This window comes from Burkholderiaceae bacterium (genome assembly GCA_024235995.1).
GTDB lineage: Bacteria > Pseudomonadota > Gammaproteobacteria > Burkholderiales > Burkholderiaceae_C > Ottowia.
In genome coordinates this window covers 1,736,276-1,792,533 of the sequence record JACKLI010000001.1, presented here as the reverse complement: position 1 = coordinate 1,792,533, position 56,258 = coordinate 1,736,276, and the positions used below count along the sequence as shown (strand labels likewise).

At 68.9% G+C, this 56,258-nt stretch carries 49 protein-coding genes and 3 tRNA genes (2 of these 52 running past the window's edge); 23 read left to right on the top strand and 29 right to left on the bottom strand.

The features are described 5' to 3' along the window. Window positions 1–1,093, bottom strand: the start of a protein-coding gene (locus H6927_08645; GenBank protein ID MCP5218167.1) for a UvrD-helicase domain-containing protein. Its footprint begins 2,198 nt before the window's first position; only the first 1,093 of its 3,291 coding nucleotides appear in the window; it begins with the start codon at window positions 1,091–1,093; its stop codon lies beyond the left edge, outside the window. Beyond that, window positions 1,090–3,597: a PD-(D/E)XK nuclease family protein gene (locus H6927_08640; protein MCP5218166.1), complete on the bottom strand. Its 2,508-nt coding sequence runs from the start codon at window positions 3,595–3,597 to the stop codon at window positions 1,090–1,092. Before H6927_08640 ends, H6927_08645 begins: the two co-directional genes overlap by 4 nt. Before the next feature lie 86 nt (window positions 3,598–3,683). Here H6927_08640 and trxA point away from each other — a divergent pair, with 86 nt between their 5' ends. The 5 genes from trxA to H6927_08615 all read left to right on the top strand — a co-directional run bounded on the left by trxA (window position 3,684) and on the right by H6927_08615 (window position 9,122). Next, window positions 3,684–4,016, top strand: coding sequence for a thioredoxin TrxA (gene trxA / locus H6927_08635; protein MCP5218165.1), 333 nt, complete (start codon window positions 3,684–3,686; stop codon window positions 4,014–4,016). A 254-nt stretch (window positions 4,017–4,270) separates the two neighbouring features. After that, entirely contained in the window at window positions 4,271–5,536 is a 1,266-nt protein-coding gene (rho, locus tag H6927_08630) for a transcription termination factor Rho (protein ID MCP5218164.1), read from the top strand. A gap of 200 nt (window positions 5,537–5,736) precedes the next feature. Continuing rightward, on the top strand, window positions 5,737–5,991 hold the full coding sequence (locus H6927_08625; protein ID MCP5218163.1) for a type B 50S ribosomal protein L31: 255 nt from the start codon (window positions 5,737–5,739) through the stop codon (window positions 5,989–5,991). 152 nt (window positions 5,992–6,143) lie between these two features. Continuing rightward, window positions 6,144–7,232, top strand: a complete 1,089-nt coding sequence (locus H6927_08620; GenBank protein MCP5218162.1) for an IS5-like element ISCte5 family transposase — start codon at window positions 6,144–6,146, stop codon at window positions 7,230–7,232. A 183-nt stretch (window positions 7,233–7,415) separates the two neighbouring features. After that, window positions 7,416–9,122, top strand: a complete 1,707-nt coding sequence (locus H6927_08615; protein ID MCP5218161.1) for a hypothetical protein — start codon at window positions 7,416–7,418, stop codon at window positions 9,120–9,122. Between the two features lie 99 nt (window positions 9,123–9,221). Here H6927_08615 and H6927_08610 read toward each other — a convergent pair whose 3' ends face one another. The 3 genes from H6927_08610 to H6927_08600 form a co-directional block, all read right to left on the bottom strand. Next, entirely contained in the window at window positions 9,222–9,977 is a 756-nt protein-coding gene (locus H6927_08610; protein ID MCP5218160.1) for a tyrosine-protein phosphatase, read from the bottom strand. A gap of 81 nt (window positions 9,978–10,058) precedes the next feature. Then, window positions 10,059–11,393: a tRNA (N6-isopentenyl adenosine(37)-C2)-methylthiotransferase MiaB gene (miaB, locus tag H6927_08605; GenBank protein ID MCP5218159.1), complete on the bottom strand. Its 1,335-nt coding sequence runs from the start codon at window positions 11,391–11,393 to the stop codon at window positions 10,059–10,061. A 64-nt stretch (window positions 11,394–11,457) separates the two neighbouring features. Then, entirely contained in the window at window positions 11,458–11,853 is a 396-nt protein-coding gene (locus H6927_08600; protein ID MCP5218158.1) for a hypothetical protein, read from the bottom strand. 254 nt (window positions 11,854–12,107) lie between these two features. Between H6927_08600 and sufB the strand changes: the two genes are divergently transcribed. The 6 genes from sufB to sufT all read left to right on the top strand — a co-directional run bounded on the left by sufB (window position 12,108) and on the right by sufT (window position 17,906). After that, window positions 12,108–13,535 (top strand): Fe-S cluster assembly protein SufB, encoded by a 1,428-nt coding sequence (gene sufB / locus H6927_08595; GenBank protein MCP5218157.1) that lies wholly within the window; start codon window positions 12,108–12,110, stop codon window positions 13,533–13,535. Between the two features lie 71 nt (window positions 13,536–13,606). Further along, window positions 13,607–14,377 carry a Fe-S cluster assembly ATPase SufC gene (sufC, locus tag H6927_08590; GenBank protein MCP5218156.1) on the top strand — a complete coding sequence of 257 codons (771 nt, stop codon included), beginning with the start codon at window positions 13,607–13,609 and terminating at the stop codon, window positions 14,375–14,377. A 2-nt stretch (window positions 14,378–14,379) separates the two neighbouring features. Continuing rightward, complete coding sequence (locus H6927_08585) at window positions 14,380–15,633, top strand: SufD family Fe-S cluster assembly protein (protein ID MCP5218155.1); 1,254 nt, start codon at window positions 14,380–14,382, stop codon at window positions 15,631–15,633. Beyond that, entirely contained in the window at window positions 15,626–16,891 is a 1,266-nt protein-coding gene (locus tag H6927_08580; protein MCP5218154.1) for an aminotransferase class V-fold PLP-dependent enzyme, read from the top strand. The genes H6927_08585 and H6927_08580 overlap by 8 nt, the downstream gene beginning before the upstream one ends. Further along, entirely contained in the window at window positions 16,888–17,358 is a 471-nt protein-coding gene (locus H6927_08575) for an SUF system NifU family Fe-S cluster assembly protein (GenBank protein ID MCP5218153.1), read from the top strand. Before H6927_08580 ends, H6927_08575 begins: the two co-directional genes overlap by 4 nt. Further along, window positions 17,355–17,906 (top strand): putative Fe-S cluster assembly protein SufT, encoded by a 552-nt coding sequence (gene sufT / locus H6927_08570; protein ID MCP5218152.1) that lies wholly within the window; start codon window positions 17,355–17,357, stop codon window positions 17,904–17,906. Before H6927_08575 ends, sufT begins: the two co-directional genes overlap by 4 nt. Window positions 17,907–17,972: 66 nt before the next feature. On the opposite strand, the gene H6927_08565 is transcribed toward sufT, so the two are convergent. Further along, window positions 17,973–18,266, bottom strand: coding sequence for a DUF2249 domain-containing protein (locus H6927_08565; GenBank protein ID MCP5218151.1), 294 nt, complete (start codon window positions 18,264–18,266; stop codon window positions 17,973–17,975). A 44-nt stretch (window positions 18,267–18,310) separates the two neighbouring features. Next, window positions 18,311–19,519: an NnrS family protein gene (locus H6927_08560; GenBank protein MCP5218150.1), complete on the bottom strand. Its 1,209-nt coding sequence runs from the start codon at window positions 19,517–19,519 to the stop codon at window positions 18,311–18,313. A gap of 269 nt (window positions 19,520–19,788) precedes the next feature. Here H6927_08560 and H6927_08555 point away from each other — a divergent pair, with 269 nt between their 5' ends. Next, window positions 19,789–22,260 carry an adenosylcobalamin-dependent ribonucleoside-diphosphate reductase gene (locus H6927_08555; protein MCP5218149.1) on the top strand — a complete coding sequence of 824 codons (2,472 nt, stop codon included), beginning with the start codon at window positions 19,789–19,791 and terminating at the stop codon, window positions 22,258–22,260. A gap of 7 nt (window positions 22,261–22,267) precedes the next feature. Next, window positions 22,268–22,804, top strand: coding sequence for a peroxiredoxin (locus H6927_08550; GenBank protein MCP5218148.1), 537 nt, complete (start codon window positions 22,268–22,270; stop codon window positions 22,802–22,804). A gap of 85 nt (window positions 22,805–22,889) precedes the next feature. Here H6927_08550 and H6927_08545 read toward each other — a convergent pair whose 3' ends face one another. The 6 genes from H6927_08545 to ettA are packed head-to-tail and all read right to left on the bottom strand — an operon-like array spanning window position 22,890 to window position 31,228. After that, window positions 22,890–24,008 (bottom strand): glycosyl transferase, encoded by a 1,119-nt coding sequence (locus H6927_08545; protein ID MCP5218147.1) that lies wholly within the window; start codon window positions 24,006–24,008, stop codon window positions 22,890–22,892. Beyond that, on the bottom strand, window positions 24,008–25,105 hold the full coding sequence (gene wecB / locus H6927_08540) for a UDP-N-acetylglucosamine 2-epimerase (non-hydrolyzing) (GenBank protein MCP5218146.1): 1,098 nt from the start codon (window positions 25,103–25,105) through the stop codon (window positions 24,008–24,010). The genes H6927_08545 and wecB overlap by 1 nt, the downstream gene beginning before the upstream one ends. 23 nt (window positions 25,106–25,128) lie before the next feature. After that, complete coding sequence (locus H6927_08535) at window positions 25,129–27,381, bottom strand: methyltransferase domain-containing protein (GenBank protein MCP5218145.1); 2,253 nt, start codon at window positions 27,379–27,381, stop codon at window positions 25,129–25,131. Between the two features lie 13 nt (window positions 27,382–27,394). After that, complete coding sequence (locus tag H6927_08530; protein MCP5218144.1) at window positions 27,395–28,714, bottom strand: ABC transporter ATP-binding protein; 1,320 nt, start codon at window positions 28,712–28,714, stop codon at window positions 27,395–27,397. After that, the gene (locus tag H6927_08525) at window positions 28,704–29,528 is read right to left on the bottom strand and encodes an ABC transporter permease (protein MCP5218143.1); all 825 of its coding nucleotides are present in this window, start codon (window positions 29,526–29,528) and stop codon (window positions 28,704–28,706) included. The genes H6927_08530 and H6927_08525 overlap by 11 nt, the downstream gene beginning before the upstream one ends. A gap of 38 nt (window positions 29,529–29,566) precedes the next feature. After that, window positions 29,567–31,228 carry an energy-dependent translational throttle protein EttA gene (gene ettA / locus H6927_08520; protein MCP5218142.1) on the bottom strand — a complete coding sequence of 554 codons (1,662 nt, stop codon included), beginning with the start codon at window positions 31,226–31,228 and terminating at the stop codon, window positions 29,567–29,569. A 391-nt stretch (window positions 31,229–31,619) separates the two neighbouring features. Between ettA and H6927_08515 the strand changes: the two genes are divergently transcribed. Beyond that, the gene (locus tag H6927_08515) at window positions 31,620–33,386 is read left to right on the top strand and encodes a DEAD/DEAH box helicase (GenBank protein MCP5218141.1); all 1,767 of its coding nucleotides are present in this window, start codon (window positions 31,620–31,622) and stop codon (window positions 33,384–33,386) included. A 136-nt stretch (window positions 33,387–33,522) separates the two neighbouring features. On the opposite strand, the gene H6927_08510 is transcribed toward H6927_08515, so the two are convergent. Further along, complete coding sequence (locus tag H6927_08510; protein ID MCP5218140.1) at window positions 33,523–33,906, bottom strand: hypothetical protein; 384 nt, start codon at window positions 33,904–33,906, stop codon at window positions 33,523–33,525. A gap of 124 nt (window positions 33,907–34,030) precedes the next feature. Here H6927_08510 and H6927_08505 point away from each other — a divergent pair, with 124 nt between their 5' ends. The 4 genes from H6927_08505 (at window position 34,031) to gloA (ending at window position 37,805) form a co-directional block, all read left to right on the top strand. Next, window positions 34,031–34,813 (top strand): SDR family oxidoreductase, encoded by a 783-nt coding sequence (locus tag H6927_08505; protein ID MCP5218139.1) that lies wholly within the window; start codon window positions 34,031–34,033, stop codon window positions 34,811–34,813. Between the two features lie 60 nt (window positions 34,814–34,873). Then, window positions 34,874–35,698 carry a phosphodiesterase gene (locus H6927_08500; GenBank protein MCP5218138.1) on the top strand — a complete coding sequence of 275 codons (825 nt, stop codon included), beginning with the start codon at window positions 34,874–34,876 and terminating at the stop codon, window positions 35,696–35,698. A 116-nt stretch (window positions 35,699–35,814) separates the two neighbouring features. Next, window positions 35,815–37,350, top strand: a complete 1,536-nt coding sequence (locus tag H6927_08495) for an AMP-binding protein (protein MCP5218137.1) — start codon at window positions 35,815–35,817, stop codon at window positions 37,348–37,350. Between the two features lie 41 nt (window positions 37,351–37,391). Further along, window positions 37,392–37,805, top strand: a complete 414-nt coding sequence (gene gloA / locus H6927_08490) for a lactoylglutathione lyase (protein ID MCP5218136.1) — start codon at window positions 37,392–37,394, stop codon at window positions 37,803–37,805. A gap of 53 nt (window positions 37,806–37,858) precedes the next feature. Here gloA and H6927_08485 read toward each other — a convergent pair whose 3' ends face one another. Next, window positions 37,859–38,371, bottom strand: coding sequence for an OmpA family protein (locus tag H6927_08485; protein ID MCP5218135.1), 513 nt, complete (start codon window positions 38,369–38,371; stop codon window positions 37,859–37,861). A gap of 87 nt (window positions 38,372–38,458) precedes the next feature. On the opposite strand from H6927_08485, the gene H6927_08480 reads away from it, so the two are divergent. Further along, window positions 38,459–39,088 (top strand): gamma-glutamylcyclotransferase, encoded by a 630-nt coding sequence (locus H6927_08480; protein MCP5218134.1) that lies wholly within the window; start codon window positions 38,459–38,461, stop codon window positions 39,086–39,088. Window positions 39,089–39,098: 10 nt separating this feature from the next. Here H6927_08480 and H6927_08475 read toward each other — a convergent pair whose 3' ends face one another. From H6927_08475 to H6927_08455, 5 genes are all read right to left on the bottom strand, one after another. Next, entirely contained in the window at window positions 39,099–39,926 is an 828-nt protein-coding gene (locus tag H6927_08475; GenBank protein MCP5218133.1) for an SRPBCC family protein, read from the bottom strand. Then, entirely contained in the window at window positions 39,916–40,395 is a 480-nt protein-coding gene (locus H6927_08470) for a (2Fe-2S)-binding protein (protein ID MCP5218132.1), read from the bottom strand. The genes H6927_08475 and H6927_08470 overlap by 11 nt, the downstream gene beginning before the upstream one ends. Continuing rightward, complete coding sequence (locus H6927_08465) at window positions 40,392–41,273, bottom strand: xanthine dehydrogenase family protein subunit M (GenBank protein ID MCP5218131.1); 882 nt, start codon at window positions 41,271–41,273, stop codon at window positions 40,392–40,394. Before H6927_08465 ends, H6927_08470 begins: the two co-directional genes overlap by 4 nt. Beyond that, window positions 41,266–43,593: a molybdopterin-dependent oxidoreductase gene (locus H6927_08460; GenBank protein MCP5218130.1), complete on the bottom strand. Its 2,328-nt coding sequence runs from the start codon at window positions 43,591–43,593 to the stop codon at window positions 41,266–41,268. Before H6927_08460 ends, H6927_08465 begins: the two co-directional genes overlap by 8 nt. Before the next feature lie 66 nt (window positions 43,594–43,659). Continuing rightward, window positions 43,660–44,646, bottom strand: coding sequence for a tripartite tricarboxylate transporter substrate binding protein (locus tag H6927_08455; GenBank protein ID MCP5218129.1), 987 nt, complete (start codon window positions 44,644–44,646; stop codon window positions 43,660–43,662). A gap of 176 nt (window positions 44,647–44,822) precedes the next feature. On the opposite strand from H6927_08455, the gene H6927_08450 reads away from it, so the two are divergent. Continuing rightward, window positions 44,823–45,353, top strand: coding sequence for a winged helix-turn-helix transcriptional regulator (locus H6927_08450; GenBank protein ID MCP5218128.1), 531 nt, complete (start codon window positions 44,823–44,825; stop codon window positions 45,351–45,353). 31 nt (window positions 45,354–45,384) lie between these two features. Next, window positions 45,385–46,032, top strand: a complete 648-nt coding sequence (pdxH, locus tag H6927_08445; GenBank protein MCP5218127.1) for a pyridoxamine 5'-phosphate oxidase — start codon at window positions 45,385–45,387, stop codon at window positions 46,030–46,032. Window positions 46,033–46,041: 9 nt separating this feature from the next. Here the strand turns inward: pdxH and H6927_08440 are convergent, their stop codons facing one another. Further along, window positions 46,042–46,299, bottom strand: a complete 258-nt coding sequence (locus tag H6927_08440) for a TIGR04438 family Trp-rich protein (GenBank protein ID MCP5218126.1) — start codon at window positions 46,297–46,299, stop codon at window positions 46,042–46,044. 106 nt (window positions 46,300–46,405) lie between these two features. Between H6927_08440 and H6927_08435 the strand changes: the two genes are divergently transcribed. Next, a complete protein-coding gene (locus tag H6927_08435) occupies window positions 46,406–46,717 on the top strand; it encodes a c-type cytochrome (GenBank protein MCP5218125.1) in 312 nt (103 codons plus the stop codon). A 314-nt stretch (window positions 46,718–47,031) separates the two neighbouring features. On the opposite strand, the gene acs is transcribed toward H6927_08435, so the two are convergent. Together acs and fumC are read right to left on the bottom strand one after the other, a co-directional pair. Next, window positions 47,032–49,014, bottom strand: coding sequence for an acetate--CoA ligase (gene acs, locus H6927_08430; GenBank protein ID MCP5218124.1), 1,983 nt, complete (start codon window positions 49,012–49,014; stop codon window positions 47,032–47,034). A 225-nt stretch (window positions 49,015–49,239) separates the two neighbouring features. Further along, a complete protein-coding gene (gene fumC / locus H6927_08425; GenBank protein MCP5218123.1) occupies window positions 49,240–50,634 on the bottom strand; it encodes a class II fumarate hydratase in 1,395 nt (464 codons plus the stop codon). Between the two features lie 114 nt (window positions 50,635–50,748). Between fumC and H6927_08420 the strand changes: the two genes are divergently transcribed. Further along, window positions 50,749–52,329 carry a fumarate hydratase gene (locus H6927_08420; GenBank protein ID MCP5218122.1) on the top strand — a complete coding sequence of 527 codons (1,581 nt, stop codon included), beginning with the start codon at window positions 50,749–50,751 and terminating at the stop codon, window positions 52,327–52,329. Window positions 52,330–52,368: 39 nt separating this feature from the next. Here the strand turns inward: H6927_08420 and H6927_08415 are convergent, their stop codons facing one another. The 6 genes from H6927_08415 to clpX form a co-directional block, all read right to left on the bottom strand. Further along, window positions 52,369–52,995: a hypothetical protein gene (locus H6927_08415; protein MCP5218121.1), complete on the bottom strand. Its 627-nt coding sequence runs from the start codon at window positions 52,993–52,995 to the stop codon at window positions 52,369–52,371. Between the two features lie 23 nt (window positions 52,996–53,018). Beyond that, a tRNA-Leu gene (locus tag H6927_08410) sits at window positions 53,019–53,111 on the bottom strand. A gap of 81 nt (window positions 53,112–53,192) precedes the next feature. After that, window positions 53,193–53,266: transfer RNA gene (locus H6927_08405), tRNA-Cys, on the bottom strand. An 83-nt stretch (window positions 53,267–53,349) separates the two neighbouring features. Then, a tRNA-Gly gene (locus tag H6927_08400) sits at window positions 53,350–53,425 on the bottom strand. An 83-nt stretch (window positions 53,426–53,508) separates the two neighbouring features. After that, window positions 53,509–55,956: an endopeptidase La gene (gene lon, locus H6927_08395; GenBank protein MCP5218120.1), complete on the bottom strand. Its 2,448-nt coding sequence runs from the start codon at window positions 55,954–55,956 to the stop codon at window positions 53,509–53,511. Window positions 55,957–56,144: 188 nt separating this feature from the next. After that, on the bottom strand, window positions 56,145–56,258 hold the 3' end of the coding sequence (gene clpX / locus H6927_08390; GenBank protein ID MCP5218119.1) for an ATP-dependent Clp protease ATP-binding subunit ClpX. The gene runs 1,152 nt beyond the window's last position; the window shows 114 of its 1,266 coding nt (coding positions 1,153–1,266); its start codon lies beyond the right edge, outside the window; it ends in the stop codon at window positions 56,145–56,147.

Genomic DNA, 56,258 nt, shown 5'->3' with positions numbered 1-56,258 from the left:
CGCGCTCGCGCTTGAGGCGCGCCAAGGCGTCGATGAAGGCGCGCGTCAGGCGCGCCATGCGCTGGTGGTGGGCCCGGGCCTCGTGCTGCCGGCAGGCGGCGACGATGGCCTGCACCTCGTCCTGCGCCGCCGTCACCTCGGCCGGGCGCGACTTGCCGAAGGCGCGAGGCTCGCCCTTTTGCGTGAACAGCGCGGCCACCACGCCGTCCCAGTCGCGGGCCGGCACGGCGGCGGCCAGCTCGGCGCCCTTGGCGACAAAGGTGGGTGCCAGCGGCGCCAGGGCGCGCGCGGCGGCGGCCAGCAGCTCGCGCCCGCCCTGGCGCAGCAGCAGCCAGTCGGTCGGGTGATCGACCCCGGCCAGGCGCGGATAAACGGCGTCGAACGGCGCCACCGCCTCGTCGACGTGGCCCGCGCCGTCGGCCAGCGCAAACTCCACGCGCCGCGCCAGCGCGCCCTCCAGCGCCTCGTGCGCGCGGGCGCGGCCCAGCGCGGCCACCAGGGCGGCGTAGTCGGCGCGCAGGCCGGCGTCGGCGTCGATGGCGTCGAGCAGGCCGCGCCAGGCCTCGGCCACGGCGTCGGCGGTGTCCTCCAGCAGCTCGTAGCGGGCGGGCAGGCCCAGCTCGGCCAGCACCTGCAGCGGCGCGCTGCGCAGCAGGGCCGCGAACCAGCTGTGGAAGGTGCGGATCTGCACCGTGCGCGCCTGGAGCAGCAGCGTTTGATACAAGTTTTGTAGCTGCTCGCGCTTGTCCGACCCGGGCTGCAGCTCGATTCCCCTTGCAAGCAGCTCGCCCTGCAGGCGCTCGGCCCACTGCCCGGGCGTCTCGGCCGCGCGCGGGCGGGCAAAGTCGGCCAGCCACTGCTGCAGGCGCTGGCGCATCTCGCCCGCGGCCTTGCGCGTGAAGGTGATGGCCAGGATCTCCTGCGGCGCGCTGCCCTCCAGCAGCGCGCGCAGGATGCGCGAGACCAGCATCCAGGTCTTGCCCGCGCCGGCGCAGGCCTCCACCGCCACGTGGCGGCGCGGGTCGCAGGCGATGGCGTAGAAGCGCTCGCGCGTGCAGGGCGCGCCGTTGTGCTCGTAGGCGGGTTGGGTCATGACCAAAAGTCTTTTCGGCACAGGCCGCGCGCGGCGCACCAGTCGCACACGCTGCCCTCGCCCAGCGGGCGCAGCGGGTGGCCGGCGGCGATGCGGGCCAGGTCGTCCTCGATGCCCTGGTGCAGCGCGGCGGCGTGCTCCAGCAGTTGCCTGGGCGCGTACAACTTGGCGGGTTCGCGCTCGCCCACGTTCAGGTAGGCGGCCTGCGGCGCGTCGTGGCCGGCCAGCAGGGCGTAGAAGGGCAGTTGCGTGTCCTCGCTGCCGGCCTTCAGGCGCGCCTGGGTGCGCGCGGCGCTCTCGGTCTTGTAGTCGATCACCAGCGGCGCGCCGTCCGGCAGGCGGTCGACGCGGTCGAGGGTGCCGTGCAGCGCCACCCCACCCACCTGGCGGCGCACGCGCTGCTCCCCCTGCTCGAACACGGCGCCGGTGGCGGCCTCGTGCCCGGCCAGCCAGTCCAGATAGCCGTCGCGCACCGACGGCCAGGCCACGGCGAAGGGCAAGAACGCCCCGCCCTGCAGGCCCAGCGCGTGGGTGGCCTGCTCGGCCGCGGCGTCCAGCAAGGCCGGGCGCGCGGCGGCCGGATCGGCCTGCAGGGCCTGGTGAAAGCGGTGCAGCACCTGGTGCAGCCAGATGCCGAAGTCGCGCTTGTCGACCTCGGCTTCCAGCTCGCCCTCCTCGGCCAGGCCGAGCTGGCGCAGGGCAAAGAAGCGGTACGGGCAGGCGCGCAGCATCTCGTAGCTGCTGGCCGACAGCGGCTGCGCGGGCAGCGCCGCGCCGCTGGGCGCGGGCACCGGCACGGGCCTGGCGGCCAGCACGCGGCGGGTGCGCGGGTCGGCGGCGGGACGGCCCTGCCCCTGCAGCTGCAGCGCCTGCACCCAGGGCGAGGGCAGCAGCGGCTCGCCGCTGTCGTCGCTGGTGCGCCACAGCACGTCGAGCCGCGGCACGGCCAGCGCCACGCGCCAGGCCGCGGCCTGCGCGGCGGCCAGCTGCTCGCGCAGCGGCAGGTGCAACGCCTGGCGCTGCGCGGCGGTCCAGGGGCCGGGCGGCTCGGGCGCGGCGGGCAGGCGCTGCTCGTCGGCGCCGGGCAGCACCAGGGCGGCCCAGGGGCGGCCGAGCAGCTGGCTGAGGGGCAGCACGACCACCGGCGCACCGGGCGCATGCGGGGGGCGAAAGCTGGCGGCCTCCAGCGTCTCGCCGACCCAGCGCGTGAACTCGCGCAGGCCCAGGCGGCGCCGGGCCGCGGGCCAGGCCAGCCAGTCGGTGTCGGCGCCGGGCGCCAGGCTGAGCGCCTCGGCCACGGCGGCGCCGGCGGCATCGTCCAGCAGCGGCTGCCAGGCGCCGCAGGCGGTGAGCGCTTCGCGCAGGGCCGCCAGCCAGTCGGGCAGCGGGCGAGGCGCCTGCAGCGCGGCGCGCAGCGCCTCGACGCGGGCGGTGAGCGGCTGGCCGGCGGTGCGCGCGGCAGCCTCAAGCCAGTCGCGCACGCCGTCCTGGCGCAGCTGGCGCTCGAGCGCGCGCAGGGCGGCGGCGTCCACGTCGGGCGCCAGCTTGAGCCAGTCCAGCACCGCGTCGGTCGACGCGCCGCGCGCCGCCGCGTGCAGCAGCGCCACCACCTGCGCGGCGGCGTGGGTGGTGGACAGCATCCAGCCCGTCTCGTCGCGCAGCGGCACGCCGCGCGACGCCAGCAGCGCGCTGATGCGGCGCGTGAGCACGCGGTCGCCGGCCACCAGCGCCACCGGCGCGCGGCCCTGCGCCAGGTGCGCCAGCACGCAGGCGGCGGCACGCTCGGCCTCGTCCTCGCCGTCGGCGCACACGTGCAGCGCGGGGGCGCCGCCAGGTGGCTCGGCCAGCAGGGGCAGCCAGCTGACCTTGTCGGCGTAATGCTCGGCCAGGTGGGCGGTCAGCAGGTCGGGCTGCAGGCCGGGCACGATGACGAGCGCGTCCAGCGCCTGGCCCACGCGCGGGCCGAACAGCACGTCGGTGGCGTAGTCCGAGCTGCCGGCCCAGGCCAGGGCGATGCGGCCCAGCGCGGCCTCCAGCGCCATCGGGCCATCGCCCAGCGGGGGCAGCGCGGCGCGCGCCTGCTGAGCCCAGTCGGGGCGCAAGGCGGGCGGCAGGCTGGCGGCCACGGGCGCCAGCGGCGCGGCCCACTCCAGCAGCAGGCCGGCCAGCGCCTGGCGCTGGGCGCCCAGGCCGGCGGCCTCCAGCAGGCCGGCGGCGGTGAGCCAGTCGCGCCCGTGCTCGCCGCTCAGGTCGGTGGGCGCGGGACTGAACGCGCTCACGCGCGCGGCCCAGGTGCGCGTGCTTTCGAAGCGCGGCGCAAAGCCGTCCGGGAACTGCGCCGCCCACAGCCGGGCCGCCAGCGGCGCCAATTGCGCATACGGCAGCAGCACCACGCTGCGCGCCGGATGCGCGGCCTGCTCGCGCAGGCTGGCGTCGATGCGCGCCAGCAGATCGGTCCAGCCGGAGGGGGCCGGCGCCTGAAGGTTCACGCTGGGGGCAACCATCGGCGCGTCAGTGAATGCGGGTTTCTGTCACAATGATCCGCACTGTAGCCGCAGCGCCGGCGCCCACTTTTCTCAAGGATTGCCTCATGGCCAGTGAACTGATCAAACACGTGAGTGACACCTCTTTCGAAGCCGACGTGCTCAAGTCCGAGCAGCCCGTGCTGGTGGATTTCTGGGCCGAATGGTGCGGCCCCTGCAAGGCCATCGCGCCCTCGCTGGACGAGCTGGCCGGCACCTACGACGGCAAGCTGACCATCGCCAAGGTCAACGTCGACGACAACCAGAACATCCCGGCCAAGTACGGCATCCGCGGCATCCCGACGCTGATGGTGTTCAAGAACGGCCAGCTGGCCGCCACCAAGGTGGGCGCGCTGTCCAAGGCGCAGCTGGCGCAGTTCATCGACCAGCAACTGGCCTGAACGACGCGCAGTCTCCACCGCGCAACACCCAGCGCCGCGCCCTTCGCGCGGCGTTTTGTTTTCCTGCCATAATCTGCTCTTGAGACCGGCGTTCAGGTAAGCGCCGGCCGGTGCCTTGCAACCCAGGTGCACCTGCAGCAATGCCCCACGCGGGCCTTGCCCGCCTCCTCCCAATCCATCTGCTTTCTCTTCTCCGTCATCGCGCGGCCTGGCTCGGACCACCTGCGCGCCCACCCGCACCGACCACTTTTCCCATGCATCTGAACGAACTCAAAGTGCTGCACGTCTCCGAGCTGCTCAAGCAGGCCGAGGCGCTGGAAATCGACAACGCCAGCCGCATGCGCAAGCAGGAGCTGATGTTCGCCCTGATCAAGAAGCGCGCCCGCGCCGGCGAGCAGGTGATCGCCGACGGCGTGCTGGAGATCCTGCCCGACGGCTTCGGCTTTCTGCGCAGCCCCGACACCAGCTACACCGCCAGCACCGACGACATCTACATCAGCCCCAGCCAGGTGCGCCGCTTCAACCTGCACACCGGCGACATGATCGAGGGCGAGGTGCGCACGCCCAAGGACGGCGAGCGCTACTTCGCGCTGAACAAGCTGGACGCGGTCAACGGCGACGCGCCCGAGAAGAACAAGCACAAGGTGATGTTCGAGAACCTCACCCCGCTGTTTCCGCGCGAGCAGATGCGCCTGGAGCGCGACGGCTTCAAGGGCGAGGAGAACATCACCGGCCGCATCATCGACGTCATCGCCCCCATCGGCAAGGGCCAGCGCGCGCTGATCGTGGCGCCGCCCAAGAGCGGCAAGACGGTGATGATGCAGACCATCGCCCACGCCATCAGCGCCAACCACCCCGACATCCACATGATGGTGCTGCTGATCGACGAGCGGCCCGAGGAAGTGACCGACATGCAGCGCTCGGTCAAGGCCGAGGTGATCGCCTCCACCTTCGACGAGCCGGCCGCGCGCCACGTGCACGTGGCCGAGATGGTGATCGAGCGCGCCAAGCGCCTGGTCGAGCTGAAGAAGGACGTGGTGATCCTGCTGGACTCCATCACCCGCTTGGCGCGCGCCTACAACAACGTGGTGCCCTCCAGCGGCAAGGTGCTGACCGGCGGCGTGGACTCCAACGCCCTGCAGCGGCCCAAGCGCTTTCTGGGCGCGGCGCGCAACGTCGAGGAAGGCGGCAGCCTGACCATCATCGCCACCGCGCTGATCGACACCGGCAGCCGCATGGACGAGGTGATCTTCGAGGAGTTCAAGGGCACCGGCAACAGCGAGATCCACCTGGACCGGCGCCTGTACGAAAAGCGCGTGTTCCCCAGCATCCAGCTCAACCGCTCGGGCACCCGCCGCGAAGAATTGCTGCTGGCGCCCGAGGTGCTGCAAAAGACCCGCATCCTGCGCCAGTTCATGTACAACATGGACGAGATCGAGGCGATGGAGATGGTCATCAAGAGCATGAAGGCGACCAAGACCAACGTCGAGTTCTTCGACATGATGCGCCGCGGCGGCTGACACCCACCATGACGCAATGACCTCGCTGCGCTTCGATGACGGGTGCTGCGCGCCCATGACCCGAGGCGCCCGTCATTTTTGTCATCGCTGCCGCGCAGCGGCGCGGTCATTTCGTCATGGCCCTATAATGTGCAGTTGGCCGGAAAGTACGCCAGACGGGCTGGCGCGGCTGCCGCAATCAAACCCCCAAGGATTTCATCATGCGTGAAGGCATTCACCCCAACTACCGCGACGTGTGCTTCGTGGACCTGTCCAACGGCTTCAAGTTCGTGACGCGCTCGTGCGCCAACACGAAGGAAACCATCAAGATGGACGATGGCCGCGAGCTGCCGCTGTTCAAGCTGGACACCTCCAGCGAGTCGCACCCCTTCTACACCGGCACGCAGAAATCGGTGGACAACCTGGGCGGTCGCGTCGAGAAGTTCCGCAACCGCTACGGCAAGGTCGCTCGCTAAAATCGCGCGGCGCCTTTTCCGGCTCTCGAAGGGCAGCACGGGCAACCGCGCTGCCCTTTTGCTTGCTTAGCAGGCCGTTGAAAAATCCCCTGCGAGCGTCCGCGTCGGCCGCTACGATCTGAAGCCATCCCGCAACAACTGCGACAAGAAAGATGAGAGGCAACCAAGACTTCCAGGGGGCGATGTTCAGCTACATCAGCCTTGAAGAAAGAGTGCCAGCGGCACACCCGCTGCGCAAGTTGCGCGCCGTGGTGGATGCGCTGCTGGCGAGCATGAACAGCGAGTTCGAAGCGGTGTACGCCCGCCGTGGCCGACCGTCGGTGCCGCCGGAGATGCTGCTCAAGGCCTTGCTGCTGCAAATCCTGTTCTCCATCCGCAGCGAACGCCAGCTGGTCGAGGCGGTCAACTACAACCTGCTGTACCGCTGGTTCGTCGGCCTGAACATCGAGGACAAAGTTTGGGACCACTCCACCTTCAGCGCCAACCGCGAACGCCTCTTCAACGAAGACCTGGCGCGCGCCTTCTTCGAGCGCGTCAAGCTCAGCGCCCAGTGGGGCCGGCTTGCCAGCGACGAACACTTCAGCGTGGACGGCACGCTGATTGAGGCCTGGGCCTCGCACAAGAGTTTCAAACGCAAAGACGACGACAGCGGCACGCCACCCGGACGCAACCCCGAGGTGAACTTCAAAGGGCAGGAGCGCTGCAACGGCACCCATGCCAGCACCACCGATGCCGATGCCCGGCTGTTCAAGAAGAGCGCGGGCGACAAGTCCCGCCTGTGCCACATGGGGCACATCCTCATGGAGAACCGCAACGGTCTGATCGTGGATGTGGAGATCACACATGCCAGTGGCACCGCCGAGCGCGAGGCGGCGCTGGCGATGCTCAAACGCCGGGGCAACAGGAACAAGCGGGCCACGGTCGGCGCCGACAAGGGCTACGACAGCAAGGCCTTCATCAAGGGCTGTCGCCGGCTCTTGGTCACGCCGCACGTGGCGGCCAAGGACAAGCACTCTGCAGTCGATGGGCGCATCAAGCGCCACGAGGGCTACAAAACCAGCCTCAAAGTGCGCAAGCGAATCGAGGAGGCCTTTGGCTGGATCAAGACAGTGGGCGGTCTGGCCAAGACCAAATTGATCGGTCAGGCCAAGCTCGCGGGCCAGGCGCTGCTGTGCTTTGCCACCTACAACCTGGTGCGCATGGGCAGTCTGGGCGGTTGGTGGGACGCGCATCATGCGTGAACCATGGGATACGTGCGCCCGGAACGGGCAAAACGGCCTGCAAACAGGCCGAAATGGCCGCTCCAATCGCTGCGCAGGCCAGTTTGCGCGATCCGTTTCTTCGAAATCCACGACCCTGGCGCGTTCGATGAGCATTTTTTCAACGGCCTGTTAGAACGTGTTTACGTTCTTAGGCCCATCACCTTGAACGAACCCAGCCCCGCCATCGTCGCCCAGGACGCCGTGCGCCGCCTGCCGCGCTGGGCGCTGCTGCTGCTGTGCCTGGCCTACGTCGTGCCGGGCTACGTCGGGCGCGACCCCTGGAAGAGCGCCGACCTGGCGGCCTTCGGCATCATGCGCGAGCTGGCGAGCGAGGCATCGTGGACGGCCTGGTGGCACCCCAGCCTGATGGGCCTGGCGCCCGACACCCCTGCCCTGCTGCCCTACTGGCTGGGCGCCTGGGCGCTGCAATGGGCGCCGGCCTGGGTGGCGCCGGATTTCGCCGCGCGCCTGCCCTTCCTGCTGATGCTGGCCGGCACCCTGGCCGTGACCTGGTACGCGGTGTACGACCTGGCGCGCCACCCCGGCGCGCAGCCCGTGGCCTTTGCCTTTGGCGGCGAGGCGCGCGCCACCGACTACGCCCGCGCGCTGGCCGACGGCGGCCTGCTGGCGCTGATCGCCACGCTGGGGCTGGCGCAGTTCTCGCACGAGACCACGCCGGCGCTGGGGCAGCTGTTTTGCTCCACCCTGGTGTTCGGCGGCCTGGCCGGCCTGCCGTTTCGGCCGCGCGCCGCACCGGTGGCGCTGGTGGTCGGCCTGCCCGGGCTGGTGCTGTGCGGCGCGCCGTCGATCGCGCTGATCTTCGGCGGCGTGGCCACGCTGGGCCTGCTGCGCCCCTCGGCCGAACACCTGCCGCCGGCGCTGCGTCGGCGTGCCGGCCTGGTGCTGGGCGCCACCACGCTGGCCAGCGCCGCGCTGGCGTGGTTCAGCGGGCTGCTCAGCTGGCAGCTGGCCGACCCGGGCTCGGGCTGGGGCAACCCGCGCGCCCTGGGCCGCTTGCTGCTGTGGTTCACCTGGCCGGCCTGGCCGCTGGTGCTGTGGGCGCTGTGGCGCTGGCGCCGGCAGCTGGGCCAGCTGGGGCGCCAGCGCCACCTGGGCCTGCCGCTGCTGATTGCCGGCGTGCCGGTGGCCTGCACCGTTGCCACGCCCGCGGGCGACCGCGCCCTGCTGCTGGCCCTGCCCGCCATGGCCTGCCTGGCCGCGCTGGCCCTGCCCACCTTCAAGCGCGGCGCGGCGGCGCTGATCGACTGGTTCACCGTGCTCTTCTTCAGCGCGTGGACCCTGATCATCTGGGTGGTGTGGATCTCGATGCAGACCGGGGTGCCGGCACAGCCTGCGGCCAACGTCGCGCGGCTGGCGCCCGGCTTTCAGCCGAGCTTTCAGTGGCTCGCCTTCATCGCCGCACTGGCGGCAACCGCGGCCTGGATCGCGCTGGCGCGCTGGCGCACCGGGCGCCACCGCACGGCACTGTGGAAGAGCCTGGTGCTGCCGGCGGCCGGCGCCACGCTGTGCTGGCTGCTGCTGATGACGCTGTGGTTGCCGGCCCTGAACTACGCGCGCGGCTACGCGCCGCAGATGCGGCAGGTGCGCCAGCTGGTGGGCGACGCCCCCTGCGTGCAGGTGCACGGCCTGTCGGTGGCGCAGGTGGCCGCCGTGCGCTTTCATGGCAGCTGGGACACGGTGCCGGCGCGCAGCCTGGCCAGCTGTCCCTGGCTGCTGGTGGACGTGGACGCCACCGCCAGCCTGCCGGCCACCGTGACGATGGCGCATTGGCGCCTGGTCAAAGAGGTGCACCGCCCGACGACCAAGGATGAGAACCTGCTGGTCTACCGGCGCGTGGGCGGACCTTGATCAGAATGACGAAATGACCCGCATCGCTGGCGCGATGACGGATGACGGCGATGTCCAGTCATTTCGTCATCGAAGCCGCGCAGCGGCGAAGTCATTCCGTCATTCTTCAGGCGCCTGCAGGTACGCGCGCCGCAACCGCTCGCGCGCGGCGGCGTCCACGCCGAGCTGCCGGGCCAGGTAGGCGTCCAGGCCGCCGAACTCCTCGTCCACCGTCTGCAGCGCGGCGTCCAGAAACGGGCCTTGCACGCGCCACAGCACCTCGCGCACCTCCGGCCCGATGCGCGGGTCGCTGGCGGCGGGCATGCGGTAGCGCTCGTTGGTCAGCAGGTAGTCGTGCATCACCACGCTGCGCGGCACGTCCAGGGCCAGCAGGATCAGCGCGGCGGCGTAGCCCGTGCGGTCCTTGCCGGCGGTGCAGTGAAACACCAGCGGCTCGTCGCTGTGCAGCAGTTGCGCGAACAGCTCGGCAAAGCGCGGCGCGTTGTGGCGCACGAAGTTGCGGTACGTCTGGCACATCAGCTCGGCCGTGCGCGGGGCCGTGAGCGCCTCGCCGGCCGCCAGGATGCTCTGCATGCCCTGCACCACCGTGGGCTCGATCGGCAGCGGGTGCTGCACCACGCCGGGCAGTTGGTAGGAAGCCGCGGCGCGCTCGTGGCCGCCGCGAAAATCCAGCGCCCGCGTGACCCTCAGCGCCGCCAGCACCTGCGCGTCGCTGGCCGTGAGCGCGGCCAGGTGGTCCGAGCGAAACAAACGGCGCCGGCGCACCACGCGCCCATCGGCCGTCCGGTAGCCGCCCAGGTCGCGGAAGTTGCTGGCGCCGGACAGGTGCAGGGCGTGGTCGGGAGAAGGGGTCATGGGCGAGGCGGCGGCAAGCAGGTCAGCCGCGTATTGTCGGACAGGCCGCAAGGCCTCCGTGTCGCCCATGGGGCTGCCATCTCAGTCAACAAGCACCTGGCCACGCAGCGAATGCGACAGGGCCTCGGTGATCGTCACGTCCAGCATCTGCCCCACCAGGCGCGCGCCCTGGGGGCCGCCGTCGAAGTTGACGATGCGGTTGCACTCGGTGCGGCCCATCAGCTCGCTCGGGTTCTTGCGCGAGGGCCCCTCGACCAGCAGGCGCTGCACGGTGCCGACGCGGCTGGCGCTGATGGCGCGCACGTTGCGCTCCACCACCGCCTGCAGGTGCTGCAGGCGCGCCAGCTTCACCTCGTGCGGCGTGCGGTCGGGCAGGTTGGCGGCGGGCGTGCCGGGGCGCGGGCTGTAGATGAAGGAAAAGCTGGCGTCGTAGCCCACGTCTTCGATCAGCTTCATAAGCTGGTCGAAGTCCTCCTGCGTCTCGCTGGGAAAGCCGACGATGAAGTCGCTCGACAGGCTGATGCCGGGGCGCACCGCGCGCAGGCGGTCGATGATGCTCTTGTATTCGACGGCCGTGTAGCCGCGCTTCATCAGCGACAGGATGCGGTCCGAGCCGTGCTGCACCGGCAGGTGCAGGTGGCTGACCAGCTTGTCGACCTTGCCGTAGACGTCGATCAGCGCCGGCGTGAACTCGTTGGGGTGGCTGGTGGTGTAGCGGATGCGCTCGATGCCGGGGATCTCGGCCACGTACTCGATCAGCGTGGCGAAGTCGGCTGTGTCTTGCGTGTCGCCCATGCGGCCCCGATAGGCGTTGACGTTCTGCCCCAGCAGCGTGGCCTCGCGCACGCCCTGGTCGGCCAGGCCGGCCACCTCGGTCAGCACGTCGTCGAAGGGACGGCTGAACTCCTCGCCGCGCGTGTAGGGCACCACGCAGTAGCTGCAGTATTTGGAGCAGCCTTCCATGATCGAGACGAAGGCCGTCACGCCCTCCACGCGCGCCGGCGGCAGGTTGTCGAACTTCTCGATCTCGGGGAAACGGATGTCCACCTGCGGCGCCTGGGTGCGCCGGCGCTCGGCCAGCAGCTCGGGCAGCCGGTGCAGGGTCTGCGGGCCGAACACCACGTCCACGTAGGGCGCGCGCTTGATGATCTCCTCGCCCTCCTGGCTGGCCACGCAGCCGCCGACGCCGATCAGCACGCCCTTGTCCTTCAGGTGCTTGACGCGGCCCAGGTCGGAAAACACCTTTTCCTGCGCCTTCTCGCGCACCGAGCAGGTGTTGAACAGGATCAGGTCGGCCGCCTCGGGGTCGTCGGTGGCCTCGTAGCCCTCGGCGGCGGCCAGCACGTCGGCCATCTTGGCCGAGTCGTAGTCGTTCATCTGGCAGCCGAAGGTCTTGATGAAGAGTTTGCGCGTCATGATGGATAGCCAAAAAAGCCATGCGAGCGGCCGGCATGGCGCCGGCCGGGCGAGCCACGGGCCGTCAGTTGATGTAGTCGGGATCGGGCCGGGCGCCGCCGGCCTGCGCGCCCGGGAGGGGCCGGGCGATCTCGGCTGGCGTCAGGATCCAGACCTCGCGCACCATGCCGGCGGCATCGCGCTGGTAGTTGACGACGAAGCTCTTGCCGCGCAGCGTGCCGGTGAGGGCCACGCGGTTGTGCGCGTCGCGCACGCGCACGCCGGGGCCCAGGCGCTCGGTCTTGCCATCGAGCTCGACCACGGGCGGCGCCGTGAAGGTGATGGCGCCGCGCTGCACCTTGGCCGGAAACAGGCGCTGCATCTGGGCCTGGGCGGCCAGCGGCAAGACGCCGGCCAGGGCCAGCACGGCGCCCAGGGCCAGCCGGCGCGGCGGGCACAATGGTTTCGAGCAGCGGTTCATGGTGTCTGTCCAGAGGCTGTGAAAGCGAGGTTAAACCTTGTATTTTACGGGCTGGCCTTGTCCATCCGGGGGCTGCCGGCGGGCGCCACAAAGCCCGCAGCGCCAGTGCTGGCACCGCGCCGCGATGGGCAAAGCCGATAAAGTTGCATAAAATCTGCATATTTAGAACGCCCGACTTCCGAACATCCATGGCTGCACTCCCCGAAGCCTCCGGCCTGGCCCCCGCCAGCGAGGAAAAAACCCAGGCGCCGGCGCTGACGCAGGCACTGGCGCGCCCCTACCAGCACGGCTTTGTCACCGACATCGAGTCCGACTCGCTGCCGCCGGGGCTTGACGAGGACACCATCCGCGCCATCTCGCGCATCAAGAAGGAGCCCGAGTTCCTGCTCAAGTGGCGCCTGGCCGCGCTGGAGCGCTGGCGCAAGATGGAAGAGCCCGACTGGGCCTATCTGCGCATGGAGCCGATCGACCTGCAGGCGCTGTCGTACTACTCGGCGCCCAAGTCGATGAAGAACGCGCCCAAGAGCCTGGACGAGGTGGACCCCAAGCTGCTGGAGACCTACGAGAAGCTGAACGTGCCGCTGCACGAGCGCGCCCGCCTGGCCGGCGTGGCGGTGGACGCGGTGTTCGACTCGGTCTCGGTGGGCACCACGTTCCGCAAGCAACTGGCCGACGTGGGCGTGATCTTCTGCTCGTTCTCGCACGCGGTGCAGAACCACCCCGAGCTGGTCGAGAAATACATGGGCACCGTGGTGCCGCAGGGCGACAACTACTACGCCGCGCTCAACTCGGCGGTGTTCTCCGACGGCTCCTTCGTCTACATCCCCAAAGGCGTGAAGTGCCCGATGGAGCTGTCGTCGTACTTCCGCATCAACGCGCAGAACACCGGCCAGTTCGAGCGCACGCTGATCATCGCCGAGGAAGGCAGCCAGGTCAGCTACCTGGAAGGCTGCACCGCGCCGCAGCGCGACGAGAACCAGCTGCACGCCGCGGTGGTGGAGCTGATCGCGCACGACGACGCCTTCATCAAGTATTCGACGGTGCAGAACTGGTACCCCGGCGACGAGAATGGCGTGGGCGGCATCTACAACCTGGTGACCAAGCGCGGCCTGTGCGCGGGCCAGCGCTCGCGCATCGCCTGGACGCAGATCGAGACCGGCTCGGCCGTCACCTGGAAGTACCCCAGCGTGATCCTGCGCGGCGACGACTCCAGCGGCGAGTTCCACTCGATCGCCGTGTCCAACCACTTCCAGCAGGCGGACACCGGCACCAAAATGATCCACATCGGCCGCAACACCAGCAGCCGCATCGTTTCCAAGGGCATCAGCGCCGGCCACGCGCAAAACAGCTACCGCGGCCAGGTGCGCATTAACCCCGGCGCCGAGGGCGCGCGCAACCACACGCAGTGCGACTCGCTGCTGATCGGCCCCGACTGCGGCGCCCACACCTTCCCCTACATCGACGTGGCGCGCAGCGACGCGGTGGTCGAGCACGAGGCCACCACCACGCGCATCTCCGAGGAGCGACTGTTCTACTGCCAGCAGCGCGGCATCGACCCGCAAGAGGCCACGGGCCTGATCGTGGGCGGCTTTTGCCAGGCCGTGATCGAGGAGCTGCCGATGGAATTCGCGCTCGAGGCCAAGGCCCTGCTGGCGGTGTCGCTGGAAGGCGCGGTCGGCTGATTTTCAAGCAAAACAAGGCTCTGGCGCGCACCAATCAAGCGCGAGAAGCTATCAAAATCATAGGAAACTCCATGAGCTCAACCCCTTCCCTGCTGCAAGTGCGTGACCTGCGGGTCGACGTGGGCGAGCGCACTGTGCTGCGCTCGGTCTCGCTGGACGTGCCCGCCGGCGCCCTGGTGGTGCTGATGGGCGCCAACGGCAGCGGCAAGAGCACGCTGGGCATGGCCCTGGCCGGCCACCCCAGCTACCGCGTGGTGGCCGGCAGCGCCCGCCTGGGCGACACCGACCTGCTGGGCCTGCCCGCGCACGAGCGCTCGCGCGCCGGCCTGTTCCTGTCCTTCCAGTCGCCGCCCGACGTGCCGGGTGTCAAGAACAACCTGTTCATCCGCACCGCGCTCAACGCCGTGCGCGAGGCGCGCGGGCAGGAGCCGCAGGACGCGTTCGACTTTCTGTCCAGCGCCAAGCAGGGCGCCAAGCAACTCGGCCTGCCCGAGGCCATGCTCGGCCGCCCCGTCAACGAAGGCTTTTCGGGCGGCGAGCGCAAGCGCAACGAGCTTTTGCAACTGTCGCTGCTGCAGCCGCGCCTGGCGCTGCTCGACGAGATCGACTCGGGCATGGACGTGGACGGCGTGCGCGCCGTGGTCGAACTCGTGCAGCGCCTGCGCGCGCAGGGCACGGCCTTCATCGTCGTCTCGCACTACCTGCAGATGATCGAGCAGCTGCAGCCCGACACCGTGCTGCGCCTGGACCAGGGCTGCATCGCCGAGACCGGCGACATCGAGCTGGCGCGCCGCATCGCCCGCACCGGCTTTGCGCGCGCCGCCACCACCGCGGAGGCCTGAGCATGGACAGCGCCCGCGCCGACATCCTGGCGGCCCAAAGCCACCTGGCCACGCACGGCTGGATCGGCCGCCGCAGCGAATCGTTTCGCCACCTGCCTCCGCCCGAGCTGGCGCAGTGGCAAGGCCAGCCCGCGGCCGACGCCGCCTGCGACGCCCCGCCGCTGGCCGGCACCGGCTGGACCCTGCTGCCCATCGGCCAGACCCCGGCCAGCGGCGTCGATGCCCGCTGGCTCGATGCGCTGGACCCGGCCCAGCGCGCCGAGCTGTTTGCCGGCCTGCCCCCGCCCGGCGAAGGCGGCGACGCGGCCCCCTTTGCCTGGGCCCACCGAGCCCTGTGCCGCCAGGGCCTGCGCCTGCGCGTGCAGGGCTCGCCCGGCAAGGCGCCCGGCGAGCAGGACATCGTGTGGTTGCACCTGCGCCACCAGCCGCGCGCCCAGGCCGAGGCGCCGCTGCTGGTGCTCGACGTGGACGAGGGCGTGCGCTGCATGCTGATCGAGTCGCACGAGCACGACCCCGCCGTGTGCCAGCACGGCCTGGCGCAGAACCTGCACGTGCACATCCAGTTGGCGCGCGGCGCCCGCCTGCAGCACCTGCGCGTGGCCGCGCCCGGCCCGCAGGACCGCAGCGCCCACTTCGTGCACGCCACGCTGGCGGCGGGTGCCCACTACGCGCAGGCGCTGGTGGCCACCGGCGGCAGCTACCACCTGCAGCGCTGCGTGGTGCAACTGCAGGGCGCGGGCGCCGAGGCACGCCACGCCGGCCTGCTGCTGGCCGGCACGCAAGCCATCGACCACCAGATCGTCAGCCGCCTGGACGCGCCGCACACCACCAGCCAGGTCGAGGCCCTGGCCCTGGCCAGCGACAGCGCCCGCGCGGTGGCCAATGCCTACACCCGCATCGCCGCCGGCGCCGACGACGCCTCGGTGCGCCAGCGCCTGTCAGGCATCGCGCTCGCCGGCCAGCCGCGCATGGTGCTGCGCCCGCACCTCGAAATCCTGCACGACCAGGTGCAGGCCGTACACGGCGCCACCTGGGGCGCGCTGCCGGCCGACGCCCTGTTCTACGCCGGCCAGCGCGGGCTGGACGAGGCCACCGCGCGCGCCCTGATCATCGACGGCATGGCACGCGCCGTGCTCGAGCGCTGCCTGGATGATGCCGACGGCGCCAGCCTGCTCGAGCCCTGGCTGGCCAGCGGCTGGCTGCACCAGGCCATCGCCCGCCACCTGAGCATCCCCCAGGAGGCCGCCCATGGGTGACATCCGTTTCGCCCCCCAACCGCAGGCGCTGGACCTGCCGGCCCTGCGCGCGCAGTTCCCGGTGCTGCAGCAATTGGTGCACGGCGCGCCGCTGGCCTACCTGGACAACGGCGCCACCACGCAGATGCCGCTGGCCGTGCTGGACGCCATGCGCCAGTTCGAGACGCACGACCGCGCCAATATCCACCGCGGCGTGCACACGCTGAGCCAGCGCGCCACCGACGACTTCGAGGCCGCGCGCGCCACGCTCAAGCGCTTCATCGGCGCGGGGCCCGAGCACGAGCTGGTGTTCACCTCCGGCACCACCGAAGCGCTCAACACGATCGCCCAAGGCCTGTGGCTGGGCGGCCCCAAGAAAGCCTGGCTGCGCGCCGACGACGAGATCATCGTCAGCGGCCTGGAGCACCACGCCAACCTGATTCCCTGGCAGCACGCCGCCGCCGCCACCGGCGCCAAGCTGCTGGTGCTGCGCCCCGACGCCCAGGGCCGCCTGCACACGGCCGACCTGGCGCGCCTGCTGGGCCCCCGCACGCGGGTGTTTGCCGTCACCGCCGGCGCCAACGCCACCGGCGAGTGTCCGCCCTACGCCGAGATGCTGCGCATGGCCGCGCAGGCCGGCGCGCTGACCGTGCTGGACGCCGCGCAGGCGGTCAGCCACGCGGTGCCCGTGCTGGCGCAGCTGGACTGCGACTTCATGGCCTTCTCGGGCCACAAGATGTACGGCCCCATGGGCACCGGCGTGCTGGCCGGCCGCCGCGCCGCGCTGAATCGCCTGCACCCGCTGCGCCTGGGCGGCGACATGGTCGAGTGGGTCAAGTACGACAGCGCCGGCTACGCCGAGCTGCCCGCGCGCCTGGAAGGCGGCACGCCCAACGTGGGCGGCGCCGTGGGCCTGGCCGCCGCGGCGCGCTTCATCGACCAGGTGGGGCGCGCCGCCATCGACGCCCACGTGCACGGCCTGCGCGCGCAGGCCGTGGCGGGCCTGGCGGCCATCGACGGCCTGACCGTGCTGGCGCCGCACGCCACCGGCGCGGCCCTGCTGTCCTTCGTCGCCCTAGATGTGCACCCGCACGACATCGGCACCCTGCTGGACGAGCGCGGCATTGCGGTGCGCACCGGCCACCACTGCGCGCAGCCGCTGATCGACCACCTGGGCCTGGGGCCCACCACGCGCGCTTCGTTTGCCCTGTACAACACGCCCGACGAGGTCGATCGCCTGATCGCCGGCGTGGCGCATGCCCTGAAGGTTCTGCGATGAGCGATGCCCTCAACGAGCTGTACCAGGAGGTGGTGCTGGAGCACAAGCGCGCGCCGCGCAACTTCGGCCACCTGCCCCACCCCACGCACCAGGCCCAGGGCACCAACCCCTCGTGCGGCGACCAGATCGCCGTCGAGCTGGATCTGCAGGGCGAGCGCGTGGCCGACATCCGCTTCACCGGCCACGCCTGCGCCATCTGCATGGCCTCCACTTCGATGATGACCGAGGCCGTCAAGGGCCGCGATATTGAGACCGCGCGCCAATTGCAGCAGCATTTCCGCGCCGTGCTCACCGGCGAGGAAGACCCCGACGACGCCCCCCTGGGCAAGCTGGTCAGCCTGGCCGGCGTGCGCCAGTACCCCAGCCGCATCAAGTGCGCCCTGCTGGGCTGGCATGCGCTGATGCACGCCATCGCCGGCAACGGCGAGCCGGGCGCCGTGACCACCGAGAAAGATCCCACCCCATGAGACGCCACCGTGAAACCGTGCTGGTGCGCCGCACCGTGCAGGTCGAGCTGGTGCCCGCCGGCACGCCGGTCGAGCTGGAAGAAGGCACCTGGGCCGAAGTCACCCAGGCACTGGGTTCGTCCTTCACCCTGCTGGTCGAAGGCCAGTTGGTGCGCCTGCGCGGCAGCGACGCCGACGCCATCGGCAAGCAGGACCCGACCCCCGTCGTCGACCACGGCGACGTGCAGGCCGGCGACGTCGAACCCCTGGTGTGGGAGGCGCTGCGCACCTGCTACGACCCCGAGATCCCGATCAACATCGTCGACCTGGGCCTGGTCTACCGCTGCGAGCTGCTGCCCTTCGCCGAGGAGGAAGGCAAGCTGCACGTGGTGATCGACATGACCTTGACGGCGCCCGGCTGCGGCATGGGCGAGGTGATCGCCAACGAGGTGAACGAGAAGGTGCTGAACCTGCCGCGCGTGGAGGAGTGCACCGTCAACATCGTGTTCGACCCGCCCTGGGACCGCTCGATGATGACCGAGGAAGCCAAGCTGGCGCTGGGCCTGTAGGGCGCGCGGCACCCCACAAAAAAACGGGCTCGCGGGAGCCCGTTTTTTGCGCCACCACGGCCGCGTTCAGCCGCCGCCGCAGGCGCCTCCCGAGCAGCAGTCGCCGCCCGCATCGGCGCAGGAGGCCTGCTGCCGGCCGATCTGCACGCGCCACAGGTCGGGGCCGTCCTGCAGATACGTCCACTGCACCTCGCCGGGCGAGCGGCCCTCCAGCTGGCGCCGCAGCGGCACCGGATTGTGGTCGTTGACGATCACGAACGCCTCGCCGGGCAGCAAACCGTCGAAACGGTCAAACAGCCGCGCGTGCCGTTCGTGCGGCGCCATGGCGCGCACATCCACCTCTTCCATCAAGCTGCTCATCGTCTTCCTTTCTTGAAATCAAAAACCGGGAGAAAAAACAAAACTCAACCATCCTTGCCGTCCAGCCGCGTGCTCGTGAGCCAGGGCGCGTAGATCAGCAGGTAGATCACAAAGGCCAGCCCCCACAGGCCGGCGGCCAGCACCAGCGCCTGCGCGTAAAGGGCGGGCAGCAGGGCCGGCACCGCCACCCGCGCGACGGCCGCCAGCAGCACCAGGGCGTAGGCCAGCGTCTCGCCCCTCGTGGTCTTGAGCGGGCGCCCGGTATGGCCGCGCGCGGTGCGCGTGATCATGCCGATGATCAGCCCGCCCACGGCGCCGACGGCGAAGGCATGCACCGCCAGCGCCTCGGCCACCCAGCCGGCCTGCGCGGCGGCCAGCAGCGCAAACCCGATCGGCAGCCAGGCGTAGGCCCCGTGCAGGATCCAGAGGATGGGGCGCGTCAGCGTGACCTGCGGCTTCCACATCACCAGCCGCGCCGCGTGCAGCACCGCGGCCAGCGCGCACAACACGCCGACCAGGCCGGCCGGCGTGCCGAACACCCACGCGGCCAGCACCAGCGCGGTGGCCGCCAGCACGCCCCATTCCAGCGGCCGGGGCACGCTGTTCTTCAGCCCCGGCGTGACGTTGCGGGTGAACACCGGCACCACGCGCCCGGCCATCACGGTCACCACCATCAGGATCAGCGCCAGCCCGGCGTACAGGGGCGCGGCGGCGGGCACCGCGAGCACGCCCATCACGCTCAGGTGAAACACCGCGTTGGCCGCCGCCATCAGCAGCAGCAGGGAGATGAGCGGGATGTTGCGCCGGTTGCCGGCCTTGACCAGGATGCGCAGCAGCAGCACCGCGACCAGCGGCAACAAGGCGAAGTCCAGCACTGCGAACAGGGCGTAGGGGCCCGTCAGCGCCGCCACGCGCGCCGCCAGCCACAGCGCCGCGAGGGCGGCCAGCAGCGGCCCGCGCGGCGTCTCCAGGCCCGTCCAGGCCCGCACCCCGGTCAGCAGAAAGCCGATGATGACGCCGGCCGCGAAGGCGAACACCATCTCGTGGCCATGCCACAGCAGGGCCGGCAGCGCGAACACGGTGCTGGCGTGGCCCAGGAAGGCGGCCACCCACAGCGGCACCGACACGCAGGCCAGCAGCGCGGCACCCAGGTAGAACGGCCGAAAGCCCAGCCGGAACAAGGGCCAGCCGCGCGGCACGGGGACCGGCGCTGACCCGGCGATGGGGATGGAAGAAGCGGATCGTTGATTCATGAAGCGGGCGCAAGGGCATGCGCTTGGAACCGGCGCACAGGCCGAAAGGGCTCATTTTTATATAGCGGGCCGTTGAACGCCAGAAGATTCATTTTGAGCACGTGTTCAGTAAGGTTGCTGCACGATCGTCGGATGCCGGCCGCCCTGCGCGAAAACCCCGAGCCCCAACACCCCCGGCCTTTCGGATTCCGAACTCCAACAGTGCAAGAATGTCGTTTTTGGCTGTCGGACCGCTGGGCTCCGGCAGCGCCGACCGAGGAGTTCACCCCATGAAAAGAGACCCGCTGCCCCAGGCGCAGCGCCCACTCGCCGCCCAGTCCATCAGTGCCGACGTGCTGAAGGAGAAGTACTTCAAGCCCGGCGAGCACTCCCTCGAGCAGCTCTACGGCCGCGTCGCCCGCGCGCTGGCCAGCGTGGAAAAGCCCGAGCTGCGCGCCGAATGGGAAAGCCGGTTTCTCGCCAATCTGCACGCCGGCGCCATCGGCGCCGGGCGCATCATGAGCGCGGCGGGCACCGACATCCAGGCCACGCTGATCAACTGCTTCGTCCAGCCCGTGGGCGACGCCATCCAGGGGCGCGACGCCGATGGCTTTCCCGGCATCTACGAGGCGCTGCGCGAGGCCGCCGAGACCATGCGCCGCGGCGGCGGCGTGGGCTACGACTTCTCGCGCATCCGCCCCAAGGGCGCCTTCGTCAAGGGCACGCACTCGTACGCCAGCGGGCCGTGCAGCTACATGAACGTGTTCGACCAGTCGTGCTCGACGGTCGAAAGCGCCGGCAGCCGCCGCGGCGCCCAGATGGGCGTGCTGCGCATCGACCACCCGGACGTGCTGGAGTTCATCACCGCCAAGCGCACGCCCGGGCGCTGGAACAACTTCAACGTGTCGGTGGGCGTGTCCGACGCCTTCATGAAGGCCGTGGCCGAAGGCGCCGACTGGGAGCTGGTGCACAAGGCCGAGCCCGGCCAGAAGGTCAAGGACAAGGGCGGCCACCAGCGCGCCGACGGTCAGTGGGTGTACCGCAAGGTGCCCGCGCGCGAGCTGTGGGACACCATCATGACCTCGGCCTACGACTTCGCCGAGCCGGGCATCCTGTTCCTGGACCAGATCGGGCGCGACAACAACCTGAACTACACCGAGCAGATCGAGGCGACCAATCCTTGCGGTGAACAGCCGCTGCCCCCCTATGGCTGCTGCGACCTGGGCCCCATCATCCTGACGAACTTCGTGCGCCACCCCTTCGGCGTGGGCGGCGCGGCGGCGTTCGACTTCGACGCCTTCGAGCAGGTGGTGGCCACCCAGGTGCGCGCGCTCGACAACGTGCTGGACGTGACCTTCTGGCCACTGCAGCAGCAGCGCGACGAGGCCGCCGCCAAGCGCCGCATCGGCGTGGGCTTCACCGGCCTGGGCAACACACTCACCCTGCTCAAGCTGCGCTACGACCGCGAGGACGGCCGCGCCATGGCCGCCGAGATCGGCCGGCGCATGCGCGACGCGGCCTACCGCGCCTCGGTCGAGCTGGCCAAGGAGAAAGGCGCGTTTCCCCGTTTCAAGGCCGAGGGCTATCTGGCCGAAGGCACCTTTGCCAGCCGCCTGCCCGACGACATCAAGGCGGCCATTCGCCAGCACGGCATCCGCAACAGCCACCTGCTGTCGATCGCGCCCACCGGCACCGTCAGTCTGGCCTTTGCCGACAACGCCTCCAACGGCATCGAGCCGGCCTTCAGCTGGGGCTACAAGCGCAACAAGCGCGAGGGCGACGGCAGCACCAGCAGCTACATGGTGGAAGACCACGCCTTCCGCCTGTACCGCGCGCTGGTGGACGACAGCGTCACGGCCGACGACGCCGACGGCAAGCTGCCCGCCTACTTCGTCAACGCGCTGCAGATGAGCGCGCAGGAGCACGTGGCCATGATGCAGGCGGTGCAGCCCTTCGTGGACACCTCCATCAGCAAGACCGTCAACATCCCCGCCGACTACCCCTTCGGCGACTTCAAGGACCTGTACCGCCAGGCCTGGCAGGCCGGCCTGAAGGGCCTGGCCACCTACCGCCCCAACAGCATCCTGGGCGCGGTGCTGGAGACCACGCCGGCCAAGAAGGACGAGCCCGCGCCCGCCGCGGCCCCGGCCTACGACCCGATGCGCACCGTGATCGAAAAGCGCCCGTCCGGCGGCCTGCCCGCCGTGGCCGAAAAGATCGAGTACTGGACGCACGAGGGCCAGCAGCGCCTGTACCTGATCGTCACCTTCCTGCCCATCCCCGCGGCCGACGGCAAGGGCACGATCGAACGCGCCATCGAGTTCTTCATGCCCGTGGGCCAGAGCAGCGAGTCGCAGCAGTGGATCACCGCCACCATGCGCATGCTGTCGCTGGCCGCGCGCGGCGGCTTTCTGGACCGCGCGCTGTCGGACATGCGCAAGGTCACCTGGGACCGCGGCCCGGTGCGCCTGGGCACCTACGAGAAGGCCGACGGCACCCGCGTGCCGCGCTGGCACGACAGCGAGGTGGCGGCCATCGGCTATGCGGTCGAGGCCCTCATCGCCCGCCGCGCCGAGGCGGCGCAGGGCTCGCTGTTCGAGCCCGACGAGCTGGTGCCGGCCGAGCCCGAGATTAGTGCCGCCGGCGCCAACCCCGGCGTCATGGCCGGCAAGAAATGCCCCGAATGCGGCGCGCACGCCATGATCCGCAAGGACGGCTGCGACTACTGCACGCAGTGCGGCTTCGTGGGCAGTTGCGGGTAGGCCGGCCATGAAACGCCGCAACGCCCTGGCCCTGACGTGCGCCGCCTTGCTGCCGCCGGCCGCGCAGGCCGCGCTCAAGCCGGGCGATGCCGCGCCGGAGTTCAAGACCACCGCCGCCCTGGCCGGCCAGGCCTTTGCGTTCGACCTGGCCGAGGCCCTGAAGGCGGGCCCGGTGGTGCTGTACTTCTTCCCCAAGGCTTTCACGCAGGGCTGCACCATCGAGGCCAATGCCTTTGCCGAGGCCACGCCCAAGTTCGCCGCGCTGGGCGCGCGCGTGATCGGCATCTCGCACGACGACATCGACACGCTCAAGCGCTTTTCCACCGAGGCCTGCCGCGACCGGTTCGCCGTCGGCTCCGACCCGCAGGGGCGGACGATCCAGGCCTACGACGCCGCGTCGCTGCTGCCGGGCGTGGCCAACCGCATCTCCTACGTCATCGGGCAGGATGGGCGGATCGCCTTTGTCCACCAGGGCAGCGACCCGCTGCGGCACGTCGAGCAGACGCTGAAGGCGCTCGGCGATGGGGTGGGCGCCAGGCGCTGACGGGATATCGATTGAAAGCGGAATCGCCCCAAACCGGCATGGATCAAGCGCCGGAAGCTATCCATATCGAAGCATTCATCCCCGATTACCGGTTGAGTAGCCCGGCGCGATCGAACACCGCCTCCCAGCCGTGCTTCTGGCGAAAGCGCTCGGCCGCCTCGGGCGTGGCGCGATAGGCCAGGGACGCATCGACCACCGGCCGGAACTCGGCGTTCTCGCCCGCCACGAACACGCCCTCCTCGTCGTGGCGCCAGCGCATCTGGCCGAAATCGGTGCAGAGCACCGCCAGCCCGAGCGCCTTGTACTCGTAGTACTTGACCGGGTCGACCGCGTCGGTCAGCCGATTGCGTCGAAACGGAATCAGGCCGACGTCGAAGTGCTGCATGCGCTCGAGCGCGTTTCGATGGTCGCACGGCGGATGCAGCTCGATGTTGGGCGGCAGCTGCGCCGGTTGCGGACCGTGGCGCGGCCCGATCAGGCGCACGGTCGTCTGCCCGTAGCTGCGCGCCAGGCGGATGACCCAGTCCCAGTCGAACCATTGGGCGATGGTTCCCACGTAGCCGAACACCGGCGCCGGCGCGGTAGAGCGCCGGAACAGCCCCGCGACCGAATCGCGCGCCAGGCCGTTGGGGACCAGGCGCGTCTCGGCGCGCAGGCGCGACCACCGTTGCAGCAAGGGCGTGCTGGACGCCCACACATCCGTCGCCTGGCCGGCGATCTTCTCCTCGCGCGCGGCCATGGCCACGCGCGACAAGCCGCCGAAGAAGGCCGGAAAATCGTCCATCGCGTCATACACCACCCGCTGCCACGACGGCCCCGCCATCAGATCCTGCGCCAGCAGCGAGGGCTTGCCGATCACCAGCATCGCCTGCTGGCCGTCGGCGAACGACTTCACCTCGCGCGCGATGTCGCGCCAGAAGCGCCGGTTGACCCCCGCCAGGACCGGCACCGGCTCCAGCGGCAGGGCAAACGGCTGGCGCAGGGACAGCCAGGGCGGCGGCGCCTGGTTCAGGTACTGCATGCCGACATCGTGGCTCCACAGGCGCGCCAGGTCGCGCCACGTCGGCAGGCGGGCCGGGTAGGGATCGATCCAGAATACGTCGGCGCCAGTGCGCTCGTGGAACCACTCCACGAACTTGTGCGGACGCTGCGCGAAGCTCCACCAGGGAACGGGCGAAACGTAGACCAGGCGCATGCCGGCCATCAGGCGAACGCGGCGCGCAGATGCCGGGCGATCCGCTCGGCCGCCCGGCCATCGCCGTAGGGCGAGACACCCTGCGCCATGGCCCGGTAGGCCGCCGGGTCGTCGAGCAGGCGCTGCGCCTCGGCCACGATGCGCTCGTGGTTCGGCCCGACCAGCTTGACGACGCCCGCATCCACCGCCTCGGGGCGCTCCGTCTCGTTGCGCAGCACCAGCACCGGCTTGCCCAGCGCGGGCGCCTCCTCCTGCACGCCGCCCGAGTCGCTGATGATGAAGTACGCCTGCTTCATGGCCGCCACGAAACTGTCGTACTCGAGCGGCGCGCACAGGTGCATGTTGGGCAGGTCCGCCAGCGCCGCGCGGGCGACATCGCGCACGTTCGGGTTGGGGTGCACCGGATAGACGAAATCCACCGCCGGGTTGTGCTCGGCCAGGTGCCGCAGCGCGCGGCAGACCTCCAGGAACGGCGCGCCGAAGTTCTCGCGCCGATGGGCCGTCACCAGCACCATGCGCGCGCCGGCACGCTGCCCCAGGTCGACCGTGGTGCTGCGCTCGGCGGTCATCAGCAGAGCATCGATCACCGTGTTGCCCGTCACCAGAATGTCGGCATCCGCCACATCCTCGCGCAGCAGGTTCTGCCGTGACGACTCGGTCGGCGCGAAATGCCAGCGCGCGAACAGCGAGGCGATCAGCCGGTTGGCCTCTTCCGGAAACGGGTTGTGGATGTCGCCGGTGCGCAGGCCCGCCTCCACGTGGCCGATCGGAATGCGGCGGTAAAAGCAGGCCAGGCACAGGGCCATCACCGTCGTGGTGTCGCCCTGCACCAGCACGGCGTCGGGCGCCTGCTCGGCCAGCACCGCGTCGGCGCCGGTCAGCAGGCGCGCCGTCAGGTCGCTCAGCGACTGGTTGGCCTGCATCACGTTCAGGTCGGCGTCGGGCTGGATGTCGAACAGGCGCAGCACCTGGTCGAGCATCTCACGGTGCTGGGCCGTCGCCAGCACCCGCACATCGAAATCGGGATCGGCACGCAAGGCCAGGACGACCGGCGCCATCTTGATGGCCTCGGGGCGCGTCCCCATGACGCAAAGAATGCGCTTCATCTCATCTCCACAGGCTTACAGGGTTACTTCGTCAAGGATAACGAGGGCGCAAAGGCGGCGGCCATGACCCGGGCACGCTCGATCCAGTCGTTCTCGTCGGCCAGTTCGCGCAGGCGTTGCCGGAACGCTTCATCGTCCTTGACCCGGGCTGCCCGGTCGATCGCCTCGGACAGCGCCGCCGCGCTGTCGCCGTGAAAGACCTCGGGGAACGCGACACACTCGCGCATGTCGGAGGTCACCACCACTGGCTTCTCGAGCGCGAAGTACTCGAACAGCTTGAGCGGCGACGTGGTCTGCGCAATCTCGCCGGGCTTGAACGGAATCATGCACAGATCGAACTGCCGGCCGTGGGCCGGCAGGTCCTTGTAGTCCACCGGCCCCAGGTACAGCAGGTTGTCGGCGGCCACCAACTGCCGCGCGCCGCCGTAGTAATCGGGGCCGATGAAGACAAAGCCGACGTCCGGCCGCAGGCGCACCAGCTCGGCCACGGCTTCGTACCAGAGCCAGGGCGCCAGCGCGCCAAAATAACCCACCACCAGCGAATACCGCGCCCTGAACTCGAGCAGCCGCCTGGGCAGGGCGGCGGCCAGGTGCGCCGGATCGCGATAGTGACGGGTGTCGACGCCGTTGGGCACCAGAACCACCCGCTGCTCGGGCCCGACGGCCGCCACCGCCTCGTCGTACAGCTTGCGCGCCGAGGCCACCACCACGTCGGCGCCGCCGCCAAAGGCAAAGTCCTTCAGCGCGACCAGGCGCCGGATGTTTTCCGGATCGCCCGATATCTCGGGGTCGATGTGGTCGATGTATTCGTAGATCAGGGTGCCGCGCCGGCCGGGCGTCACCAGGGTGTACGGGGCGAGCATGTGGGCCGTCGAGTAGAACGAGCGCGCCATCGCGTCGATGCGGTCGACCTCGGTGCGCTTGGTCAGCCAGACGTTGGGCGCCACCTGCCGAAAGCCGTGAACGTCGTCGCCGCCCCAGGGACCGGTGCGGAACACCACCAGGTAGCCCAGGCGCCCCAGGGCCGCGGCGATATGCTGGGGCCGCTGGTACAGCGGGACGTTCCAGTCGATGGCCGCCTCCTGCACGAAGATGCCCTTGTGGGTGCTGGCGGCACCATCGAGCACCTGCTGGCGAAAGTCCTCCCATGACAGGTCGGCGGGGTCCCTGGGGCCGCCGCTCCAGGCCAGTGGCAGCGACGCGCCGTCGCGAAACCAGCGCACCAGGCGATGCCGCAAGCCGTTGAGACGCAGCTGCAGGCCACCCGGGAGCCCACGGTACACCGCTCGCAGCGCCCGGTAGGCGGCCTGCCGGGGCTGCGTCAGCGCCATCTTGCCGGCCCGCAGCGGCTTGGTCAGGCGCCAGGACGCGCTGCCCCAAACCGCCACCAGCCGGGCCTGCGAGGCCTGGTGGTCGCGGGTCATCTGCTCGAGCGCCTGCTGCTGCGACCGATGCTCGCGCTCCAGCCCAGCCAGTTGTGCGGTGCGCTCGGCCAGCGCCTGCTGCTGCATCCGGTTGTCCTGCTCCAGCTGCTGCAGCCGATGGGTGGCCTGGGTCAGGTCACGCTCGAGGAAACGCAGACGCGCCGCCGTGTCGTCGCCCGACACTTGGCAATCGGACAGCATCAGCTGGCGACCGTCCAGCCAGGATGCCGCGCCATAGACCATGACGATCTGCTCGCCCGCCCAATGGGTATCGGGCAGGGAGCGGCAATCCACCACCCGGGCCCAGGCCAGGCGAAAGCCGTTCGGGAGCCGGGCCGGAAGGCTTTCGGGCCAGAAGGAAAAATGGTGCTCCTCGATGCGATCGCGCTCCCGGTAGGGCAGCACCAGAACCAAGCCCAGGCGAGCCCGCGCGCACAAGGCACGCAGCACCTCGAAGGGCTGATGGAAGTGCTCCAGCGTGTTGGAGGAAAACACGATGTCCCATTGCTCCGGCACGGCCGTATCAGCCCGCCGGTCCAGCCAGTCGGCCTGGACGAACCGAATGGCTGGATGACGCTCGCTGGCCTGCTGCACCGCCGTGGGCGAAAAGTCCACCCCGCTGAGCTGCCGCGCCTCGATCCGCGTGGCCAGCTCGTCGGTGCCGTCGCCCTGGGCGCAACCCCAGTCGACCACGGACAGCTGCTGCTCGCCGATCGCCCGAAACAGCCAGGCCGGCAGGTTGTCGATCGCCACGCGCGAGAAAAAGCGCGACTGCTGCGGTCCTTGCTTGTCGTCCCAGTCGGTGGCAAAGCGCCCATCCCAATAGGACTGCGAGTTGATGCGTTGCGTCATGGCCAGGATGCGTTCAGCTCGGGTGCACGGTCTGCTCGATGGCCGGCTGGACCACGCCGAAGAACCGCTTGTCGGTCACCGAGGCGAAGTAGTGCGCGCCCTCGAAGTATTCGTAATAGTGAATGTCGTCGTGCCGGCGATCCTCCAACGCCGCGACCAGCACATACTTGCCGGTCACCAGCCAGTTGGACAGCTTGAAACGCACCTGGAAACCCGCCTGTTCCGGCAAGCGGATGGCCCCCATGTCGTGGGTGGTGGACGCGATCAGGTCGGTGCCCTTCAGGTCCTTGATGGAAAAGGCAACGCTCAGGTGTTCCCGGGAAATCTCGGGCGGCACCGACAGATCGATCACCACCTCGATCGGCTCGCCCCACTGCACGACATCCTCGCGCCAGCCGTGGCTGCCGCAGACCGATGCCCCGAGAATCACGCCCTTGTGCGATCCCCAGTGGGTGACGGGGCGGGAGTCCAGCCTGGCGGGCGTGGCCGGCGCCCCGGCGCTGGCCGGCTCCGCGGGCGCCGGCACCGGCTGTGCGACTTCGTCCCGCACGGCATCGTCGGACGCCTTGTCGTCCCGCATCATGAAGGCCATGTAGCGCCCCGTGACCGGGAACACGTCGCCTTCGTCCACCAGCCGCCCCTTGTCGAGCCAGAAGGCGCGCTGGCACAAGGTGCGCACCGAGCTCACGTCATGGCTGACGAAGATGATGGTGGAGCCGTTGGCCTGGATGTCCTTGACCTTGCGCATGCACTTGGCGACGAAGCGCGCGTCGCCCACGGCCAGGGCCTCGTCCACGATGAGGACGGCCGGATCGACGTGGATCGCCACCGAGAACCCCAGCCGCGCCGCCATGCCGCTGGAGTAGGTCTTGACCGGCTGGTCGAAAAAGTCACCCAGCTCGGAAAACCGGATGATCTCGTCCAGGCGCGCCAGCGTGACCTCCTTGGGCACGCCCAGGATGACGCTGTTCAGGATGGCGTTCTCACGCCCCGTGAACTCGGGGTTGAAGCCGGCGCCCAGCTCCAGCAAGGCAGCGATGCGGCCGTTGGACCGCACCGTTCCGACGGTGGGCTCGAGCGTGCGGCAGATCAGCTGCAGCAAGGTGGACTTGCCGCTGCCGTTCTGGCCGATGATGCCGACCGTCTCGCCCCTGCCGATGGCCAGCGACACGTCGCGCAGCGCCCAGAACTCACGGTAGTAGTGGTGGCGCGCCCGGCCCAGCGCGCCCTGCAGCCGGGGCACCACCATCTGCTTGAGCCGGTCGCGCGGCTGCTCGTAGATGTGATAGCACTTGCTCAGGCCCTGCACCTGGACGGCCGATTCAGAGGACATCGGCAAACCCCTTTCGCGTCTTCTGGAACCAGGCGAAGCACAGCCAGGCAAACACCGCCGATCCGGCGAGCCAGCCCCCATAGGCGGGCCAGTCCATCGCCTGCCCCCAGATCATCAGCGCGCGCGCCTGCTCGATCACGTAGGTCAGCGGGCTGAGCGCCATCCAGGGGCGAAACGCCGCCGGCAGCGCCTCGATGGGATAAAACAGCGGCGACAGGAACATCAGCACCGTCACCACCACCCCGATGACCTGGGTGACGTCGCGCAGGTACACGCCCAGCGACGCGAGCAGCCAGCTCAGGCCCAGCGTCATCAACAGGAAGGGCAGCAAGACCAGCGGCAACAGCGCCAGCTGCGGATGCGGAGCGCCGAAAAACAGCAGGTAGAAGATCAGCCAGACCCCGAGGCTGACGACAAAGTGAAACAGGGCCGAACCCAGGGCCACCACGGGCAGCAGCTCCAGCGGAAAAATCACCTTCTTCACGTAGTTGACGTTGCCGACGATCAGCGAAGGCGCGCGCGTCACGCATTCGGAAAACAGGTTGAAGAACAGCAGGCCGGCAAACAAGGCCAGCGCGAACTCGACCTTCGAATCGCTGCCCGCATGCCAGCGCGCCCGGAACACCACGCTGAAGACGAAGGTGTAGACCGCCAGCATCAGCACCGGATAGAAAAACGACCACAGCAGGCCCATGAACGAGCCGCGGTAGCGGCCCACCACCTCGCGCTTGGTCAGCTCCACGATCAGTTGCGCATGGCGCCCCACCGAGCCGAAAAAAGCCCGTGGATCGATGGAGTGCAGGGGGTTGCTCATTCAGCGCCGCCCATCCAGCGCGGCCTGCGGCAGTCCGCTCACTTGAGCGCCTTGTAGCGCATGCGGTGCGGCCGCGCGCCCTCCTCGCCCAGGCGCTTCTTCTTGTCGGCCTCGTACTCCTGGTAGTTGCCGTCGAAGAACACCCACTGGCTGTCGCCCTCGGCGGCCAGGATGTGGGTGCAGATGCGGTCCAAAAACCAGCGGTCGTGGCTGATCACCATCACGCTGCCGGCGTATTCCAGCAGCGCGTCTTCCAGCGCGCGCAGGGTTTCCACGTCCAGGTCGTTGCTGGGTTCGTCCAGCAGCAGCACGTTGGCACCCTGCATCAGCGTCTTGGCCAGGTGCAGGCGGCCGCGCTCGCCGCCCGAGAGCATGCCCACCTTCTTCTGCTGGTCCTGCCCGTTGAAGTTGAAGCGCCCGCAGTAGGCGCGGCTGGGCATCTGGAACTTGCCGACGTTGATGATGTCCAGCCCGCCCGAGATGTCCTCCCACACGGTCTTGTCGTTGGCCAGCGCGTCGCGGCTCTGGTCGACGAAAGCCAGCTGCACCGTCTTGCCGATGCGCACCTCGCCCGCGTCGGGCTGCTCCTTGCCGGCGATCAGGCGAAACAGCGTGGACTTGCCCGCGCCGTTGGGGCCGATGATGCCAACGATGGCGCCCGCCGGCACCTTGAAGTTCAGGTTGTCGATCAGCAGGCGATCGCCAAAGCTCTTGGATACCCCCGTGAACTCGATCACCTCGGTGCCCAGGCGCTCGGCCACGGGGATGAAGATTTCCTGCGTCTCGTTGCGCTGCTGGTATTCGTAGTCAGACAGCTCTTCGAAGCGCGCCAGGCGCGCCTTGCTCTTGGCCTGGCGGCCCTTGGGGTTGGCGCGCGCCCACTCCAGCTCTTTCTTCATCGCCTTCATGCGCGCGTCTTCGGTTTTTTTCTCTTGCAGCAGGCGCTCTTCCTTCTGCTCCAGCCAGGTGCTGTAGTTGCCCTTCCAGGGAATGCCGTGGCCGCGGTCCAGCTCCAGAATCCACTCGGCGGCGTTGTCCAGGAAGTAGCGGTCGTGCGTGATGGCCACCACGGTGCCCGGAAAGCGCTGCAGGAAGATTTCCAGCCACTCCACGCTCTCGGCGTCCAGGTGGTTGGTGGGCTCGTCCAGCAGCAGCATGTCGGGCTTGGACAGCAGCAGCTTGCACAGCGCGATGCGGCGCTTTTCGCCGCCCGACAGATTTTTGATCGACGCGTCCCAGGGCGGCAGGCGCAGCGCATCGGCAGCAATCTCCAGTTGGTGCTCGCTGTCGGTGCCGGCAGCGGCAATCACCGCCTCCAGCTTGCCCTGCTCCTCGCTCAAGGCGTCGAAATCGGCATCGGGCTCGGCGTAGGCGGCGTAGATTTCCTCCAGCCGGGCGCGCGCGGCGTTGACCTCGCCCATGGCCAGCTCCACCTCCTGGCGCACGGTGTGCTCGGGGTCGAGCTGCGGCTCTTGCGGCAGGTAGCCGATGTCCAGCCCCGGCATGGGCGTGGCCTCGCCCTCGATCTCGGTGTCGATGCCGGCCATGATCTTGAGCAGCGTCGACTTGCCCGAGCCGTTCAGGCCCAGCACGCCGATCTTGGCGCCCGGAAAAAACGACAGCGAAATGTCCTTCAGGATCTGCCGCTTGGGCGGCACGATCTTGCTGACGCGGTTCATGGTGTAGACGTACTGGGCCATCGGAATACTCTCAAAAATGTAGCTGCCGGCGCTTGATGGACAGGCGCCAGAGCGTTGATTGGCTTGGAAATCGGGGGAGCCGATCCCCCGCGCGGGCGCCGCGTGGCCGCAGGCCGCCATGCCTCGATTATCGGCGCTGCGCGGCGGGCCGGCCAAAATCCCACGTCGGCGCGGCCCGCGCATGCGATAATGCCCGGGCTGACGGTTCACCAGTTCCCCGTTTCAGCCAGCCCTTCCGCTGGGGTGCCTTGCGAATGCGCAGCCGGTCACGGCCCATCGCGCGCCAGGGCGCCCATCCCAAGAAGAACCCGCTTTTCGCCCACCTGACTGGCCGGCACCCGCCGGATCGGGCCCAAGGCAGCCGCGCCGCATTGCACGGCGCATCCATTCGATGAACTTTGACGATCTGAACCTGGCACCGCCCCTGCTCAAGGCCGTGCTCGAACTGGGCTACACGCAACCCACCCCTGTCCAAGCCCAGGCCATCCCCGTCGTGCTGCAAGGCCACGACCTGCTGGCCGGCGCGCAGACCGGCACCGGCAAGACCGCCGGCTTTGCCTTGCCCCTGCTGCAGCTGCTGTCCACCCGCCCCGCGCGGCGCCCCGGCGCCATTCGCGCCCTGGTGCTGACGCCCACGCGCGAGCTGGCCGCGCAGGTCGAGGAGTCGGTACGCCAGTACGGCAAGTACCTCGATCTGAGTTCCACCGTGATCTTCGGCGGCGTCGGCATGAACCCGCAGATCGAGCGCATCCAGGCCGGCTGCGACGTGCTGGTGGCCACGCCTGGGCGCCTGCTCGACCTGGAGCAGCAAGGCCACCTGGACCTGTCGCACGTCGAGATCCTGGTGCTGGACGAAGCCGACCGCATGCTCGACATGGGCTTCATCCACGACGTCAAGAAGGTGCTGGCCCTGCTGCCCGCCTCCAAGCAGAGCCTGCTGTTCTCGGCCACCTTCAGCGACGAGATCCGCGCCCTGGCGGCCAACCTGCTGAAGGACCCCAAGAGCATCCAGGTGACGCCGCCCAACACCACGGTCGAGCGCATTGCGCAGCTCATCTACCCGGTGGGCCGCAACCGCAAGAAGCAAGTGCTGAGCTACCTGATCGGCGAGGGCGACTGGAGCCAGGTGCTGGTGTTCACGCGCACCAAGTTCGGCGCCAACAAGGTGGCCGACTACCTGAACGCGCAGGGCATCAAGGCCATGGCGCTGCACGGCAACAAGAGCCAGAGCGCGCGCACCCAGGCGCTGGCCGAGTTCAAGAGCGGCGAGCTGCGCGCCCTGGTGGCCACCGACATCGCCGCGCGCGGCATCGACATCGACGAGCTGCCGCACGTGGTCAACTACGACATCCCCAACGTGCCCGAGGACTACGTGCACCGCATCGGCCGCACCGGCCGCGCCGGCGCCAGCGGCGAGGCCGTGAGCCTGGTGTGCCTGGACGAAGAGGGCTTCATGCACGAGATCGAGCGCTTCACGCGCCAGCAGATCCCGGTGCAGATCCTGGACGCCTACGGCCCCGAGGAAGGCGAGCGCGCCGAGCCCATCGCCATGGGCCGCCAGACGCTGTGGGGCGGCCTGGGCAAACCGCCCAGCCGCGAAGTGATGCAGGCCGCCGCCCGCGCCGCGCGCCAGGAGATGATGCAGCGCATCCGCGACAACAAGGCCACGCAGGGCCAGCCCGGGCGCGCCGCGCGGCCACCGCGTGCCGGCGATGACGCCGAGGGCGGCGCCAGCCCGCGCGGCGCCGACGGCCAGCCCGGTGCCGACCCGGCCCGCAAGCGCAAGCGCCGTCGCGGCAAGGGGAGCGGCGCGGGTCCGAACGCGGGCCAGGGCACCGGATTCAATGCCGGCCAGGGCATGCGCCCCGAAGGCGCCATGGGCCGGCCCCATGCGCCGCGCGTGCACGACCGCGGCTTCGACGACGCCGATGACGACCGCGACCAGGACACCTTGCCACGCCACATCGATCCGCTGCAGACCAACCTGCACGGCCGCCGCAACGCGCCGCGCGGCCCCAGCCACGGCGCGGCCGGCCAGCCCGACCCGATGCGCACCAGCATCGACCTGATGGGCGGCAAGGGCGGCGGCAAGCGCAACCGTGGCGGCGGCGGCGGCTTTGGTGGCGGCAAGCGCTCGGGCGGCGGCTTCGGGCGCTGAACGCGACGCACGCCGCGCCTCGACTCGCAAGGGCCTCTTCGGAGGCCTTTTTTGCGTGGTTTTGGGTTGCGAGACCGCCCACCGCATGCCGGGCGGCAAGGCGATCGAGCCGTGAACGGGTGGGCGGGCCAGCCGCTCAGGCGCGCACGAACAGCGTGACCAGCGGCTCCTCGCCGATCAGCCGGCTGCGGTGGCCGTGCCGCGCCGGATCGAAGCGGGCGCCGGGCGGCAGCGTGTCGTTGGAGTAGAAGCACTCTCCCGGGCCGAACACGCGCGCGCTGCCGTCGCGCAGGCCGATTTCCATGCGGCCCTGCAGCACCACCAGCCATTGCGGCGTGGTGGTGCAATGAAAGTCGCTCGCAAAACCCACCGGGCTGTGGCGAAATTGGCAACCACCCGAGGCCTGCAGGGCCGACAGGCGCGCCGCCGGCGTACCCTCGGCCAGGTCCAGCGGATGGTCGCGAAAGCTGGCGCGTCCATCGGCGCTCGTATAGAGTTCGGTGAAAGTCAGGGTGGTCATGGACAAGCATCGCACACGTGGAGCCGAGGGTGGCAATATAGGCGCGGCGGACGACCGCAACGGCGCCAGAAACTTGCATACTGAAGTGGTACAGTCCAGCGCTTTGCGGCCTCGCTGATCCGACATGCCCGTCACCACCGCCCCCATCTGCTTTGGCCTGCAGGGCCGCATCGTCATCGTCACCGGTGCCGCGCAAGGCATCGGCGCGGCCTGCGCTCGGCGCTTCGCGCGCGAGGGCGCGCGGGTGGTCATGGCCGATGTGGCCGACGCCGCCGGCCAGGCCCTGGCGGCCGAGCTGCAGGCCGACTACGTGCACTGCGACGTCGGCGACAAGGCGCAGGTCGACGCGCTGGTGGCCCAGGTGCTGCGCCAGCACGGACGCATCGACGTGCTGGTCAACAACGCCGGCCTCTTCAAGGCGGCCGATTTCCTGGATGTGAGCGAGGCCGACTTCGACGCCGTGCTGCGCGTCAACCTCAAGGGCGCCTTCCTGGTCGGCCAGGCGGTGGCGCGCGCGATGGCCGCCGCCGGCCGCGGCGCCATCGTCAACATGAGCTCGGTCAACAGCGTGCTGGCCATTCCCAACATCGCCAGCTACAACGTCAGCAAGGGCGGGCTCAACCAGCTCACGCGGGCCATGGCGCTGGCGCTGGCCGACAAGGGCGTGCGCGTCAACGCCGTCGGCCCCGGCACCATCGCCACCGAACTGGCCGCCCAAGCCGTGCTGACCAGCGACGAGGCCAGGAGCAAGATCATGATGCGCACGCCGATGAAGCGCCTGGGCGAACCCGCCGAGGTGGCCGACGTGGTGGCCTTCCTGGCCAGCGACGCCGCCAGCTACATGACGGGCGAGATCGTCATGGTCGACGGCGGGCGCATGGCGCTGAACTACACCGTGCCGGCGTAAGCGCCGCCGCCCCCCGCCCCGACACCGGCCTTGCCACCCCAACCCCAATCGGCCTCACCCATGCTGATCGCGCAGATCACCGACCCGCACATCGGCCTCGATCCCGGGCCCCTGGCCAGCCGGCTCGACCCCCAGGGCGGCCTGCGCCGCGCGCTGGCGCACGTGCGCACGCTGCAGCCGGCCGTCGACGTGCTGCTGCTGACGGGCGACTTGGCCGACAGCGGCCGGCCGCAGGACTACGCCGAAATCGCCGCCCTGCTGGCCGACACCCTGCCGACACCGTCCGAAGGCGGCCCACGCGTGCTGGCCGTGCCCGGCAACCACGACCTGCGCGCCCACGCGCGCCAGGCCTTGGCAACAGCCATGCCGGTGGCGCCCGATGCGCCCGGCGACTGCGTCTGCCTGCACGTCGAGCACGGCGGCCTGCACCTGATCGGCCTGGACACCGTGGTACCCGGCGCCCCGCACGGCGCGCTCGAAGCCGACCAGCTGGCCTGGCTGCAACGTCAGCTGGCCACCTGCGCCGGCGCGCCGGTGCTGATCTTCATGCACCACCCGCCGCTGGTCAGCGGCATGGCTGCCATGGACGCCTGCGGCCTGCTGCGGGGTCGCGCCGAGTTGGCTCGCCTGGTGGCGGCGCACGGCGGCGTGCAAGCCATTGCCGCCGGCCACCTGCACCGCCCCATCGTCGGGCAACTGGGCGGCGCGCCGGTGGTGGTGGCCCCATCCAGCTCGCACCAGCTGGCGCTGGACCTGCGCGCCGAAGCGCCGGTGGCCATCTGCTTCGAACCACCCATGATCGGTGTGTACCGCTGGACGGCCGAGGACGGCCTGGCCTGCCACCTCAGCTACGTCGACCCGTTCGGCCCCAGCCACCCGATCTGAGCTGCCGGTAGCGTTGAGCGGTAACTATTATTTTGATAGCTGTTCGCGCATACTCTATGCGGACAAAAGCACGATTTGACTCATAATCGGGAGCACCACAGCCCCCGGAGACCCCCATGAGTCTGGCCCACTTGCTGATTCGGCAGGCCCGACGCCAGCCCCACGGCGACGCCATCCTGCATGGCGAGCGCGTGCACGCCAGCCACCGCCAGTGGGCCGCCCGCAGCGCCGGCCTGGCCGAGCGTCTGCGCGCCGCCGGCCTGCAGCCGGGCGAGCGGGTGCTGCTGTTCGCGCACAACCACCCGCGCTACCTCGAAGTGCTGTGGGGCCTGTGGTGGGCCGGCCTGGTGGCGGTGCCCGTCAACGCCAAGCTGCATCCGCGCGAGGTCGAGTGGATCGCGGCCCACTGCGGGGCGCGCTGGGCCTTCGTGACGGCCGACGTGGCCGACACACCGCTGGCCGGCGTGCAGCAGCAGGTCGATCTGGACTCGCCCGCCGCCGACGCGCTGCTGGCCGAGGCGCCCGACCCCTTCGCCGTGCCCGTGGCCGAGCGCGCGCCGCACGACACCGCCTGGCTGTTCTACACCAGCGGCACCACCGGCCGCCCCAAGGGCGTGATGCTGACCGGGCGTAACCTGATGACCATGGGCCTGGGCTACCACGTCGACGTCGACCCGGTGGCGCCAGGCGACGCCATCGCCTACGCCGCGCCCATCTCGCACGGCGCGGGCCTTTACGCGATCCCGCACCTGATGGCCGGCGCCCGCCACGTGGTACCGGCCTCGGGTGGCTTCGACGCCGCCGAGCTGTTCGCGCTGGGCCGCGCCGTCGGGCCGCTGTCGCTGTTTGCCGCGCCCACCATCGTCGGGCGGCTGGTCGATCACGCGCAGCAGGAGGGCCTGTCGCCCGCCGACTGCGCGCGCGCCTTCAAGACCATCGTCTACGGCGGCGCGCCCATGTACCTGGCCGACATCCAGCGCGCGCTGCGCGTGATGGGCCCGCGCTTCGTGCAGATCTACGGCCAGGGCGAGACGCCCATGGTGGGCACCGTGCTCGCGCGCGCCGACCTGGCCGACACGCGGCATCCACGCCACCTGCAGCGCCTGGCCAGCATCGGCACGGCCCAGACCCCCGTGCGCGTGCGCGTGACCGACGCCAACGGACGCGATCTGCCGCGGGGCGATATCGGCGAGGTGCTGGTCCAGGGCGACAGCGTGATGGCCGGCTACTGGAACAACCCCGAGGCCACGGCCGCGGCCATCCGCGACGGCTGGCTCTTCACCGGCGACATGGGCGCGCTGGACGAAGACGGCTACCTGACGCTGAAAGACCGCAGCAAGGACCTGATCATCAGCGGCGGCAGCAACATCTACCCGCGCGAGGTCGAGGAAGCCCTGCTCACCGCCCCCGGCGTGCTCGAGGTGGCCGTGGTCGGCGAGCACGACGCCCAGTGGGGCGAGAACGTGGTGGCCTTCATCGTCGCCGCCGGCCCGGCCGCGCCGGACGAGGCCGCGCTGGATGCGCATTGCCTGCAGCAGATCGCCCGCTTCAAGCGCCCCAAGCGCTACATCTTCGTGAGCGAACTGCCCAAGAACAACTATGGCAAGGTGCTCAAGACCGCCTTGCGCGAGCGGCTGCGCGCGCAAGGCTGACACCGGCCGCTGCAGCCACGCCGCGCAGGCACAATGACGGCATGAGAATCCTGCACACCATGCTGCGCGTGGGCAACCTCCAGCGCGCGATCGACTTCTACACCCAGGTGCTGGGCATGCAACTGCTGCGCACCTCCGAAAACCCCGAATACAAATACTCGCTGGCCTTCGTCGGCTACGAGGGCGGCAACCCTGGCCAGGCCGAGATCGAGCTGACCTACAACTGGGGCACCGAGCAGTACGAAATGGGCACCGCCTACGGCCACATCGCCATTGCCGTGCCCGACGCCCACGCCGCCTGCGAGCAGATCAAGGCCGCCGGCGGCAAGGTCACGCGCGAGGCCGGGCCGGTCAAGGGCGGCAGCACCATCATTGCCTTCGTCACCGACCCCGATGGCTACAAGATCGAGCTGATCCAGCGTGCCGAGAGCGCGGCCGGCGGCGGCCTGCGCTAAGAAAAAAACCCGGCTGGCGCCGGGTTCTCGTCTGCAGGCTGCTGCCAGGTCCTTTACTCCAGCGTCACTTCCACGCGTCGCGCCTCGGCATTGGAGCCGCTGGCGGTGGACGATTCCGGCTTGCGCAGCTCGATCTTGTCTTCGCCAATGCCCAGAGCCACCAGCGCGCCCTTGACCGCCAGCGCGCGCTGCTTGGCCAGCTCTTCGTTCACGGCCGCATCGCCGGTGGCGTCGTGATAGCCGCTGATCACAGCCTTGCGCCCCGCCGCCACGCCCTTGACGATGACGCCCAGCGCGTCCGGCGCGCCGGACGCCAGCTCGGTCTTGCCGCTGGCGAAGAAGAACCTGACCACCTCGCCCTGCACCTGCACGACGGCCGCGTCGCTGGCGACAGTCTCGGTCGCAGCCGCGTGCGGCATGACCGCCGCCTGGGCCGCGGCGGCCGGCACCACCTGGCCCGCGCCACGACCCAGCACTAGGCCGAAAATCAGGCTGATGACCAGCACGATCAGGCCGAACACCACGCCCAGAACCAGGCCGTGCGACTCATCGTTTTGCGTTGACATGTTGTTGTGCTCCAGAAATTCCAAACCCGTCATTGTATAAAGACAACGCTGAACAAGCCCCCGCGCGCCTCGCCCCCCATTCAACCCATGCGCCCCGATTCCGCCGCCTACGCCCCCTACGAGCACCTGCGCCCGCCCGGGCGCGACCCTCAGCAGCTGCGCGAGATCACCCGCGCCCAATGGCGCCAGCAGGCCGGCGCGCACGGCGAGCTGTGGGTGTTCGGCTATGCCTCGCTGATCTGGCGGCCCGACTTCAACCCGGCCGAGCGCCACCCCACCCGCGTGCACGGCTGGCACCGCGCGCTGGCCATGTGGAGCCGCGTCAACCGCGGCACGCCCGAGCAACCCGGCCTGGTGTTCGCCCTGCTGCCCGGCGGCAGTTGCCGCGGTGTGGTCTATCGCGTGCCCGCGCGCGAGGCCGACACCGTGTTCGACCGCCTGTGGGCGCGCGAAATGCCCAGCGCCGTGTACGACCCGCGCTGGCTGCCCTGCAGTACGCCCCATGGGCCGGTGCCAGCGCTGGCCTTCACCTTGTCCCGGCACAGCCCCTCGTACACCGGCACGCTGACGCCGCATCAGTACCGCGAGATTTTCCGCCACGCGCACGGGCGCTACGGCAGCACGCTGAACTACGCGCGCCAGACCCTGGAGAGCCTGCACGCCCATGGCGTTCAGGACCCCCGGCTGAGCCAGCTGCTGCGCTATGCCGACGAATGACTGCGCATCATCAGGCGCGACCCACGACCTCGCGCAACCAGGCGCGGCATTGATCGGCCATCTCGATCGGCCACTCCACGCTGACCGTGCGATCAAGCTGGCGCAATTCCACGCGGATGCAGCGCCCCGCCCAACCGCCCGAACCCAGCGATCGTCGGCCCCGGCCACCCAGCAGGCGCGACCAAAGACCACCAACCTCCACGTCAGCCGGCAACGAGACGCTGACGGTGGGCGCCGCAGTGGATGCGACGGTGCTTGCGGTCGGTTGATCGACCGTTGGCGTAGGCTGAGCCGAAGGGGTTGCCGCGGATGCCGGCACCCCAGGTGCAGGGATCGGCTGCGGCGCAGCCGGAGCGACCGCCCCCGGAGCCGAAGCGGCGGAAGGCAAATCGCCCGCTTCGATACGTGCCTTCAGATTGGCGCCAAATTCCTCCCACAACCTATCGGCCTTGGTCTTCATGACCGACAGGCCAAAAGTGCCCAGCCGGCCCAGCAGGTCCACGCTGACCTTGATGCACAGCTCGGTGCCGCCATCCGCCGTGGGCATGAGAAAGACCTCGCTGCGTTGCTTGAGCGAGCTGGCCACCGAGGCATCCTCGCCCGTCCCCTCTGCGCACAGATACTCCGGCGCACGCTGCTCGGTGATGCGCGTGCGCAGCTTGAACTTGGCGCTGATGAAGGAAATCTTCTGGTGCATGACCGCCACGTACTCGGTGGGGCTGATGACCTCGATCGACTTCATGCCGGGCACGGCGCCGGCCATCACCTGCGGATCCAGCAGCAGGGCCCACACCTGCGCCGGCGCTGCCGCCACGGTCAGCCTCTTTTCAATTTCCATGTTTCATCTCCTCGGCCGCGTGCAGCACCGACTCCACGATCTGCGTGTAGCCGGTGCAGCGGCACAGATTGCCGTTCAGCCCATGCCGCACCTCGTCGGTGGAAGGCTGTGGCTTGTGCTTGAGCAAATCGCACGCGGCCAGAATGAAACCCGGCGTGCAATAGCCGCACTGCAAGCCGCCGCAGCGCATGAAGCTGTCTTGCAGCGGGTGCAATGCATCGCCGCGCGCCAAACCTTCGATCGTCGTGACCTCGCGGCCAATCACCTGCACCGCCAGCATCAGGCAGGATTTGACCACCTCGCCGTCCAGCAGAACCGAGCAGACGCCGCATACGCCGGTCTCGCAACCGCGCTTGGTGCCCGTCAGGTGAAGGTCGTCGCGCAAGAAGTCCGACAGCAGGCGGCGTGCAGGCGCGTCAACGCTGTGGAACTCACCGTTGACGGTGCATTCGATGCGGTGGATGCTCATGGGACCACTCCTTCTTCCATCGTGAGGCCCAACAACTCGGCTACGGTGCGACGCACGTTGACGCGCACCATCTCGCGGCGAAATGCCGCGCTGCCACGCAAGTCTTCGACCGGACTGATGTCCTCGGCCGCGAGGTCTGCGGCCTGGACCACCCGCTCGGGCGTGACCCGTTGCCCGTCGAGCAGGTCCTCGGCCCGCGACAGGCGCGTGGCCACCGGCGTGGAAGCGCCCACCACCAGGCGCGGCGCATGGCAATGCATGCCCTCGCGTCGGGCCACAAAAGCCACGCTGACCAGCGGCCGATGCTCGGCCGCCGTGCGCAGGTAGCGGGTGTAGACCCCTGTCGTACCGGCCGCCAGCGGCGGCACACGAATCTCCAGCACCAACTCGTCGGGCTCGAGCGCCGTCACGAAGTAGTCCAGCAGAAACTCCTGCATCGACAGCACCCGCTCGCCACGCGCGCTGCCCAGCACCACCTGCGCATCCAGCGCCATCAGGCAGCCGGGCGGATCGGTGGACGGATCGCCATAGCAGAGGTTGCCGCCCATCGTGCCCTGGTTACGCACCTGCGGATTGGCCACGCGCGTGGCCATGCTGGCCAGCACCGATGCATGCTGGCGCACCAGCGGCGAGCGCGCGACGTCGCTGTGGCGCGCCAGGGCGCCGATGCGTAGGCCCTGGGCCGCATCGAAATCGATGCCGTGCAGGCGCTCGATCTTGGCCACCGAGATCAAGTGGGTGGGCGCCAGCATGCGCTGGCGCATGGCCAGCATCAGGGCCGTGCCACCGGCAATCACGCGCGCGTCCTCGCCCAGCTCGGCCAGCATGCCGCTGGCCTCGGCAACCGACGTGGGTTCCAGAAAGTCGAACTCACGCATGGAGGGCTCCTGCGGCGTCTTGCGGCCTGGCACGCAGCGCGGCCAGCACCTTTTCGGGCGTGATCGGAAGGTCGGTGATGCGAATACCCACCGCGTCGTACACCGCGTTGGCGATGGCCGGCGCGCCCGGCAGGATGGCGGTCTCGCTGGCGCCCTTGGCGCCGTAAGGGCCGTTGGGGTCGTTCGATTCGACGAAGCCACCGCGCAGCATGGGCACGGCCTCAGCCGTGGCCATGGTGTAGTCGGCGAAGTTGCCGTTGGCCAGGCGGCCGTTTTCGTAATGCAGCTGCTCATATAGGGCCCAGCCGATGGCCTGCACCGCGGCGCCGTTGGTTTGGCCGTGCACGGCGATGGGGTTCAGCGCCTTGCCGCAGTCATCGACCACGTAGCTGTCGAGCACGGTAACCTGGCCCGTCTCGGTATCGACCTCGACCTCGACCGCCTGGGCTGCGAAGGAATAGGCCGGCGCAATGTTGCCGTACAGGCTGGCGTCATGCATCTGCGTGCGAGCGTCCCAGCTGGCGCTCACCTGCAGGCTTTCGCCGCCGTGACGCCAAATATGCTGGCGCGCCAGGGCGGCAAAGTCCATGGCCCGATCGGTGCCGCGCACGCGCACCGTGCCATTGAACAGCTCGAGATCATCGACGTGCGCTTCCAGCAGCGTCGAGGCCAGCGCCAGCAGCTTGTCGCGCGCGGCGCGCGCCGAGCGGATGGCGGCATTGCCCGCGGCCATGGTGACGCGCGAGGCCAGCGTGCCGACGGCAAAGGGGGCACTGTCGGTGTCGGGCGGCGCCACGCGCACGCGCGACAGCGGCAAGCTCAGCTCGTGCGCCACGATCTGGGCGAGCACGGTGGTGGCGCCCTGCCCCATGTCGCACTCGCCGCTGATCACCAGGGCCTGGCCGTCCTCGTGAATGCGCACGATGACCGTGGAGCCATCCCAGTTGCCGATGGTGCGGTTGCCACTGACGTGCATGGCCGCCGCCATGCCCACGCCGCGGCGCTTCACGCCAGCGTTCACGCGCGGCCGGGCGCGCTTGGCCTCCCAGTCGAGCGCGTCGGTGGCCAGGTCGATGCACTCTTTCAGTCCCGCGCTGCCGATTTCCCAGCCGTGCACGGTGACATCGCCCGCCTCCACGGCATTGCGCTGGTGCACCACCACCGGGTCCAGCCCCAGCTGGCGGGCCATCGTGTCGATGTGGCTGTTAAGCGCAAACAGCATTTGCGTACCACCAAAGCCGCGAAAGGCCCCTCGCGGCGGGTTGTTGGTGTAGTACAGCGTGGCGTGTGAGCGCACGTTGGCGTTGCGATGCATGTTGTCGCTGCGCATGGCGCTCACGTGCATCACGTCGCCCGCCAGGCCAGCGTAGGCGCCGCACTCGGCGACGATGCGCACGTCCTTCGCCACGATGAAGCCCTCGGCCGTCATGCCGAGCTTGAGCGTGATGCGCTCGGGCACGCTGGCGCAGCAGGCCTGGAAATCCTCCAGGCGGTTGTTCACCAGCCGCACCGGCCGCTTCGTGCTCAGCGACAGCAGACCGGCCAGCAGCTGGTTGTCGTCCTCGACGATCTTGCCGCCAAAGCCGCCGCCGGTGGTGGCCTGAATCACCCGCACGTTGGACACCGCAAGGCCCAGCGTGCCGGCCACCTGCAGACGCACCAGGTTCACCGCCTGCGTCGAGGTCCACAGCACCAGCCGGCCATCGGGCTCCAGGGCGGCCACGGTGGCCATGGGCTCCATGTAGCCGGGGTATTGCGAATGGGTGGTGTAGGTGGCCTCGTGCACGAGGTGGGCGGACGCGAAACCCGCCTGCACATCGCCCCGCTCGAAGCGGATCTCGTGCGCCACGTTGTCGCGACCGGGATGCACGCCGGGTGCCTCCACGTCCATGGCTTCATCCGGGCTCAGAATGGCGGGCAGCTCCTCGTATTCGATTCGAATCAGGTCGAGCGCATCCCGCGCAACCTCATCGCTGATGGCGGCCACCGCGGCGACCTCCTCGCCGCAATAGCGCACCACGTCCCTGGCCAGCACTGCGCGCTCCTTGTGATGGACGCCCCAGAGCTGGGCCGGCGCATCGGCGCCCGTCAGCACCGCCTTGACCCCGGGCAGTGCCCGCGCGGCGGCAGCGTCGATGGAGACGATGCGGGCATGCGGATAAGGGCTGCGCAGTACCCGGCCATGCAGCATGCCAGGCAGCTTGATGTCGCCGGCGTACATTGCACGGCCCAGCACCTTGGCGCGCGCCGTCACCTGAGGGATGCCGACACCCAGCGTCGACACGGCATCGGATGAGGGCGATTGCGGGGACGTTTCCATGGCGTGACTCTGTTGTTGGGATGGCACCCGTCGAGGCGAGCCATGGCCTGCCCCGGCGCTTGCCAGTCATCCGGCGGTGATGCCGAGCTCCTTGATCGCCCGTCCCATCACCTCGTACTCGTGCTGATTGGTGCGGGTGAGTTCGTCTGGCGCACCGCCAGCCGGCAAGGCACCATAGGTTGCCAGTTGGTGCACCACTGCCGGCTCTTTCAAAATGGCATTCATGTGCTCGTTGAGCAATTTGACGACCATCGCCGGCGTGCCCTTGGGTGCGAAAAATCCGTTCCAAGCACCCACCACGACGCCCTTGTAACCCAACTCGGTCAAGGTCGGGACCGTGGGCGACAGACTCGAGCGCTGTGCATCGCCAATCGCCAGCGGGATCAGCTTGCCCATTTCCAGATACTGACGGACGGCTCCAAAGGTGACCCAAGCGACATCCACATGACCGGCCACCACATCCGTGACCGACGGCCCGACACCGCGATAGGGAACGTGGGTGAACCTCACGCCCGCCGCCTTGTTGAGCCATTCGCCGACGATGTGCATTGGCGAGCCCGCGCCCGGACTGGCATAGGACACCGACTTGCCGCTCCTGGCCGCGGCAACCCACTCGGGCAAGGTCTTGAGTCCCTTGTCCGGGCTGGCTACCAGGACCAGCGGTTGGGTGGCGATCTTGATGATGGCTTCGTAACCTCCCAACACGTCGTAGCTGGCCGCGCCCGACAGCTTCATCACCATCGGGGCGGTGGTGAACGGATTGGGCGTAAACAGCAGCGTATAGCCGTCGGCGGCCGCACGCCCAACAAAGACATTGCCGATGGTGCCGCCCGCGCCGGGTTTGTTTTCGACGACCACGGTCTGCCCGATCCGCTGGCTCAGCTTGTCGGCAAACAGACGAGCAATTGCGTCGGTGTCGCCGCCGGGCGGGTAGGACACCACGATCGTGATGGGTTTGGCGCGCGGATAGTCCCCCTGCGCCATGGCTGGCCCACCGATCAGGAGACCAACGGATAGGGTCGCCACGAAGGCGCGGCGGTGAATGGACGGCATCGGAGTCTCCTGGGGTCTTGAGCCAATCAAAAAATGTTTCATATACGAAACTACGTTTTTTTAAGGAACAACTGAATTTTGCTGCCCTATTGTTGATCAATCAACTTAAGGAAAACCCGAATATGAGATAGACCAGTTCAACCGTCGTGGCGACACGGGACAATCGGCCCATGACGATGGAATCGAACCAAGCCAAGACGCCCTGGGCCGATCTCGACCCACAAGGGACGGGCTTGACCGTGGACGTCTTCATCACGACGCTGATGAGCCAGGTTGGCAATGCGCTGCGACGAACGGTCACCGTTCCCTACGCCGAGGCGTTCGGCCTGACCGTGTCGGAATGGCGGCTGCTGTCGCTAGTGGCACACGCGCGGCGCATCGCATTCAACGACCTGGTCGAGCAATCCACCTCGGACAAGGCGTTGGTCAGCCGAACGCTGAAATTGCTGGAAACGCGCGGGCTGGTGGTGCTGGACATCGAAGGCGCTGGGCCACGCAAAAAGACCTGGTGCTCGGCTTCAACTCAAGGCGAGGAACTTCATCGCCAGGCCTTCCCGATCGCGCGTTCGCGCCAGGCGGCAGCCATTCGGCTGCTGCCGCCCGCCGAGCGCGAGGCGTTCTTCCACGCCCTGCTGCGCCTGCGCGACCACTTCCATGCCGACAACGTCAAGCGCCAAGCGGACGATGTCAACCCACTCGACATCTGAACCACCCCAAGCTCGCATACCATCGCCGACCATGCCCGCCCCTTCCAACTCCCTCGCATCCCTGCGCAAGAGCTACGAGCGCGCCGAACTGTCCGAATCCGCCTCGCAGGCCGACCCGCTGGCCCAGTTCGGCCAGTGGTTCGACGAGGCGCGCCGCGGCGAGGTGCCCGAGCCCAACGCCATGACCCTGGCCACCGTGGGCAGCGACCTGCGGCCCAGCACGCGCGTGGTGCTGATCAAGGACTTCGACGCCCGCGGCATCGTCTGGTACACCAACTACGACAGCCGCAAGGGTCAGGAGTTGGCGGGTAACCCGTTTGCCGCGCTGCAGTTTCACTGGGTCGAGCTGGAGCGCGTGGTGCGCATCGAAGGCCAGGTGCAGAAGGTGGACGACGCCGAGAGCGACGCCTACTACGCCAGCCGCCCGCTGGACAGCCGCATCGGCGCCTGGGCCAGCCCGCAAAGCCAGGTCATCGCGGGGCGCGCCTGGCTGGCGGCCGAGGCGGCCCGCTACGGCGCGCGCTTTCTGCTCAAGCCGCCGCGCCCGCCGCACTGGGGCGGCTTTCGGCTGGTGCCCGACCGCTGGGAGTTCTGGCAGGGCCGCAAGAGCCGGCTGCACGACCGGCTGCGCTACCGGCTGGAAAATGACGCCTGGGTGCGCGAACGCCTGGCACCGTGAACCCCCGGCTCAACGCCGGCGCGGCGGCGTGGCGTTCTTGGGCTTTTGCCCCAGCGCCTCGCGGTGGCGGTTGATGCGCTCGAGCTTGCGCTGGTCGTCGCGCTCCATGGCCTTGCGCTTGGTGTAGCCCGACCAGTCGGCCCAGGTCCACCACAGCATGGCGCCGGCAAAGGGCGCCAGCACCCACCACCACGACCAGTCCGCAACGACGCCGATCTCCTGCCACTTCAGCAGCAGCAAAATGACGCCCAGGCCCAACAAGTACATGGTGTATTCCTCCTGTCCCCCGTGGGGGATTTGCCAGCCGGGTCAACGTGTCATCCTACAATCGCGTTGAAAGCTGGCAAGTTACTCTCACGATAAAGGAAACATTATGAAGCGTGTCCTGCTCACCCTGGCTGCCCTGACCGCCGTGGCCGCCGCTACGCCCGCCATGGCCGACGAAGCCATGGCCAAGGCAAAGAACTGCATGGCCTGCCATGCCATCGACAAGAAGGTCGTGGGCCCGGCCTACAAGGACGTGGCCAAGAAGTTTGGCGGCCAAGCCGGCGCCGCGGACATGCTGGCCGACAAGATCATGAAGGGCAGCACCGGCACCTGGGGCCCCGTGCCCATGCCGCCCAACACCAACGTCAACGCGGCCGAGGCCAAGAGCTTGGCCACCTGGATTCTGACCCTGAAATAACGTCTCCAATCCGCCACAAAAAAGCCTGCGCGATGCGCAGGCTTTTTTTGCTTTGGCGCAAGAAGGTGTCAGAAGGTGTGAATGAATTCGGCGTGCCCGAGCAGACCGCCCAAACGTGGCCGATCAAGGCTGAGTGCCGCGGCTCCAATGGCGCCTGCGCGCCATTGGACGGCACGAAGAAGGCTGGCCTCTGGCCGGCCTGCGCCCTGCAAGGGCAAAGCGCAGACGTAGCTCGGGCTACGGCGAGCATTTGCAACGCCGAGCGGGCGCGTTTGGGCGGGATGAGCGGGCATGGCGGGTTCGTTCGCACCTTCTCAGTGGGTTCTGCCCAACTGGTCCAGGATCGCCGGGTTTTCCAGTGTGCTGGTGTCTTGCGTGATCGACTCGCCCTTGGCCAGCGAGCGCAGCAGGCGGCGCATGATCTTGCCCGAGCGCGTCTTGGGCAGGTTCTCGCCGAAGCGGATGTCCTTGGGCTTGGCGATGGGGCCGATCTCCTTGGCCACCCAGTCACGCAGCTCCTTGGCGATCTTGTCGGCCTCGGCGCCTTGTGGGAGCGAACGCTTGAGCACCACGAAGGCGCAGATGGCCTCGCCCGTCAAGTCGTCGGGGCGACCTACCACGGCGGCCTCGGCCACCAGATCGCTCTTGGCCACCAGGGCGGACTCGATTTCCATCGTGCCCATGCGGTGGCCCGACACGTTCAGCACGTCGTCGATGCGGCCGGTGATGCGGAAGTAGCCCCGGTCGGCACTACGCACGGCGCCGTCGCCGGCCAGGTAGTAGCCCTTGAGCTCTTCGGGGAAGTAGCTCTTCTTGAAACGCTCGGGGTCGCCCCAGATGGTGCGGATCATGGACGGCCAGGGGCGCTTGATGACCAGGATGCCGCCCGCGCCATTGGGCACGTCGTTGCCGGTTTCATCAACGATGGCCGCCGCGATGCCTGGCAGCGGCAGCGTGCACGAGCCCGGCACCAGCGGCGTGGCGCCCGGCAGCGGGGTGATGAGGTGGCCGCCGTTCTCGGTCTGCCACCAGGTGTCGACGATGGGGCAGCGCTCCTCGCCCACGTTCTTGTAGTACCACATCCAGGCTTCGGGGTTGATGGGCTCGCCCACGCTGCCCAGGATGCGCAGGGACGACTTGTTCCAGTTCTTCGGGTGCACCTTCTCGTCCGAATCGGCCGCCTTGATCAGCGAGCGGATCGCCGTCGGCGCGGTGTAGAAGATGCTGACCTTGTGGCGCTCGATCATCTCCCAGAAGCGGCCGGCGTGGGGATAGGTGGGCACGCCTTCGAACACCACCTCGGTGCCGCCGGCGGCCAGCGGGCCGTAGGTGATGTAGGTGTGGCCCGTGACCCAGCCGATGTCGGCCGTGCACCAGAAGACGTCGCTGGGCTTGAGGTCGAAGGTCCAGTCCATGGTCAGCTTGGCCCACAGCATGTAGCCGCCGGTGGCGTGCTGTACGCCCTTGGGCTTGCCGGTGGAGCCCGAGGTGTAGAGGATGAACAGCGGGTGTTCGGCCTCGACGCTGACCGGCGCGCACTCGCTGGCCTGGCCCTTGAGGACTTCCGCAAAGCTCTTGTCACGCCCGGCCTTCATGGGGCAGGCGCTGGCCGTGCGCTCGTACACGAACACGTTGCGGATGGTGTCGCAGCCGCCCATGTCCAGCGCCTCGTCGACGATGGCCTTCAGCGGCAGCTCCTTGCCGCCGCGCATCTGGAAGTTGGCGGTGATGACGGCCACGGCGCCGGCGTCGATGATGCGCTCGTTCAGCGCCTTGGCCGAAAAGCCGCCGAACACCACGCTGTGCGTGGCGCCCAGGCGCGCGCAGGCCTGCATGGCCACCACGCCCTCGATGGTCATGGGCATGTAGATCAGCACGCGGTCGCCCTTTTGGATGCCGTGGGCCTTGAGCGCGTTGGCGAACTGGCACACGCGCGCCAGCAGCTCCTTGTAGGTGACGGTGGTGACGGCGCCGTCGTCGGCCTCGAAGATGATGGCGGCCTTGTTCTCGACCGGCGTGCCCATGTGCTTGTCCAGGCAGTTGGCGCTGGCGTTGAGCATGCCGTCGTCGAACCACTTGTAGAAGGGCTTGCCGGACTCGTCCAGCACGCGGGTGAAGGGTTTGTCCCATGTCAGGTTCTCGCGCGCCAGGCGGCCCCAGAAGCCGTTGGGGTCGCGCTCGGCCTCGTCGCACAGCGCCTGGTAGGCCGGCATACCGGAGATGCGCGCGGCCTTGACCAGCGCCTCGCTGGGCGGAAACACGCGGTTTTCGATCAGAACCGATTCAATGGCACTCATGCTTTTTGTCTCCTTGATGAATTGCACATAACGCCGCGGATGCCCGCGTTGACTTGAGCATCATCATGCGGCGCTCTTACACATGTCTGACGGGGCGCCCGGCCCACGGGGTCAACGATACGCCAAATGGTGCGGGGTGATGGGGCAGGCCTGGCGGTTTCAAGCCATTTTGGCCTCCAGCCCGCATCCATACAGCCCAAACAGCTATCATTGATATAGCAATCATCACACCATGTCCTGCGGCCGCACCCAGGCGTCGAACTGCTCGGCGCTCAAGAAGCCGCTGGCCACAGCCGCCTCGCGCAGGCTGGTGCCCTGCTGGTGCGCGCGCTTGGCGATGGCGGCCGCCTTGTCGTAGCCGATGTGGGGGTTGAGCGCCGTCACCAGCATCAGCGAGCGCTGCACCAGCTCGTCGATGCGCGCGCGGTTGGGCTCGATGCCGACGGCGCAGTGCTCGTTGAAGCTCCTCATGCCGTCGCCCAGCAGGCGCACGCTCTGCAAGAAGTTGTGGGCGATCAGCGGGCGAAACACGTTCAGCTCGAAGTTGCCCGAGGCGCCGCCGATGTTGATCGCCACGTCGTTGCCCAGCACCTGCGCGCACAGCATGGTCAGGGCCTCGCACTGGGTGGGGTTGACCTTGCCCGGCATGATGGACGAGCCCGGCTCGTTCTCGGGGATGCTGATCTCGCCCAGGCCGCTGCGCGGGCCGCTGGCCAGCCAGCGCACGTCGTTGGCGATCTTCATCAGGCTGGCGGCCAGGCCCTTGAGCGCGCCGTGCGCCTGCACCTGCGCATCGCAGCTGGCCAGGGCCTCGAACTTGTTGGGCGCGCTGACGAAGGGCAGCCCGGTCAGCCGCGCCAGCTCGGCGGCGGTCGCCTCGGCGTAGCCCTTGGGCGCGTTCAGGCCCGTGCCCACCGCCGTGCCGCCCAGCGCCAGCTCGCACAGGTGCGGCAGGGCGGCGCGCAGGTGCTGCTCGCCGTGCGCCAGCTGCGCCACCCAGCCCGAGAACTCCTGCCCCAGCGTGATGGGTGTGGCGTCCTGCAGGTGGGTGCGTCCGATCTTGACGATGCCGGCAAAGGCGGCGGACTTGGCGGCCAGCGTCTCGCGCAGCGTGGCCAGCGCCGGCAGCAGCCGCTGCTCGATCGACTCGACCGCGGCCAGGTTCATCGCGGTGGGATAGGTGTCGTTGCTGGACTGGCTCTTGTTCACGTCGTCGTTCGGGTGCACCAGGCGCTCCTCGCCGCGCACGCCGCCCAGCAGCTCGCTGGCGCGGTTGGCCAGCACCTCGTTGACGTTCATGTTGGTCTGCGTGCCCGAGCCGGTCTGCCACACCACCAGCGGAAACTCGCCCTCGTGCCGGCCCGCCAGCACCTCGTCGGCGGCGCGCACGATGGCGCCGGCCTTGGTCGGGTCCAGCTTGCCCAGGCGCTCGTTGACGGTGGCGGCCGCGCGCTTGACCAACACCAGGGCGCGGATGATCTCGCGCGGCTGGCGTTCGCCGCCAATGTCGAAGTTCTGCAGCGAGCGCTGCGTCTGCGCGCCCCACAGACGCTCGGCGGCGACCTCGATTTCACCAAAACTGTCGCGCTCGGCGCGCATGGCTTGATCCGGGTTGGACATGGTCGGGCCCTGTCAAAATAAGCGGTTGCGTCGGCTGGCAAGGTAGCAGAGGCTAAAACCTTGCTGACACCCGCATTGTCTCCCTTCCCGTTAGCCCTTTCGTCAGGAACCCCCATGACCACGACCATCCGCTGCACCGACCTGGTGGAATCCGTCGCCGCCGCGCTGCAATACATCAGCTACTACCATCCCAGCGACTACATCGCGCACTTGGCTCGCGCCTACGAGCGCGAGCAAAGCCCCGCCGCCAAGGACGCGATGGCGCAGATCCTCACCAACAGCAAGATGAGCGCCACGGGGCACCGCCCGATCTGCCAGGACACGGGCATCGTCAACGTGTTCCTGAAGATCGGCATGGGCGTGCGCTTCGAGGGCTTTGCCGCCGACCAGAGCCTGGAGGACGCCGTCAACGAAGGCGTGCGCCGCGGCTACCTGAACCCCGACAACACGCTGCGCGCCAGCGTGGTGGCCGACCCGTTGTTCGCGCGCAAGAACACCCGCGACAACACCCCCGCCGTCATCAACGTGCAGCTGGTGCCCGGCGACAAACTGGATGTGACCGTGGCCGCCAAGGGCGGCGGCAGCGAGAACAAGTCCAAGATGATCATGATGAACCCCAGCGACAGCCTGGTCGACTGGGTGCTGAAGACCGTGCCCACCATGGGCGCCGGCTGGTGCCCGCCGGGCATGCTGGGCATCGGCATCGGCGGCACGGCCGAAAAGGCGGTGCTGCTGGCCAAGGAAAGCCTGATGGACGACCTGGACATGTACGAGCTGCAGGCCAAGAGCTCGCGCGGCGAAAAGCTGGATCAGGTGGAAGAGCTGCGCCTGGAGCTGTACGAGAAGGTCAACGCCCTGGGCATCGGCGCGCAGGGCCTGGGCGGCCTGTCCACCGTGCTGGACGTGAAGATCAAGATGTACCCCACGCACGCCGCCAGCAAGCCCGTGGCCATGATCCCCAACTGCGCGGCCACGCGCCATGCCCACTTCGTGATGGACGGCTCGGGCCCCGTGTACCTGCAGCCGCCCAGCCTGGATCTGTGGCCCAAGGTGCAATGGGCGCCCAACACCGAGACCAGCCAGCGCGTTCAACTCAACACCCTGACCAAGGCCGAAGTCGCCAGCTGGAAGCCCGGCCAGACTCTGCTGCTGAACGGCAAGATGCTGACCGGCCGCGACGCCGCGCACAAGCGCATCCAGGACATGCTGGCCAAGGGCGAAAAGCTGCCGGTGGACTTCACCAACCGCGTCATCTACTACGTGGGCCCGGTCGACCCGGTGAAGGGTGAGGTGGTGGGCCCCGCCGGCCCGACGACGGCCACGCGCATGGACAAGTTCACCCGTATGATGCTGGAGCAGACCGGCCTGATCGCCATGATCGGCAAGTCCGAGCGCGGCCCGGTGGCCATCGAGGCCATCAAGGACAACCAGAGCGCCTACCTGATGGCCGTGGGCGGCGCCGCCTACCTGGTCAGCAAGGCCATCAAGCACGCCCGGGTGGTGGGCTTTGCCGACCTGGGCATGGAGGCCATCTACGAGTTCGACGTGGTGGACATGCCCGTCACCGTGGCCGTGGACGCCGGCGGCACCAGCGCCCACATCACCGGCCCGGCCGAATGGCAAAAGCGCATTGCCAGCGGCGAGTTCGCCAGCGTGCAGAGCTTTACGGCGCGCAAGACCAACGCACCGGCGTGACGCGCCTGCCGCCGCCGCGCAAGCGGCGCGGCAGCTGCATCAATGCAGATGGCGCGGCCGGCGCCCGCCGCCATGGCCGGGCGGCGTGCCGCCCGTGCCGCGGGGCGGCTTGCCGATCTGCAGCGAGTTGACCAGGGCGTCGAAGCGCGCCGAGAACAGCTTGTCGATCTCGCTCACCACGCCGCCCAGCTCAGAACCGTCGAAGTGGCGCTCCATCAGCTGCACCACGTCCTCCACCAGCAGGTCGCGCTGCGCCTGCATGATGGCCTGCGGCGTGGGACCGACGAACAGCAGCAGGAAATCGTCGCGCGACTCGCGCCCGGCGTCCTCGTCTTCCTCGTCGAACTCGGCGTCGTAGAAGGTCACCTCGACCGAGGCGCCGGTGGCGCTGACCTCGTTGAGGTTCATGCACATGTCGTCGAGCTGCTGGCGAAAGTCCTCGTCGCCGGCCAGCGTCCAGCACATCTGCAACAGGTGCTCCTGCGGGTCGAAGCGAATGCCCGGTTCGTCCTCGTACAGGCTGGCCGCGCCATCGGCCAGCGAGCGCGCGCCGGCGTACTTCCAGAGGGGTTTCAAGGCATCCTGCAGGGCGTCGAAGCCCACGTCGGAGCGCAGTTTCACGTCGCCATGCACGTGAATCTCGAAGGGTGCGTCGTCGTGATTCATGGCGTTTTCCTGTTGTGTGATGCTGGTGCCCCGGGCCGGGGTCGAACCGGCACGCTCCCTTGCGGGAAAGCGGCGGATTTTAAGTCCGCTGTGTCTACCGATTTCACCACCGGGGCCAGAGTGCATTGTCGCAGGCTCGGCGCGCGCACGTCGACGCGGCTGCCGGTGCAAGCGACTGGGCCAAGCGGGGGGAATGGTGGAGGCGCGATCCGGAGTCGAACCGGACTGGACGGATTTGCAATCCGTTGCATAACCGCTTTGCTATCGCGCCCTCTTCAACCGGCTGAAAAAAAAGGAAGCGGATGCTTCCTTTTTTTTGCAGCGGCCGGCTTGGTGAACCGGCCACACGATGAATGGAGCGGGAAACGAGGCTCGAACTCGCGACCTCAACCTTGGCAAGGTTGCGCTCTACCAACTGAGCTATTCCCGCGTTGCAAGCCTTGCATTGTAGCCTGAAAAACGACCACCTTTGCGCAGCCCGCCAAAAATTTTCAGAAAATCCCGCGCGGTGGGTCAATGTTTGACGGCACTGCCGCGGCCGGTCTTGCGCTTGGCCTCGGGCGCGGCCGCGGCGACCACCACGGCGGTGGGCGGCACGGCGGCTTCGTCGTCGGCCAGGGGCATGGGCTGGCGCTCCAGCGCGATCTCCAGCACCTTGTCGATCCAGCGCACCGGCGTGATGGTCAGGTGCTCCTTCACGTTGGCCGGGATTTCCTGCAGGTCCTTGACGTTTTCCTCCGGGATCAGCACGGTCTTGATGCCGCCGCGCAGCGCGGCCAGCAGCTTTTCCTTCAGGCCGCCGATGGCGGTGATCTCGCCGCGCAGGGTGATCTCGCCGGTCATGGCCACGTCGGCGCGCACCGGGATGCCAGTGAGCGCCGACACCATGGCGGTGGTCATGGCCGCGCCGGCGCTGGGGCCGTCCTTGGGCGTGGCGCCATCGGGCACGTGGATGTGGATGTCGCGCTTCTCGAACAGCTCGTCCTTGATGCCCAGGCCGCGCGCGCGCGAGCGCACCACGGTGCGCGCGGCATCGACCGATTCCTTCATCACCTCGCCCAGCTGGCCGGTGCGCTGGATGGCGCCCTTGCCGGGCATGGTGGCGGCCTCGATGGTGAGCAGGTCACCCCCCACCTCGGTCCAGGCCAGGCCCACCACCTGGCCCACCTGGTTTTTCAGCTCGGCGCGGCCGAAGCTGTACTTGCGCACGCCCAGGTAGTCGTTCAGGTTCTCGGCGGTGACGGTGACGCGCGGCTTCATCTGGCCCAGCTGCAGCGCCTTGACGACCTTGCGGCAGATCTTGGACAGCTCGCGCTCGAGCGAGCGCACGCCGGCCTCGCGGGTGTAGTAGCGCACGATGTCGCGCACCGCGTCCTCGCCGACCTCGAGCTCGGACTCCTTCACGCCGTTGTTCTTGAGCTGTTTGGGCAGCAGGTACTTGATGGCGATGTTGACCTTCTCGTCCTCGGTGTAGCCCGCCAGGCGGATCACCTCCATGCGGTCCAGCAGCGCCGGCGGGATGTTCATCGAGTTGCTGGTGGCGACGAACATCACGTCGCTCAGGTCGAAGTCGACCTCGACGTAGTGGTCGCTGAAGGTGTGGTTCTGCTCGGGGTCCAGCACCTCCAGCAGCGCGCTGGAGGGGTCGCCGCGAAAATCCATGCCCAGCTTGTCGATTTCGTCCAGCAAAAACAGCGGATTGCGCGTGCCCACCTTGGACAGGCTTTGCAGCACCTTGCCCGGCATGGCGCCGATGTAGGTGCGGCGGTGGCCGCGGATCTCGGCCTCGTCGCGCATGCCGCCCAGCGCCATGCGCACGTACTTGCGGCCGGTGGCCTTGGCCACCGACTGGCCCAGCGAGGTCTTGCCCACGCCGGGCGGCCCCACCAGGCACAGGATGGGCGCCTTGACCTTGTCCACGCGGCGCTGCACGGCGAGGTATTCGAGGATGCGGTCCTTGACCTTCTCCAGGCCGTAGTGGTCTTCGTTGAGCACCTGCTCGGCGTAGGCCAGGTCGTGCTTGATCTTGGTCTTCTTGGCCCAGGGCAGGCCCACCAGCACGTCGATGTAGTTGCGCACCACGGTGGCCTCGGCCGACATGGGCGACATCAGCTTGAGCTTTTTCAGCTCGCCGTCGGCCTTCTTGCGCGCGTCCTTGGGCATGCGCGCGGCCTTGATCTTTTTCTCGATCTCATCGATGTCGGCGCCCTCCTCGCCCTCGCCCAGTTCCTTCTGGATGGCCTTGACCTGCTCGTTGAGGTAGAAGTCGCGCTGGTTCTTCTCCATCTGGCGCTTGACGCGGCCGCGGATCTTCTTGTCGACGTTGAGGATGTCCACCTCGCGCTCGAGCTGCTCGAACAGGCTCTCCAGCCGCGCCTTGACGCTGGCCAGGTCGAGCACGGCCTGCTTGTTCTCCAGCTTGAGCGGCAGGTGCGCGGCGATGGTGTCGGCCAGGCGGCCGGCCTCGTCGATGCTGGCGATCGAGGTCAGGATCTCGGGCGGGATCTTCTTGTTGAGCTTGACGTACTGGTCGAACTGCTGCATCACCGCGCGGCGCAGCGCCTCGACCTCGGCGTTGTCCAGGTCGGCGTCGTCGGCCGCCAGCGGGGTGACGGTGGCGACGAAGTGCGTCTCGCCCTCCTCGATGTGCGTCACCGTGGCGCGCTGCTGGCCCTCCACCAGCACTTTCACCGTGCCGTCGGGCAGCTTGAGCATCTGCAGGATGGTGGACACGCAGCCGACCTCGAACATGTCGGTGACGGCCGGCTCGTCCTTGGCGGCCGCGCGCTGCGCCACCAGCATGATGCGGCGGTCGGCGGCCATGGCCGACTCGAGCGCCTTGATGCTCTTGGGCCGCCCGACGAACAGCGGGATGACCATGTGCGGGAACACCACCACGTCGCGCAGGGGCAGCAGCGGCAGGTCGACGGGCGTGGCGGGCAGGGGCGTGGTTCCGGGCATGGCAAATCCTTGTGCGTGATCGGGCCTGAGGTGGCGACGCAGACCCTGATTTTCAACCCGGCGCGGCGCCGAGCGGGCCAAGCCGACCGGCCCCGTGAGGGGACCGGTTCGCAGCCTGGCGGATGACTACGAAAAAGATAGCTGCTTGCGCTTGATACACGAGGGCTACAAGCCGATTAGACTTGAAATCAAGCCTTTTTGGCCGCCTCGCGGTACACCAGCAGCGGCGGCTGGGCTTCGTCGATGGTGCTGTCGTCCACCACCACCTTGGCCACGTTGGCGGTGTGCGGCAGCTCGTACAT

What these genes read in the sequence shown, in the direction of transcription:
- H6927_08640 (MCP5218166.1), bottom strand. Translation starts at nt 3,597, where the DNA reads ATGGTTGCCCCCAGCGTGAACCTTCAGGCGCCGGCCCCCTCCGGCTGG.
- trxA (MCP5218165.1), top strand. Translation starts at nt 3,684, where the DNA reads ATGGCCAGTGAACTGATCAAACACGTGAGTGACACCTCTTTCGAAGCC.
- rho (MCP5218164.1), top strand. Translation starts at nt 4,271, where the DNA reads ATGCATCTGAACGAACTCAAAGTGCTGCACGTCTCCGAGCTGCTCAAG.
- H6927_08625 (MCP5218163.1), top strand. Translation starts at nt 5,737, where the DNA reads ATGCGTGAAGGCATTCACCCCAACTACCGCGACGTGTGCTTCGTGGAC.
- H6927_08620 (MCP5218162.1), top strand. Translation starts at nt 6,144, where the DNA reads ATGAGAGGCAACCAAGACTTCCAGGGGGCGATGTTCAGCTACATCAGC.
- H6927_08610 (MCP5218160.1), bottom strand. Translation starts at nt 9,977, where the DNA reads ATGACCCCTTCTCCCGACCACGCCCTGCACCTGTCCGGCGCCAGCAAC.
- miaB (MCP5218159.1), bottom strand. Translation starts at nt 11,393, where the DNA reads ATGACGCGCAAACTCTTCATCAAGACCTTCGGCTGCCAGATGAACGAC.
- H6927_08600 (MCP5218158.1), bottom strand. Translation starts at nt 11,853, where the DNA reads ATGAACCGCTGCTCGAAACCATTGTGCCCGCCGCGCCGGCTGGCCCTG.
- sufC (MCP5218156.1), top strand. Translation starts at nt 13,607, where the DNA reads ATGAGCTCAACCCCTTCCCTGCTGCAAGTGCGTGACCTGCGGGTCGAC.
- H6927_08585 (MCP5218155.1), top strand. Translation starts at nt 14,380, where the DNA reads ATGGACAGCGCCCGCGCCGACATCCTGGCGGCCCAAAGCCACCTGGCC.
- H6927_08580 (MCP5218154.1), top strand. Translation starts at nt 15,626, where the DNA reads ATGGGTGACATCCGTTTCGCCCCCCAACCGCAGGCGCTGGACCTGCCG.
- H6927_08575 (MCP5218153.1), top strand. Translation starts at nt 16,888, where the DNA reads ATGAGCGATGCCCTCAACGAGCTGTACCAGGAGGTGGTGCTGGAGCAC.
- sufT (MCP5218152.1), top strand. Translation starts at nt 17,355, where the DNA reads ATGAGACGCCACCGTGAAACCGTGCTGGTGCGCCGCACCGTGCAGGTC.
- H6927_08565 (MCP5218151.1), bottom strand. Translation starts at nt 18,266, where the DNA reads ATGAGCAGCTTGATGGAAGAGGTGGATGTGCGCGCCATGGCGCCGCAC.
- H6927_08560 (MCP5218150.1), bottom strand. Translation starts at nt 19,519, where the DNA reads ATGAATCAACGATCCGCTTCTTCCATCCCCATCGCCGGGTCAGCGCCG.
- H6927_08555 (MCP5218149.1), top strand. Translation starts at nt 19,789, where the DNA reads ATGAAAAGAGACCCGCTGCCCCAGGCGCAGCGCCCACTCGCCGCCCAG.
- H6927_08550 (MCP5218148.1), top strand. Translation starts at nt 22,268, where the DNA reads ATGAAACGCCGCAACGCCCTGGCCCTGACGTGCGCCGCCTTGCTGCCG.
- H6927_08545 (MCP5218147.1), bottom strand. Translation starts at nt 24,008, where the DNA reads ATGGCCGGCATGCGCCTGGTCTACGTTTCGCCCGTTCCCTGGTGGAGC.
- wecB (MCP5218146.1), bottom strand. Translation starts at nt 25,105, where the DNA reads ATGAAGCGCATTCTTTGCGTCATGGGGACGCGCCCCGAGGCCATCAAG.
- H6927_08535 (MCP5218145.1), bottom strand. Translation starts at nt 27,381, where the DNA reads ATGACGCAACGCATCAACTCGCAGTCCTATTGGGATGGGCGCTTTGCC.
- H6927_08530 (MCP5218144.1), bottom strand. Translation starts at nt 28,714, where the DNA reads ATGTCCTCTGAATCGGCCGTCCAGGTGCAGGGCCTGAGCAAGTGCTAT.
- H6927_08525 (MCP5218143.1), bottom strand. Translation starts at nt 29,528, where the DNA reads ATGAGCAACCCCCTGCACTCCATCGATCCACGGGCTTTTTTCGGCTCG.
- ettA (MCP5218142.1), bottom strand. Translation starts at nt 31,228, where the DNA reads ATGGCCCAGTACGTCTACACCATGAACCGCGTCAGCAAGATCGTGCCG.
- H6927_08515 (MCP5218141.1), top strand. Translation starts at nt 31,620, where the DNA reads ATGAACTTTGACGATCTGAACCTGGCACCGCCCCTGCTCAAGGCCGTG.
- H6927_08510 (MCP5218140.1), bottom strand. Translation starts at nt 33,906, where the DNA reads ATGACCACCCTGACTTTCACCGAACTCTATACGAGCGCCGATGGACGC.
- H6927_08505 (MCP5218139.1), top strand. Translation starts at nt 34,031, where the DNA reads ATGCCCGTCACCACCGCCCCCATCTGCTTTGGCCTGCAGGGCCGCATC.
- H6927_08500 (MCP5218138.1), top strand. Translation starts at nt 34,874, where the DNA reads ATGCTGATCGCGCAGATCACCGACCCGCACATCGGCCTCGATCCCGGG.
- H6927_08495 (MCP5218137.1), top strand. Translation starts at nt 35,815, where the DNA reads ATGAGTCTGGCCCACTTGCTGATTCGGCAGGCCCGACGCCAGCCCCAC.
- gloA (MCP5218136.1), top strand. Translation starts at nt 37,392, where the DNA reads ATGAGAATCCTGCACACCATGCTGCGCGTGGGCAACCTCCAGCGCGCG.
- H6927_08485 (MCP5218135.1), bottom strand. Translation starts at nt 38,371, where the DNA reads ATGTCAACGCAAAACGATGAGTCGCACGGCCTGGTTCTGGGCGTGGTG.
- H6927_08480 (MCP5218134.1), top strand. Translation starts at nt 38,459, where the DNA reads ATGCGCCCCGATTCCGCCGCCTACGCCCCCTACGAGCACCTGCGCCCG.
- H6927_08475 (MCP5218133.1), bottom strand. Translation starts at nt 39,926, where the DNA reads ATGGAAATTGAAAAGAGGCTGACCGTGGCGGCAGCGCCGGCGCAGGTG.
- H6927_08470 (MCP5218132.1), bottom strand. Translation starts at nt 40,395, where the DNA reads ATGAGCATCCACCGCATCGAATGCACCGTCAACGGTGAGTTCCACAGC.
- H6927_08465 (MCP5218131.1), bottom strand. Translation starts at nt 41,273, where the DNA reads ATGCGTGAGTTCGACTTTCTGGAACCCACGTCGGTTGCCGAGGCCAGC.
- H6927_08460 (MCP5218130.1), bottom strand. Translation starts at nt 43,593, where the DNA reads ATGGAAACGTCCCCGCAATCGCCCTCATCCGATGCCGTGTCGACGCTG.
- H6927_08455 (MCP5218129.1), bottom strand. Translation starts at nt 44,646, where the DNA reads ATGCCGTCCATTCACCGCCGCGCCTTCGTGGCGACCCTATCCGTTGGT.
- H6927_08450 (MCP5218128.1), top strand. Translation starts at nt 44,823, where the DNA reads ATGGAATCGAACCAAGCCAAGACGCCCTGGGCCGATCTCGACCCACAA.
- pdxH (MCP5218127.1), top strand. Translation starts at nt 45,385, where the DNA reads ATGCCCGCCCCTTCCAACTCCCTCGCATCCCTGCGCAAGAGCTACGAG.
- H6927_08440 (MCP5218126.1), bottom strand. Translation starts at nt 46,299, where the DNA reads ATGTACTTGTTGGGCCTGGGCGTCATTTTGCTGCTGCTGAAGTGGCAG.
- H6927_08435 (MCP5218125.1), top strand. Translation starts at nt 46,406, where the DNA reads ATGAAGCGTGTCCTGCTCACCCTGGCTGCCCTGACCGCCGTGGCCGCC.
- acs (MCP5218124.1), bottom strand. Translation starts at nt 49,014, where the DNA reads ATGAGTGCCATTGAATCGGTTCTGATCGAAAACCGCGTGTTTCCGCCC.
- fumC (MCP5218123.1), bottom strand. Translation starts at nt 50,634, where the DNA reads ATGTCCAACCCGGATCAAGCCATGCGCGCCGAGCGCGACAGTTTTGGT.
- H6927_08420 (MCP5218122.1), top strand. Translation starts at nt 50,749, where the DNA reads ATGACCACGACCATCCGCTGCACCGACCTGGTGGAATCCGTCGCCGCC.
- H6927_08415 (MCP5218121.1), bottom strand. Translation starts at nt 52,995, where the DNA reads ATGAATCACGACGACGCACCCTTCGAGATTCACGTGCATGGCGACGTG.
- lon (MCP5218120.1), bottom strand. Translation starts at nt 55,956, where the DNA reads ATGCCCGGAACCACGCCCCTGCCCGCCACGCCCGTCGACCTGCCGCTG.